Below are 54,969 nucleotides of genomic sequence, written 5' to 3'. Positions count from 1 at the left end.
AAGATCAAAAGCCAGAGCAAAGCAAAGCAAAGCGGTTTTAAAGCCGACCTGTTTCTCCCCGCCGTATTTGGATTCACCTGTGGGAGCGGGCTTGCCCGCGAAGGCGGCCTGACAGCCGACCTATCTCTTCCGGTTGTACCCGATCCAACTGTGGGAGCCAGCCTGCTCGCGATGAAGGTGTGTCAGTCAACATCAATGCTGCTGACCTGACGCCATCGCGAACAGGCTCGCTCCCACAGAGGCAGGGTGCTTAGTGCAAGGCTATCGCGGGTCGACGTTATCCAGCACCTGGTTCGCCAGTAATGAACTCAGTTCGATCAACTGCTAAATGCCCAGTGCCAGGCTACGCCGTGAGCCTTCCAGGTCGAATGCGAGTTCGTAGACCATGGTGTCTGCCGAGGCCAGGGTTTCGCTGAGGTTGGCGAGCAGGCATTCGTTATCGAGGCCTTTCACGACGGTGAATACCTGGCCCGGTTTTGGCGCGTCTTGGGATTTATCCGGCTTCGGCAGCAAGTAGTGATCCAGCACGCGTTTCGTGGCTTCGTCTTGCTGCTTGGCTTTGGATTATGCGGATTGGGCGGTGGAGCCTTTTTCTGGAGGGTTTGGAGTTATTTTGAACATTTGGGACTTCCTTCAGTAGGGCCGCAACCGTCTCGCTACTAAACGAAAGGAGACAGCGGTGCGCAAGTTAGTAGACCGGTGAAGTCACCAAACCCGGCGCGCCCGAAAGCGCCATGCGCACAGCCACCATCAAGTGCAGGCGAAGGCCTGACTGGATGACACTCATGCAACCGAAGATGACTAACCGGGCTACTAAACCCGACCACTGATGAGCAGTGGCAGGCAAGACAATAAAACCCAGGGACAAGGCGCACAAGCGGGCGGATTCGGGCGTAGTTGTAGGCAAAGGCGCAAGGATATGTGGGGTTGCAGGGACAAAATGGCCGGGTTGAACATTTATCTGAGGGCACAGGACTACCCTCTGTGGCGAGGGAGCTTGCTCCCGCTCGGCGGCGTAGCCGTCGTGGGGCGGGTTCAGGTGGTGTACCTGGGGGAATGTGTCGCTGGTTTTGGGGCGGCTTCGCCGCCCAGCGGGAGCAAGCTCCCTCGCCACAGGGGCTGGGTGTTGCAATCCAGGGCTGTGCTCGGCCATGGCATTCGCTTCACTGGGGATACTCATTGAGAGATAGGCTGGCTGTTAGGCCGCCATCGCGAGCAAGCTCGCTCCCACAGTTTGGGGCAGGGTACAACCGCAGGAGATAGGTCAGCTCTTAGGCCGCCTCGCGAGCAGGCTCGCTCCCACAATTTGGAGCGGGGGTACAACCGCAGGAGATAGGTCGGCCGTTAGGCCGCCTCGCTTTTGCTCTGGCTTTTGCTCTGGCTTTTGATCTTAGGCGCCCCATCAACCACAAGGGCCGAACGCAGGCATTGCGTAGTGGGCATCCCGGCATGGATGCCGGGATAGCCGCGCTGGGCCATGGATGGCCCTTCGCGGCGGGCCCACGGAGCAATGCCGGAGTGAGGGAACACCGAGCGTAAGCGAGGTGCCCAGTGGTGGGGCAAAGCGCTTTTGGTTACTTTTGGCGCTCTTCCAAAAGTGACCCGCCGTAAGGGCGGAACCCTAAGCAGCCATTACCAAAGAAACGGATATGTACACCAATCCTTACTTCACCACCTTAAGACTAGGCCGCCCACTAGGCCGCGGCGGCTCATCATCCGGCGGCGGCAGGTCATCATCCACCTCGTACTCATCCTCACCATCCATCGGCGTTTCCAACTCAAACACCATACCCTGGCCATTCTCCCGAGCATAAATCCCCAGGATCGAAGCAATAGGCACATACAGCGTGTGCGGCACACCACCGAAGCGGCCCTCGAAGCTGACGGCATCGTTGTCCATGTGCAAATGACGCACGGCAGCCGGCGATACGTTCAGGACGATTTGCCCGTCATTGGCAAAGCCCTGCGGCACCTGCACCGAAGGATACTCGGCGTTGACCAGCATGTGCGGGGTGCAATCGTTGTCCACAATCCACTCGTAGAGCGCGCGGACCAGATAAGGTCGACTGGAGTTCATAGCGGCTCCTTAAGCCTCAGCGCATGTCGCGTTCGACACCAGACAGACTCGCCTGGAAAGCCTCACGCGCAAATTGGCGCTCCATATAATCAAGCAGCGGCTTGGCAGGCCGCGGCAGTTCGATACCCAGAATCGGCAAACGCCAGAGTATGGGCAATAGGCAGCAATCCACCAGACTTTGTTCCTCACTCAGGAAAAACGGCTTGTCGATGAACAGCGGCGACACGCCCGTCAGGCTTTCGCGCAGCTCTTTGCGCGCCACCACGCGCGCCGGTTCCTTGGTCCGCGGATCCAGGATCAGGTCCACCAACCCACACCAGTCGCGCTGGATGCGGTGCATCAGCAGACGACTGTTGGCGCGTGCGACAGGGTACACCGGCAGCAAGGGCGGATGCGGATAACGCTCATCCAGGTATTCCATCACCACGGTCGATTCCCACAAGGCCAGGTCGCGGTCGACCAATGTGGGCAGACTGCCGTAAGGGTTCACCTCGATCAACTTGGGCGGCTGACGGCCGGCTTCGACGTAAATGATCTCGGCGCTGACACCCTTCTCTGCCAGTACGATACGTACCCGGTGGGAATAGTGGTCGGCGGGGTCGGAGTAACAGGCCAACCGATTGGTCACGCCCATGGCGATCCTCCTCGCTTGTTGAAATTATCGAAAAACGGAAAAACGAGCGCGCCCAGAGGGCGTCTCTCGTAACGCCTGGCCGACGTTACACTTTCAGAGACGCCCTTGGGCGCGCACGATTAACAGCAATGGCTTACAGCTTTATCAATGAACGTCTTTCCAGTATTCACGCTTGAGCAGGTAAGCGAATACGAAGAAGAACGCCAGGTACAGCAATACATAGGTACCGATGCGCTGATGCTCCAGCTTCACCGGGTTGGCCGAGTAGGCCAGGAAGGTCACCAGGTTCTTGACCTTCTCATCGAACTGCTCCGGAGTCAGGCTGCCGGTATTCGGCACAATGGTCAACTGGTCGCAGGCTTCGTGAGTCAATGCGGTGCCGGTCAACGGGTCATATTGTTTCTTACCGTGCTCGACCACCTGGACCTGCTTGCAGCCTACCACCTGGCGCCCCTGCAGGCTGGCCAGGACGTTTGGCATGCCCACGTTCGGGAAGACCTTGTTGTTCACGCCCCAAGGACGCGCAGGATCCTCATAGAACGAACGCAGGTAACCGTAGAGCCAGTCGGTGCCACGTACGCGGGCGACCAGGGTCAGATCTGGCGGTGCGGCGCCGAACCAGGTCTTGGCATCTGCCGGCTGCATGCCGATCGTCATGTGGTCGCCCAGCTTGGCACCGGTGAACACCAGTTTTTCCAGCATCAGGTCATGGGGAATGCCCAGGTCATCGGCCACGCGCTCGTAACGCTGGAACTTGGCACTGTGGCAACCCATGCAGTAGTTGGCGAAGGTCCGGGCGCCGTCCTGCATGGCCGCCTTGTCGGAAACGTCGATGTCGACTTTTTCCAACTCTGGACCACCGTGTTCGGCCGCGAAGGACAATACAGGCATAGCAGCAAGAATCAGTACAGCAAATAGCTTTTTCATCAGCCAGTCACCCTTTCCGGAACCGGTTTGGTCTTCTCGAGCCTGGTATAGAACGGCATCAGAATGAAGTAGGCGAAGTACAGGAAGGTGCACACCTGCGAGAGCAGCGTACGCTCCGGTGTCGGCGCCAATACGCCCAGCACACCCAGGATCACGAACGAAATGCAGAACACCACCAGCCAGATCTTGCTCAGCCAGCCCTTGTAGCGCATCGACTTGACGGGGCTGCGATCCAGCCACGGCAGGACGAACAGCACAGCGATGGCCGCGCCCATGGCGATGACGCCCAGCAGCTTGTCCGGGATCGCCCGCAAAATCGCGTAGAACGGCGTGAAGTACCAGACCGGGGCAATGTGTTCAGGAGTCTTGAACGCGTTCGCCTGTTCGAAGTTCGGCTTCTCGAGGAAGTAGCCGCCCATTTCGGGGAAGAAGAACACGATGGAACAGAAGATGAACAGGAAGACCACCACACCGACGATGTCTTTCACGGTGTAGTACGGGTGGAAGGCGATGCCATCCAGAGGTACGCCGTTCTCGTCCTTGTGCTTCTTGATGTCCACGCCGTCAGGGTTGTTCGAGCCGACTTCGTGCAGCGCCAGGATATGCAGCACCACCAGGCCAAGGATCACGATGGGCAAGGCGACCACATGCAGGGCGAAGAAGCGGTTCAGAGTGATGCCGGAGATCAGGTAGTCACCACGGATCCACTGGGTCAGGTCGTTGCCGATGACTGGAATCGCACCGAACAGCGAAATGATCACCTGGGCGCCCCAGTAGGACATCTGGCCCCATGGCAGCAAGTAACCCATGAAGGCTTCGGCCATCAGCGCCAGGTAGATCAGCATGCCGAACACCCACACCAGCTCACGCGGTTTCTGGTACGAACCGTAGAGCAAGCCACGGAACATATGCAGGTAGACCACGATGAAGAACGCCGAGGCGCCGGTGGAGTGCAGCAGGCGCAGGATCGAGCCGTACTCGACGTCACGCATGATGTACTCGACGGAAGCGAACGCCTCTTCCGCCGAAGGGGTGTAGCTCATGGTCAGCCAGACACCGGTGACGATCTGGTTGACCAGAACGAGCAGGGCCAGGGAGCCAAAGAAGTAGAAGAAGTTAAAGTTTTTCGGAGCGTAATATTTGCTGAGATGGTCTTCCCACATCTTCGTCGCGGGGAAGCGCGCATCAACCCAGTCCATGAATTTGCTCATTACGCTTTCTCCTCGTCGACGCCGATGACAATGAGCTCATCGGTCTCATAGGAATGCGGGGGAACCGGCAGGTTCAGAGGTGCAGGCTGCGACTTGTAGACGCGACCGGCCAGATCGTAATGGGAACCGTGGCAAGGGCAGAAATAGCCACCGACCCAATCCTTGCCCAAGTCGGCAGGGGCCACTTCAGGACGGAACGTTGGCGAGCAACCCAGGTGCGTGCAGATCCCGATCAGCAGCAGGAGTTCAGGCTTGATCGAACGCGTTTCTGGATTGACGTATTCCGGTTGGACCGAGTTCTTGGAAGAGGGATCGGACAGCTGGCCCTCGATCTTTTTCAGATTCCCCAGGATCTCCTCTGTACGGCGGACGATGAACACCGGCTGGCCGCGCCATTCAGCAACCATCTGCTGGCCTGGCTCGATCTTGCTGACATTCACTTTCACCGGTGCACCTGCGGCTTTCGCCTTGGCGCTGGGAAACCATGACCCCACGAACGGGACCGCAGCCCCCACCGCTCCTGCAGCACCCACCACGGATGTGGCTGCTACCAGGAAGCGACGCCGGCCTGCATTCACGCCGTCATTGCTCATTCAGTCCTCTCCCATCAGCTTTGTGGCCTGTTAGATCAGGCGTCTACTAAGTAAAAATCTGAACTTATAAAAATTTTGCCGAATGGTAATGAAAAGCCCCAATTCTGACAAGGTAATTACCAAGCGGCCAAACCGCCAGGCCTTGTAGTATAGGGGCTCTACGAATGTGGCAAGTTGTCACAGAGCAATTATTTCGCCCATAAAAAAACGCCCGGCTCCGTGAGGAACAGGGCGTTTTCTGAAAGCGGAAGCGAAATTAACGCTTCGAGTACTGCGGACGCTTACGCGCTTTACGCAGACCGACTTTCTTACGTTCGACTTCGCGAGCGTCGCGAGTCACGAAACCAGCTTTGCGCAGGGTGCTACGCAGGGTTTCGTCATAGTCCATCAGGGCGCGAGTGATGCCGTGGCGGATTGCGCCAGCCTGGCCACTTACACCACCACCAATCACGGTGACGTAGATGTCGAACTTTTCAACGGTCTCGGTCACTTCCAGCGGCTGACGAACTACCATGCGGGCAGTTTCGCGACCGAAGAAGTTATCCAGGGAGCGGTTGTTGATGGAGATGTTACCAGTGCCCGGACGCAGGAAAACGCGTGCGGTTGCAGTCTTGCGACGGCCAGTGCCGTAATTTTGAGTCGCCGACATAATGAACTATTCCGTTAAAACTTCAGTTCTTGGGGCTGCTGAGCAGTATGAGGGTGAGCAGCGCCCGCATAAACCTTCAGCTTACGATACATGTCGCGACCCAGCGGGTTCTTAGGCAGCATGCCTTTAACCGCGGTCTCGATCACGCGCTCAGGGGCTTTGGCGATCAGCTTTTCAAAGTTGATCGACTTGATGCCGCCAGGAAAACCGGAGTGGGAGTAGTACATTTTGTCAGTGGTTTTAGCGCCAGTAACACGTACTTGCTCAGCGTTGATCACGACGATGTAGTCACCGGTGTCAACGTGAGGGGTGTACTCAGGCTTGTGCTTGCCACGCAGACGGCTCGCGATTTCGGTGGCCAGACGACCCAGGGTCTGACCAGCAGCGTCGACGACAAACCAGTCGCGCTTTACTGTTTCCGGTTTAGCAGTAAAAGTTTTCATTCTTTATAGCCTCAGGGGCCGCCTGTAAATTAGACGGCGGATCTTACTGAATAGTGCGTACTTTGACAAGTCAAAGGCAGCCGGATACAGACGCTTTCGGGGGCTCGGGTCGGCGCGTCCGTTCAACGGCAAGATTCTTCGGCGGCGGCGCATCACTTCCACTGCAGAAAGAGGTGCGCAATTATGCAGATTGCGAAAAATATTTCAACCTGCTTTTATGGTTGTTTTGCCCAAGGAGCTCCACGATGGACTATCGCCAGCTAGGCCGTACCGATCTGAACGTGAGCGCCCTGTGCCTCGGAACCATGACCTGGGGCGAGCAGAACAGCGAAGCCGAGGCTTTCGCCCAGATCGAACGCGCCAAGGGTGCCGGCATCAATTTCATCGATACCGCCGAGATGTACCCGGTGCCGCCGAAAGCCGAGACCTACGCCACCACCGAACGCTACATCGGCAATTACTTCAAGAGCCGGGGCGACCGTGCCGACTGGATCCTGGCCAGCAAGATCGCCGGCCCCGGCAACACCATCGACTACATCCGCGACAAGAACCTCAAGCACAACCGCCGCCATATCGTCGAAGCCGTGGACGCCAGCCTCAAGCGCCTGCAGACCGACTGGATCGACCTCTACCAATTGCACTGGCCGGAACGCAGCACCAATTTCTTCGGCCAACTGGGTTACAAGCACAACGCCGATGAAACCTTCACCCCGCTGGAGGAAACCCTCGAGGCTTTGGACGAACAGGTCCGCGCGGGCAAGATCCGTCATATCGGCCTGTCCAACGAAACGCCATGGGGCACCATGAAATTCCTGGCCCTGGCCGAAGCCCGTGGCTGGCCGCGGGCCGTGTCGATCCAGAACCCCTACAACCTGCTCAACCGCAGCTTCGAGATCGGTCTTTCGGAAATTGCCATTCGCGAACAGTGCGGATTGTTGGCTTACTCGCCCCTGGCGTTCGGCTTCCTGTCAGGCAAGTATGAAGGTGGTGCCCGCCCGGCCAAGGGTCGCTTGACGCTCTACAGCCGCTTTGCGCGTTATTTCAATCCGCAGTCGGAAGCCGCTTGCAGCCGTTATGTAGCGCTGGCCCGTGAACATGGCCTGGACCCAGCGCAGATGGCCCTGGCGTTCGTCACCCGACAGCCGTTCGTGACCAGCAACATCATTGGCGCCACCACCCTGGAGCAACTGGACAGCAACATCGCAAGCTTCGACCTGAAACTGTCGGGTGAGGTCCTGGCGGGGATCGAGGCGATTCACAAGGATCATCCGAACCCGGCGCCTTGATTGATACTTAACCCCTATCGCGAGCAGGCTCGCTCCCACAGTAGACCGCGTTCTTTCATCAGACGGCGATCCAGTGTGGGAGCGAGCCTGCTCGCGATAGCGGGCTCATTCTCACACCCATTCAAAGCGCCCGCGCAATGATCTCCTTCATGATCTCGTTGGTCCCGGCATAGATCCGCTGCACCCGCGCATCCGCCCACGCCCGGGCAATCGGGTATTCCCACATGAAGCCGTAGCCGCCGTGCAACTGCACGCATTCGTCAAGCACCTTGCATTGCAAATCGGTGCCCCAGTATTTGGCCATCGCCGCCGTAGGCACGTCCAGTTTGCCTTGCAGGTGCAGCTCCAGGCAGCGGTCGATGAAGACCCGGCCGATCTGAATCTCTGTAGCCATTTCCGCCAGCTTGAAACGGGTGTTCTGGAAGTCCGCGATGGACTTGCCGAACGCCTTGCGGTCGCGCGTGTAATCCAGCGTCCATTGCAACGCCGCTTCGGCGCAGGCCAGGCCTCCAATGGCGACTGTCAGGCGCTCCTGGGGCAACTCCTGCATCAGGTAAGCGAACCCCATCCCCGCCTGCCCGAGCAGGTTCTCCTTCGGTACACGAACATCCTGGAAGAACAGTTCCGAAGTGTCCTGCGCCTTCATGCCGACTTTTTCCAGGCGCTTGCCCTTCTCGAAACCTGGCGTGCCCGCCTCCACCAGAAACAGGCTGGTGCCCTTGGCGCCGGCCTTGGGATCGGTCTTGGCTACAACAATGACCAGGTCGGCCAAAAAACCATTGGTAATAAAGGTCTTCGAACCGTTGATGACATAGTCGTCACCGTCCAGTACCGCGGTGGTCTTTACGCCCTGCAAATCGGAACCGGCGCCCGGCTCGGTCATGGCGATGGCGGTGACCATCTCCCCGGAGACCAGCTTGGGCAAATACTTGTGTTTCAGCGCCTCGCTGCCGTAGTGCAGGATGTACGGCGCGACAATATCGGAATGCAACGAGAAGCCGATCCCAGTCAGTCCCAGGCGCCCGATTTCTTCGATGACCACGGTGCTGTAGAGGAAGTCGGCTTCCAATCCGCCATAAGCCTCCGGCAGGTGGGAGCACAACATTCCCGCCTCCCCCGCCTTGTTCCAGAGCTGGCGGTCGACATGGCCCTGCTTTTCCCACAGGCCATGGTGCGGCACGGCTTCTTTTTCGAGGAAAGTTCGTACGCTCTGGCGAAACAATTCGTGCTCGGGACTGAACAGTGTTCTTGGGATCATGGCGCACCTTTGGTCTGGGTTGGGCGTGTTATCCCACAGAGCCTAAGCCTGCGATGTACGACAGGACACTGGACACATCCGACAAAAAATAAGACGATCCAGCCGTCTATTGACCACTTTCCCCTATAAAAACAAGATTAACTATGTCTATGCACGCCTCCACGCCCTTGCGGCGCGTCAGCATCCTGGCGATCGACCGGGTGTTTGCCTTCACTCTCATGCAAGCCAAGGATTTCTTCCACCTCGCCAGCCTGCGCTACGGCAAGCAACTGGGCCACGGCCTGACCCCGGCATTCGAAATCCGTCTGGTCAGCCCCGACGGCAAGCCCGTCAACAGCTTCAGCGACGTCGTCATGCCGGTGGACGGCGGCCTGGAAGATACCGACGTCATCATCCTTCCGGCCTTCTGGGATGATTTCCAGGCGTTGTGCCAACGCTATCCGCAGATCCTGCCCTGGCTGCGCGAACAGCACGCGCGCGGCGCCGTTCTCTGCGGCGAAGCCACCGGCGTATTCTGGCTGGCCGAGGCCGGCCTGCTGGACGGCAAGGAAGCGACCACCTACTGGCGCTTCTTCAATGCGTTCAAGGAACGCTTCCCGCAAGTACAGCTCAATCAGGACAAACACCTGACCGACGCCGACAATCTGTTCTGCGCCAGCGGCACGACCTCGGCTTGCGACCTCTACATCTACCTGATCGAACGCTTCTGCGGCGCCAACATAGCCCAGGCCGTGGCCCGGGACATTCTGTATGAAGTGCAGCGCAGCTACTCCCCCGGAAGGATCGGCTTCGGCGGGCAGAAACTGCACCAGGATGTGATCATCCTGCAGATTCAGCACTGGCTTGAAGAACACTTCGCCGACAAATTCCGCTTCGAAGACGTCGCCCGTGAACACGGCATGAGCATCCGCAACTTCATGCGCCGCTTCCAGACCGCCACCGGCGACAAACCGCTGCATTACCTGCAACGGCTGCGGATCGAAACCGCCAAGGGCCTGCTGTCCGGCAGCCGCAAGAGCATCAAGACCATCAGCTATGAAGTCGGCTACGACGACGCGAGCTTTTTCGCACGACTATTCCGGCAACATACCGACTTGTCGCCAAACCAGTATCGGCAGCAGTTTCAGCGGGCGGCGTAGCCCCAAGCACACCGGCCCCTTGTGGGAGCGAGCCTGCTCGCGATGACGGTGGTCCAGTCAGCATCAATGTTGAATGTGCCGCCGCTATCGCGAGCAGGCTCGCTCCCACAGGGGTTATGTGATTTGCATAAAAAAGGGCCTGCAATGCAGACCCTTTGACATTCCGGGAAATGCTTACGGCTTATGCGCCCGCGACAGGAATTCGTGGGACTGCATTTCCAGCAACCGACTCAGGGTCCGCTGGAATTCGAACGTCAGGCGACCACCAGTGTAGAGGTCCTTTAGTTCGACTTCGGCCGAGATGATCAGCTTCACGTTACGGTCGTAGAATTCGTCGACCATATTGATGAAGCGCCGGGCGATGTCGTCGGTGGTGACGCTCATCTGTTCCACGCCACTGAGCAGCACGGCGTGGAAGATCTTGCCCAGTTCGATGTAGTCGTTCTGGCTGCGCGGGCCATCGCACAGTTCGCGGAAGTCGAACCAGGCCACGTCGTCGCAGGTACGGATCGCACGGATTTCACGGTTCTCGATGATCAGCACGTCGTTTTCCACAGCCTGGGTGCATTCCGGCGTCAGGGCGCGGAAGCTCTTGCGCAGGCTCTCTTCGGCGGCGGCATCCAGGGGAAAATGGAACAGCTCCGCTTGCTCCAGGTGACGCAAGCGATAGTCGACGCCGCTGTCGACGTTGACGATCTCGGTGTGTTCCTTGATCAGCGCAATAGCCGGCAGGAAGCGCGCGCGTTGCAGGCCGTCCTTGTACAGGCCGTCCGGCACGATGTTGGACGTGGCGACCAGGGTCACGCCGTTCTTGAACAGCTCTTCCATCAAAGTGCCGAGGATCATCGCGTCGGTGATGTCGGAGACGAAGAATTCATCGAAGCAGATGACCCGGGTTTCGCTGGCGAAACGCTTGGCGATGATGGTCAGCGGGTTCTTCTCGCCGCCCAGAGTCTTCATTTCCTCATGCACGCGCTTCATGAAACGGTGGAAGTGCGTCCGGGTTTTTTCCTTGAAAGGCAGCGCCTCGAAGAATGTATCCACCAGGTAGGTTTTGCCTCGGCCTACACCGCCCCAGAAATACAGGCCCTTGACCGGCGCCTGGTCTTTCTTGCCGAACAGTTTGCCCAACAGCCCCGGCTTGTTGTTCGACGCGACGATCAGGTCATCGTACAGGCGCTGCAAATGGCGCACGGCCGTTTCCTGGGCTGCGTCGTGGAAGAATTCCGGGCGTTTCAGATCAGCTTGATATCGTTCTAGGGGCGTCATATTCGTTAGCAAGGCAACAAAAACGGGCCGACACTGTAGCGACGGCCCAGAGGAATGGCAATCGGCCCATAGGCGAGCCGATGATCGGATGACGCGTCGGATCAGTCCTGGGCAGGCGTCAGGGCAACGCGCAAGGCATCGATGGCGGCGTCTCGGGCACCCGCATCCGCAAAAGCAGGGCTGTCCGCCACGCATTCGCCGTCAATCCAGACGCTGAAACTCAGCTCGTCGCTGCGCACGTCCAACGGCTGGCCGGCTTGCAGTTGTTTGGTGACCTGGCCTGCGGCCTTGCCATCGACGAAGTTGCGCGACAGCAACAACTGCTCGCCGTCGGCCGCCAGCAGACGGAAGCGGAAGCTGCCGTCGTCTTCGCGGAAACTGACGAAGCGAGCAGCCTTGGCAACTTTTTTCTTGGTGCTGGTCGCGACCTGGACCTGGTTGACGAACGAACGCAGGCCAACGGCTTCACGCAGTTCGTTGAGGAACGGTGTCGCCACGGCCCGGGCTTTCTTCGCACCCATTTGCAGGATGTCCTCAAGGTCCGCCGGACGCTCGATCAACTGGTGATAGCGCTCGCGGGACTCCCCCAGGTGGTTGTCCAGCAACTGGAACAGGCGATTCTTGGCTTCGCCCCAACCCAGGCCTTGCAGCAGTTCGCTGCGGAACTCGGCGGACTGCGCCGGGGTGGCGAAAGCCTGGAACAGCGTGAACAGGTGCGAGTTGTCCGGATCCTTGGCTTCGCCTGGCGCACGAGAGTCGGTGACGATCCGCGAGATCGCGTCCTTCATGTCCTTGGCGCTGCTGAACAACGGGATGGTGTTGTCGTAGCTCTTGGACATCTTGCGACCATCGAGGCCCGGCAACGTGGCGACGCTTTCTTCGATCAGCGCCTCGGGCATGGTGAAGAACTCCTTGCCCTGGCCGAACAGGTGATTGAAGCGCTGGCCGATGTCCCGTGCCATTTCCACGTGCTGGATCTGGTCTCGGCCGACCGGCACCTTGTGGGCGTTGAACATCAGGATGTCGGCGGCCATCAGCACCGGGTAGCTGTACAACCCCATGGTGATGCCGGCGTCCGGGTCTTCGCCGCTCTCGACGTTCTTGTCCACCGAGGCCTTGTAGGCGTGAGCACGGTTGAGCAGGCCCTTGGCGGCGACGCAGGTCAGCAGCCAGGTCAGCTCGGGGATCTCAGGAATATCGGACTGGCGATAGAACGTCACACGCTCGACATCCAGGCCACCGGCCAGCCAGGTGGCGGCGATTTCCAGGCGCGAGCGCTGGATACGCAGCGGGTCGTCGCACTTGATCAGGGCGTGATAGTCGGCCAGGAAGTAGAACGAATCGGCGTTGTTGTCGCGGCTGGCAAGAATCGCCGGGCGGATGGCGCCGGCATAGTTGCCCAGGTGCGGGGTGCCGGTGGTGGTGATGCCGGTCAGGATGCGGGTACGAGTCGTCATGGGTTATCGCTTGTCAGACTGCTGTCAATTCGAAAGGCGCGGCAGGAGCAGATCCTTGAGATCGGTCAGCTTGCCATGGAAAAAGTGTCCGCATTCTGCCACTTTCAGCAGCTCATGGGGGCGTTGGAGCGCGGCGGACCATTCGTAGACGAGCGTGGGATCGACCACTTCATCGTTTTCCGGCTGGATCACCGTCAACTCACCGCCCATCGGCAAGGGTGACTGCTCGTTCAGGCGCATCACCGCAGGCGCCACCATGAACAGGTGCTTGAGTGATTGGCCCTGGGCTTCGAGCCGTCCGCCCAGGCTCGCAGCGACGAAGCCACCAAACGAGAAACCGAACAGGGTCAGGGGCAACTGCGGGTACTTTTCTCGCAACCACGCCGCCGCAGCCTGGGCATCGTCCACTTCGCCGGTGCCCATGTCATGGCTCCCGGCGCTGGCGCCGACACCTCGATAATTGAAACGCAACGTAACCAGGCCGGCATCGCGGGCGGTGCGTTGCAGGGTCGAGACCACTTTATTGAGCATGGTCCCGCCCTGTACCGGGTTGGGATGGCAGATCAGTGCCAGGCCTCGGGGGGCCTCGTTGTCCAGGTACAAGGCTTCCAGTTGGCCGACCGGGCCATCGATGAATACAGGGGTTTCGCGCATAAGCAAGGGGTGAACTCCGTGACCCCGAATAGGGTCGACTCGTCTAGCTAAAAGTCTGTGCCTGGCATGATTGCGATGTTCTTCGCGGTATACAGCGCAGGTCCGAGCCGTTAACGTAAAGCAAAGCCGTTTATAGAGGAAGGACTCGTGGAACACTCGCTCTTAGTTTGGTTGTTGCCGACTCTTGCCCTGGTCGCGGGTGTCGCCATTGGATTCCTGCTTGCCCGACTGCTGCCCAACGCGGTGCCTAACAGCACGCAACGTCAGCTGGACGACATCCAGGAACGTTTCGACAGTTATCAGAATGAAGTGGTCACCCACTTCAACAGCACAGCTGCCCTGGTGAAAAAACTCACCCAGAGCTATCAGGATGTCCAGGATCATCTGTCCGAGGGCGCCAATCGCCTGGCCCTGGATGAGCAAACCCGCCAACGTCTGCTGGCCGCCCTGCACGCCGACGCAGGCCAGGCCCCACGGGAACGCCTGACCCCGCCCAGAGAGGTCCAGGAACCTCCTCGTGACTACGCCCCCAAGGCGCCCAATTCGCCCGGCATGCTCGATGAGCATTACGGTTTGAAGAAATAAATATCCAAGCGACACCAGAAGCCCGCCCGGCCAGTTGACCCGGCGGGCTTTTCTTTGCCCCTCGATCCACTGTGGGAGCGAGCCTGCTCGCGATGACGTCAGCACATCCAACATTACCAACACAGACACACCGCTTCGCGAGCAGGCTCGCTCCCACACTGGATCTTCATCAGCCCCGAAATCGCGCCCCACAGGGGATGAGTCTCAGGCATAAAAAAGGGGGCCATGTCTCCATGGCCCCCGTTTCACTGACGCCCAAGCATCATGGGTATTGCTGGTAAGTCTGCCCCTGCTGCTGAGGCGCTTGGTAGTTCTGCCCGGGGATGGCCTTGAGGTTGACTTCGACACGACGGTTTTGCGCCCGGCCATTGACGTCGGCATTGCTCGCCACCGGATTGTCCGGGCCGGCGCCACGGGCGGACAGGTTGGCGCCGCTTACGCCCTGGGACGTCAGGTAGGTCGCCACGCTCTGGGCGCGACGCTGGGACAGGTCCATGTTGTGCTGGCGGCTGCCGGTGCTGTCGGTGTAGCCGACGATTTCGATCTGGTTCTGGTTGAACTCCTTGAGGGAGTTGGCCAGGTTGTTCAGCGGCTGGTAGAAGCTGGACGCGATGTTTGCCGAGTCGGTGGCGAAGGTGATGTTGCCCGGCATGATCAGCTTGATCTGGTCGCCCTGGCGTTGCACTTCAACGCCGGTGTTGGCCATGCTGGCCCGCAGTTTCTTCTCTTGCTGGTCGGCGTAATAGCCATAACCCGCTGCGGAGGCACCCACGACTGCCGCGCCGATCAGCGCCCCTTTGCCACGGTTATCGTGGCCGATGGCCGCGCCGGCCAGTGCGCCTGCCAGAGCACCGAGGCCGCCGTACTTGGCAGTCTTGCTCATGCCGGAAGATTCGGTAGAGGCCTGTCCCTGGTTGTCATAAGGGTTAGGTGACGCGCAGCCGGACAACAGGGCCACGGCGGTAGCGACAACAATCAAGCGACGCGAGGTGAACATGGAAATGCTCCTGGTATTTTCATTCTGAAAGGCCAGGGCGTAGGCAATCGACTCTGGCTGGCGTTGGAACACGACAATGATCAAAAATTCCGTGCCGCTGCGTCACGTTTACCCATTGCTTACATATGTAAATCGCGCCGCTCAGGGCTTGACCACCCGGCGTCGATGACAGTCGCCCGGCTCCAGTTTCCTCCCCCCTGCCGAGCGAACCTCAAGCAACGCCAAAGGCTCATCATGCTCGTTGTCCAACAACACGGAGTGGGTTTCCCCGGCGCTGAACAAGTGCCGCTCTCCCCATTGACGCATTGACACCATGATCGGAAAGACTTCGCGCCCTTTCTGCGTCAATGCGTATTCCTTGTAGGCGCTGCCATCGGAGGCGGGCCTGGTTTCAAAGACGCCCACCTCCACCAACGCCTTGAGCCGCGCCGCGAGAATGTTCTTCGCCAGCCCGAGGTTCTTCTGGAACTCGCTGAACCTGCGCACTTCGTCAAACGCATCGCGAATGATCAACAACGACCAGCGATCACCGATGATCTCAGCGGCCCGTGCCACAGGACATTCATTGCTGCCAGTAGATGCTTGCTGCGTCATGCCGCTGCCCTTGAAAAATAAACTGGTTGCAGATTAAAACCGAAGCAGTTAAAACTCAAGAAAGTGGTTTCCAAATGAAACCTGTTTCTGCAAAGGCAGCCTCCATGAATTCGCCCATGCCATCCCTTCTCCCCGCTACGTCGCCAGCCACCGGCCCCGTGTTGAACCGTTCTCTCACGTTGCTGTTTTCCATCACGTGCGCACTGGCAGTGGCGAACGTGTACTTCGTCCAGCCCCTGCTCGACGCCATCGCGCAGAGCCTGCAGATTGCCCCCGGCCTGGCGGGCTTCGTCGTGAGCGCAACCCAGGCCGGATATGCGGTGGGCCTGGTGTTCATCGTGGCACTTGGCGACCTGGTCAATCGCAAGAAACTGATGGTCTGCCAGACGCTGCTGTCAGCCGTGGCACTGGTTGTCGCGGGCAGCGCCGGGCAATGGCCGTTGTTACTGGGGGCGATGGTCACGGTGGGAATGATGGCGGTGCTGGTGCAGATCGTCATCGCCTACGCCGCGGCTCTCGCTTCGCCGCAACAGCGTGGGCAAGCCGTGGGCACGGTCACCAGCGGCGTGGTGCTGGGGATACTGCTGGCCCGCGCGGTATCAGGCATCATCGCTGACCTGGCCGGCTGGCGCGCGGTGTTTTTCGTATCGGCGGGGCTGATGGTTTTGCTCGCCTGGGTGCTTGCCAGGAATGGGCCTTCGAGGGACCTTCCCAGGCTCGCTGTCTCTTACCCGGCGCTCCTCGGCTCGCTGTTCGAGCTGTTCGTGACCGAGCGCACGCTGCGGGTCAGGGGCGTCCTGGCCGCGCTGATTTTCGCCGCGTTCAGCGTGTTGTGGACGTCCATGGTGCTGCCGCTCAGTGCGCCGCCGCTGTCGTTGTCCCACACCCAGGTCGGTCTGTTCGGCCTGGCGGGCGTGGCGGGCGCACTGGCCGCTTCGAAAGCCGGACGCTGGGCCGACCGCGGATGGGGATCGCGCACCACCGGCATCGCCCTGGCGTTGCTGACATTGTCCTGGTGGCCGACGGCGTACGCCGAGACGTCGCTGTTGGCGCTGATTGTCGGGGTGATCGTGCTGGACTTCGCCGTGCAGGCCGTCCACGTGACCAACCAGAGCCTGATTCTTGCTGCCAGGCCGGATGCCCAGAGTCGGCTGGTCGGTGCGTACATGTGCTTCTACTCCGTCGGCAGCGCCGTCGGGGCGGCTGCCGCGACCCAGGTCTATGCCCTGTGGGGCTGGATCGCGGTGTGCCTGTTGGGCGCGCTGATCAGTGCAGCCGCCGTTGTCTATTGGGTCTGGGCCGATCTCATGGTTGCGCGAGAACCCGGCTGACACCCCTGACGATCATCGCCACTTCCCGCTCGTCAATCGTCAGCGGCGGCAGCAGGCGGATGACCTTGCTGCGGGTGACATTGATCAGCAGGCCATGATCGCGGGCCGCGCACAGCGCCAGGTCACGAACCGGCTGCTTGAGTTCGATGCCGATCATCAGGCCCTGGCCGCGAATCGCCAGCACGTTAGGGTTGTCCGCAAGCTCTGCGCGGAGCCGACTGAGCAAGCGTTCGCCCTGACACCGGGCGTTGTCCACCAGGCCTTGCGCTTCGATGATGTCCAGCACCGTACAGCCAACCCGACAGGCCAACGGATTACCGCCGAACGTGCTGCCATGGCTGCCGGGGGTAAACAGTTCGGCGGCTTTGCCCCGCGCCAGGCAGGCGCCAATGGGCACGCCGTTGCCCAGGCCTTTGGCGAGGGTCATGACGTCCGGCACGATGCCTTCGTGCTGAAACGCGAACCATTGGCCGGTGCGGCCGATGCCGGTCTGGATCTCGTCGAGCATCAACAGCCAGCCACGCCGGCTGCACAACTGACGCAGGGCCTTGAGGTAGCCAGGCGGTGCGAGTTGCACGCCGCTCTCACCCTGGATCGGCTCCACCAATACCGCGACGATGCGCTCTGCATGAGCCTGCCGGACTTCTTCCAGCGCGGCGAGGTCGCCGAACGGCACCTTGATGAAATCCCCCGGCAACCGGTTGAAGCCCAGCCGCACCGAGGGACCGTCGCTGGCCGACATTGTGCCCAATGTGCGCCCGTGAAAGGCGTTTTCCATGACCACCACCAAGGGCTGTTCGACGCCCTTGTGCCAGCCGTGCAAGCGCGCGAGTTTCAACGCGGTTTCGTTGGCCTCGGCCCCCGAATTATTGAAAAACACCCGGTCAAGACCCGAGAGCTGGGTAAGTCTGTGGGCCAGGCGCTGTTGCCAATCGATGCTGTACAGGTTGGAGGTGTGCAGCAACAGGCCGGCCTGCTCGCTGATCGCCGCCACCAACCTCGGATGGGAGTGCCCCACATTGGTCACGGCCACGCCCGCCACCGCATCCAGGTACTCACGGCCGTCCTGGTCCCACAGGCGCGTGCCCAATCCGTGGGTGAAACTCAACGCCAAGGGTTGGTAGGTGGTCATCAGGCAGGCAGCGGTCATGGTGATCAGGCTCCATCGGGTGGTTTTTTCCAGTATGGTTAGCCACTGATGCTGGATAAACACCAGCTCACTTCAATCATTTAAAAGCCGAGCTTGATAATGGACCTGTTCCAGGCAATGACCGTTTACGTGAAAGTGGTGGAAGGCGGCAGTCTGACCGCCGCCGCCCAAGCGTGTGAAATGTCCACAACCATGGTGGGCAATCACCTGCGTGCGCTGGAGCAACGTCTCGGCGTGCGACTGATCAACCGTACGACCCGTCGCCAGCGCCTGACCGAATTCGGCTCGACCTACTATCAGCGTTGCCTGGAGGTTCTGGGTCTGGTGGCGGATTCCGAACGCCTGGCCGAACAGACTCAGGGCGAGCCCACCGGCACCCTGCGCATCACCGCACCGCTGACTTTCGGCACCGAACGCCTTGCGCCGGCGCTGGCCGAGTTCAGCCAACGCTTCGCCCAGGTCAAACTCGATGTGGTGCTGACCAACCAGCGTCTGGACCTGCTCGAACACGGTTTCGATGTCGCTATCCGCCTCGGCCTTCCCGATCCGAAACTGATCGCCCGCCCCTTGGTCGACTACACCCTGACCATCTGCGCGTCCACGGCTTACCTGGCAAGACGCGGCGTGCCGCGACAGCCTGCGGACCTGCAACATCACGACTGCCTGTCATTCGCCTATTCGGCCGCAGACGAGTGGCGCTTCGCTCAGGAGCACTGGCCGATCAACGACGCAAAGGGTGAGATCAAGGTGCCGGTGAACGGGCCGATGCTGATCAACAGCTCCGCCGGCCTGCACCGCGCCGCCCTGGCCGGCATGGGCGTGGTGATGCTGCCCGATGCGCTGGTGGCCCAGGACCTGAAGGATGGACATCTGGTGGCGCTGTTGCAGGACTATCAACTGCCCCATCGCCCGATGAACCTTTTGTATGCGCCGGATCGCTACCGCTTGCCGAAGCTGCGCAGTTTTGTCGAGTTTGCGCTGGAGAAATGGGGGAAGCCTCAAACCGCAGCCGAATGATTGTGGCGAGGATTTATCCCCGCTGGGGCGCGCAGCGGCCCCAATAATAGCCAGCCTCAATGCTTGGAACAGTGAGCCGACCGTCATGGGGTCGCTTCGCAACCCAACGGGGATAAATCCCCTCGCCACAAAGATTGTCTGAGCCTGCGGTGCTCTGACAGCGCTAGTGACGCACCGCCCCATCGGCTACTCTTGCACCTCAGCGAGCACTTTGGGATTGGGGGAACGACCATGGAAGATGCCTCGAACATGGACACGCTGCGGTTCGACCTGTCCGATCTGGACGAAGGCGTGCTGCACACCATCCTGGAACTGGTCAGCGACGGCATTTGGGACTGGAATGCCAATACCGGGTTCGTCTACCGCAACCCCGGCTGGTACACGATGCTGGGCTACCCGCCTCATTCGCTCGGCAACACGGTGCTGACCTGGGAAAACGTCATCCACCCGGACGACTATCCTCGAGTGATGGCAGCGTTCGACGATTACCTGGAACAGCGCGCCCAACGCTACCAGGCCGAATATCGGTGCCGCATGCGCGATGGGTCCTATATCTGGATCGAGGATCGCGGCTATGTGATCGCCCGCAATCCCGACGCAACGGTGGCGCGCATGATCGGCGCCCACCGCAGCATCGATGACAAGAAACGCCTGTTCGAACAACTGGAGCGGCGCAACAAATCCCTGGAAGCGGTCATCGAAGAACGCACCCGCGAGTTGTCGCGGGTCAACCACCAGCTGCAGATCCAGCTCGACGAAAACCGCCGGCTTGCCGAAACCGACGCCCTGACCCGGGTCGCCAATCGTTATCGCCTGGAACAGGCCCTGCCGCTGGCTTGCGAGCGCGCCCAACGTTTTCGCCAGCCGCTGTGCCTAATCGCCATGGATGTGGACGACTTCAAGGACATCAACGATCGGTACGGCCATGCTTTCGGCGATGCCGCGCTGGTGCAAGTGGTGCAGGGCGTCAAGCGCTGCGAACGCGACGGCGATCTGCTTGTGCGCTGGGGCGGCGATGAATTCATCATGATCCTGCCCAACACGACATTGGCCGACGCCTGCCTGCTGGCGGAAACCATCCGCCGGAGCGTGTCCGACCTGCTGCCGGTGGGCGATTTTCGGATCACCCTGAGTTTTGGCGTCGTACAACGATTGGACGATGAGCAACAGGCGGCCTTGCTGCACCGGGCGGACCAGGCGCTGTACCGCTCCAAGCTGGCGGGCAAGAACGTTATTTGCGAGTGAACCGGGTACTGCGCCAGAAATAAAAACGAATGCACCTTTGCCGCGCTCGCGGTGGTCATAGCTTGTACCTCTTGTCACCGGGATTCCACTTTGCCAACCCGATCCCCTACCCCCCGTCTCTACCTGGGCTGCGCCGGTTGGTCGCTGCCCCGTATGTACTGGCCGGACTTTCCTGTCGAAGGCAGCCATTTGCAACGCTACGGCGCCCGCTTCCCGGCCGTGGAAATCAACAGCTCGTTCTATCGCCCGCACCGCCCCGCCACCTACGCCAAATGGGCGGACAGCGTTGCCGATGACTTCCGGTTTGCGGTCAAGGTCCCCAAGGCGATTACCCATGAGCGACGGCTGCGCGATTGCGAGGGCCTGGTGGATGAGTTCTTGGGCCAGTGCTCGCAACTGGGCGAAAAACTCGGCTGCCTGTTGATCCAGTTGCCGCCGTCGCTGGCATTCGATGAAGCGAATGCCGAGGCGTTCTTCACGACCTTGCGCGACCGCTATCAAGGACATGCAGTGCTGGAACCGCGGCATCCAGAGTGGCTCACGGCCCAGGCCGCGGCGCTGCTACAAGACGCATGCATCGGACGTGTCGGCGCCGACCCATCGCCTTTGCCTGGAGGCGGCCGGCCCGCGGGCTGGCCCGGGATCCGGTATTACCGCTTGCACGGTTCGCCGCGGATTTATTACTCCGCGTACGAAGACGCCTGGCTGGAACAGTTTGCCAAAGACCTGAAGGCCGCCCCGGACACACCGACCTGGTGCATCTTCGACAACACCGCCAGCGGCGCTGCGACGGGCGATGCGTTGCGATTGATGGAGCTGTTGCGCACTTGAGCCCACCATTGGCAATAAATGGCGACCTCTCACCGGTCCGGCAGTGACAACACCGCTTGGGTCCAATAGATTAGGCGACCGAAAAAACGCACCTCGCCTTTGGGCTTATCCAGCTAATAGAAGTAGTGAAATTTCAATGTCCGATTCCAACACCGCTGAATCCGTAGCCACCCTGTCGAGCAAAGCGGAATACGAAAACTCCATCAATCTTTCACAGCATCTGCCCCAGGCCAAAAGCATCAGCGAGATGGTCCTCGATGCGTTCCAGTCCAATCGCGAAAGCGACCAGATCCGCGAGCTGCGCACCGCCATCCGCCAGGCCCACGATGCCTTCGACGATGACAAGGCCTACGAACTGATGGGCCAGCTCAAGCAACTCAAGGACGCCGAAGCCGCCGACTTCGCGGCGCTGGAAGACCTGAGCAGCCGCTTCCCCATCAGCCGCATCCTTTCCAGCTACAAGGACGACCCAGCGTTTCAGGAATTGGTCTATGGCCTGGCATTGAAGGTGCTCAACCAGACCCACCAGGCCATCAGCAACCCGAGCGGCAGCAAAGGCAAGGCCTCACGGGCCAGGAAGGAAGCCGAGATCTTCGTCATCAGCAAGGACGGCATCAGCGTCACCCTGCCGCTGCGCACGCCGCGCTCCAAACCGAACGTCGACCGCGAGGCCTTCGAGTTCCTCGGCTTCAACTTCGTGGGTGAAGGCGACGAAGCCGAACTGGAAAGCGAAACCTTCCTGGACAACGACGGCATTGAACAACAGGCCACCCGCAAGAGCATCGTCACCGCCCTGCAACAGCAGAAGGCCTTCGACGGCTACAGCATCGCTCAACAGTAAAGCGCCTCCCCGCTTTTCTGTGGGAGCGAACCAGCCCGCGATTGCGTCGATATATCCGTCATCCCTGCGAGCCGACCCACCGCTATCGCGAGCAGGCTCGCTCCCACAGAGGAACCAGGATCGATCCCTGATTCGGCGCCACACAACCCCACCGTGGCGAGGGAGCTCGCTCCCGCCGGCCTGCGAAGCAGGCCCCTGCATTTTCCAGGCAGACCGCATGAGCCGGTTTTGCGACTGCTGCGCAGCCGAGCGGGAGCAAGCTCCCTCGCCACAGGTTTTAGGGCGTCTGGGCTGACGCCTTCGCGAGCAAGCCCGCTCCCACGACTCCACCCATGAAAAAGCCCCGCTCTTCTCTCGAAGGCGGGGCTTTTGTGTGGTGTCTGGCGCTTAAGGTGCGTAAGTCAGCAGCAGCTCACTCGGCACTTTGAAGTCCAGGGACATCATGACGCTCAGGGCGGTGATGGTGAAGATCGAGAACACGAACAGCTTGCGCGCCCAGACCGTGTCATCCACCGCCTTGTAGCCGGTCCAGGCCATGTACAACCAGTACATGCCCATGGCGGCGGCGACAGCCAGGTAGCTCATGCCGGCATAGCCGCTGAAGGTCAGCATCAAGGTCGCCACCAGGAACGCCAGGATGTAGAACAGGATGTGCTTCTTGGCCACGCGGATGCCACGTTTGACCGGCAGCACCGGAATCGAGGCTGCCAGGTAGTCGTTGAAACGGAAGATCGCGATGGCGTAGGAATGCGGCATCTGCCACAGGCTGAACATCACCAGCAGCGTCAGCGCAGCCATGTCGAAGCTGTTGCTGACCGCGACATAACCGATCACCGGTGGCATCGCCCCCGACAGACTGCCCACCAGCGTGCCGTGGACCGACTTGCGCTTGAGGTACAGGCTGTAGAGGCCAACATAGATGACGAAACCGATGACCGCGAACAACGCTGCCAACGGGTTCGCCACCCAGTACAACAACGCAACGCCGCCGACACCCAGCACCGTGGCGAAGGCCAGGGCCAGTTGCACCGGGATCAGGCCCTGGACCAGGGCGCGATTCTTGGTGCGTTCCATCTTGATGTCGATGTCACGGTCGATGCAGTTGTTGAACACGCAACCGGACGCCACCACCAGGGACGTGCCGATCATCGCCGCCAGGAAGATGGCCAGATCGACATGCCCTTTCGAGGCCAGGAAAAACCCGCCTGCCACAGAAAGCACGTTACCGAAAATGATCCCCGGCTTGGTGATTTGGATAAAGTGCTTTAAGGACATCCGGATTTTCCTCAGTGCGCCATCATGTTGGTGTGGATGCTGAACATGATCCACAACGACAGGCCGACCAGCAGGATGATCACGATCGCCGCGAAGACAAACGCGACCACGTTGTTACGCTGCGCGGCCGAGCGGTCCAGGTGGAGGAAGTACACCAGGTGCACCAGGACCTGGACCACGGCGAAGATCAGGATGATCCACAGGGTCAGGCTTTTCGGCAGCGATGGGTACATCACCAGGCCGAACGGGATGACCGTCAGGATCACCGACAGGATGAAACCGATGGCGTAGGACTTGACGCTGCCGTGGCCGGCGTCGTGGCCATCATGGGAATGAGCGTTAGCCATTTACAGGGTCCCCATCAGATAAACAACGGTGAATACGCAGATCCACACCACGTCCAGGAAGTGCCAGAACAGGCTCAGGCAGCTCAGGCGCGTCTTGTTGGTGGCGGTCAGGCCGTTTTTCTGGACCTGGTACATCATGATCGCCATCCAGATCAGGCCGCTGGTCACGTGCAGGCCGTGGGTACCGACCAGGGTGAAGAAGCCCGACAGGAAACCGCTGCGGCTGGGACCGTAGCCTTCGGAGATCAGGATGTGGAACTCGTTGATCTCCATGCCGATGAAGCCGGCACCGAACAGGAAGGTCATGGCCAGCCAGCCCAGCACCTGGGATTTCTTGCCCTTGTACAGGGCCAGCATCGCGAAGCCGTAGGTGATCGAGCTGAACAACAGCAAGGCGGTTTCGCCCAGCACGTATGGCAGTTCGAAGATGTCGTGGCCCGACGGGCCACCGGCGACGTTGTTCACCAGCACCGCGTAGACCGCGAAGATCGACGCAAACAGGATGCAGTCGGTCATCAGGTAGAGCCAGAAACCGAATACGGTCATCTCGCCCGAGTCGTGGTGATGGTCATCGTGCCCATGGTCATGACCATGGGCGTGTCCAACATTGGTCACTAAATTAGACATGGTTTAAGCCTGTTCCAACGAGGTTTCAACACGGGTGGCGGTGGCTGGGATCTTCCCGGCCGCGACCAGACGTTTGTGCTGCTCGGCTTCGATGCGTTCGATGACATCCACCGGCACCATGTAGCCCTGATCGTCACGGGCGGCATGGATCACGAAATACACCACGGTGCCGACCAGGCTGGCGATCGCCAGCCACCAGATGTGCCAGATCATGGCGAAACCGAACACTGTCAGCAGCGCACCCATGACCACACCGGTCGCGGTGTTGTTCGGCATGTGGATCGGCTCGTACTTGGCCGGAGCCTGGTACGCGGTACCGTTTTCCTTGGCTTCGGTGAACGGGTCGATCACTTCGGCCTTCGGCAGCACGGCGAAGTTGTAGAACGGTGGTGGCGAGGAGGTCGACCATTCCAGGGTATGGGCATTCCACGGGTCGCCGTGTTCGCACATGTTTTCTGGCTTCTTGCGGTCACGCACGCTGACGTACAACTGGATCAGCTGGCAGGCGATACCACAGGCGATCAGCACCGCACCGAACATGGCGACGTACAGGTACGGCACCCACTCAGGGTTGGTGGTGGTGTTCAGGCGACGGGTCATGCCCATGAAGCCCAGTGCATAGAGCGGCATGAACGCAACGAAGAAGCCGGTGATCCAGAAGCCGAACGCTGCCTTGCCCCAACCTTCGTGCAGCTTGAAGCCGAACGCTTTAGGGAAGTAGAACGCAAAGCCCGCGATGTAGCCGAATACCGCGCCGCCGATGATCACGTTGTGGAAGTGCGCGATCACGAACAGGCTGTTGTGCAGCACGAAGTCCGCGCCCGGAATGGCCAGCAGTACGCCGGTCATGCCGCCGATGGCGAAGGTCACCATGAAGCCCAGGGTCCACATCACCTGGCTGGTGAAGCGCAGCCGGCCCTGGTAGATGGTGAACAGCCAGTTGAACAGCTTCACACCCGTCGGGATGGAGATCAGCATCGTCGCCAGGCCGAAGAAGGCGTTGACGCTGGCACCCGACCCCATGGTGAAGAAGTGGTGCAGCCAGACCATGAAGCCCAGTACCGAGATCGCGCCCGAAGCGTAGATCATCGAGTGGTGGCCAAACAGTTTCTTGCCGGTGAAAGTCGAGATGACTTCGGAGAAAATACCGAACGCCGGCAGGATCAGGATGTACACCTCAGGGTGACCCCAGGCCCAGAACAGGTTGACGTACATCATCGGATTTCCACCCAGTTCATTGGTGAAAATGTGGAAATCCATGTAACGGTCAAGCGTCAGCAGTGCCAGGGTAGCGGTGAGGATCGGGAACGAAGCGACGATCAGCACGTTGGCCCAGGTGCAGGTCCAGGTGAAGATCGGCATGTCCATCAGCTTCATGCCCGGAGTACGCATTTTCAGCACGGTGGCCAGGAAGTTGACCCCCGTGAGTGTCGTCCCTAATCCGGATAGCTGTAGCGCCCAGATATAGTAGTCAACCCCCACACCCGGACTGTACTGCAACCCCGACAGCGGCGGATAAGCGACCCAACCGGTCTTGGCGAATTCGCCGACACCCAGGGACACGTTGATCAGCACCACGCCGGATACCAGCAGCCAGAAGCTCAGGGAGTTCAGGAACGGGTAGGCCACGTCACGGGCGCCGATCTGCAACGGCACCGCCAGGTTCATCAGGCCGGTGAAGAAAGGCATCGCCATGAAGATGATCATGATCACACCGTGGGCGGTGAAGATCTGGTCATAGTGTTCAGGCGGCAGGTAGCCAGGCGACCCTACGGTGGCCATGGCCTGTTGGGTACGCATCATGATGGCGTCGGCAAAGCCGCGCAGCAGCATGACCATGGCGACGATGATGTACATCACGCCGATTTTCTTGTGGTCGACCGACGTCAGCCACTCGGTCCACAGGTAGGTCCACTTCTTGAAATAAGTGATACCGGCGAACAGCCCCAGGCCACCAAGCGCGATGATGGCGAGGGTCACCATGACAATCGGCTCGTGGAACGGGATCGCTTCCCAACTTAATTTACCAAACATCTTTTACTCCTCTGCCCCGGCAGCTGAATGCGAGCTCATGTCCATCCCTTCCATGTTGTGCGCCACTTCCTTCTCGTGCTTCTCGTGGTGCATCGGCTTGCCTGGATTCATCCCTTCATATTTGTCGATGATGGTCTGGAACAGGTTCGGCGTAACCGACGAGTAGAGTTCGACTGGGTTGTTCTGGCTCGGTTTGGAAAGGGCTTCGTATTCAGCTTTTTCAAGCTGTTTAGGTGCCTTTTTCACTTCGTTGACCCAGGCGTCGAACTCTTCCTGGGTAGTGGCGGTCGCTTTGAACTTCATGCCGGAGAAACCTGCGCCGCTGTAGTTGGCGGAGATACCTTCGAGTTCAGTGTTCTGGTTGGCGATCAGGTGCAACTTGGTCTGCATGCCCGCCATCGCATAGATCTGGCCGCCCAGGCCCGGGATGAAGAACGAGTTCATCACGGTGTCGGAAGTGACCTTGAAGTTGATCGGCGTGTGAGCCGGGAACACGATCTTGTTGACGGTGGCGATGCCTTGTTCCGGATAGATGAACAACCACTTCCAATCCATCGACACCACTTCGATGGTGATCGGCTTGACGTCGGATTCCAGCGGACGATACGGGTCCAGGGCGTGGGTCGACTTGTAGGTGACATAGCCCAGGGCAATGATGATCAGGACCGGGATGGTCCACACGGCCACTTCGATCTTGGTCGAGTGCGACCACTTCGGCGTGTACGTGGCCTGGGTGTTGGAAGCGCGATATTTCCAGGCGAACAGGAACGTCATGACAATGACCGGCACGACGACCAACAGCATCAGCAGCGTGGCGGTGATGATCAGGTTTCGTTCATCCAGGCCAACCTGGCCCTTGGGATCGAGCAAGGTCATGTTGCAGCCTCCCAGCAGCAACGTGCCGAGCAACGGCAACAAGCCTAGTAATCGGGGGTACCTGTTTTTACTCATCTCACGACCTCTAAAGCAGCTTGCGCAATGCAGTTGGGTTTTGATCGCCAACACTTCACCCTGCCAAGGGTTGGCATTTTCTTGGATTGAATAAGGGCTGCCCGTCAAACGTCAGACACTGTTCGACACATCCTGGGCCAGCAGTGAGTTCTTATTCGTTGGTCAAAGGCCTAGTTCAAGCCCAATTCCATTTGGTGCGGGTAGTTGGAAGGCACCGACACTTGGGATCGCATGGGGCGCTGGCGCCCTTCGACCACCTCTCGCGCTCAAGCTGAGCCGGATCGGATATTCGGTGCGGGCGATTGTAGTGAGCTGAGGCGCTGTAGACCATGTCTTATCCCGAAATAATTTTTATCCGAACAGGCAATAATCCATCGTCCGAATCGCAACGAGCCGGCATGTTATCGAAAATAATTCTCAACAAGAACCCCAAAAAACGTAGGCCTACTTCGCCCGATTCAGACAGCCCGCGCGGTTCATGCCGTCGACATTTGTCAGGCAAGCGCCCGTTTTTCGGGGGTCTGGCGACCCAGCGCTTCGCTGTTAAAAATGCCTGCTGGACGAGAAGGGGCAACTGATAAACCGCCCAGTTTTTTGTTACAAGAAAAGGTGTTTATTCGACGTCGGAAATGCCGTAACCGCCCAGGTATGTGACAACGTGTCGCACACTGTCGCAGCCCATTCTTGCGCCGGATCAAGGCCGAACCGGCTCAAGACTGAAATGCAAAACGCCCCGGCTCCGTATGAGAGAACCGGGGCGTTTCATCGACGGGTTTCAGTGAAGCGCTTTGCGATTGCGTGACACCAGCAACGGCACCAGCACGACCGTCAATACAAAGGCTACCAGTGCCCACTGCGCCAGGGACAGGCCCAGGATCGGTGGATAAGGCGTTGAGCAAAAGCCGTCCACCTGGAACCCCAACGGGAAGATCTTCGCCAGGGGCAGCTCATCGACAATCGGCTGCAACACGTCGACGCCGCAGCTGACCGCCGGGAAGAACTGCGTGTATACGTGATGCCCCGCCACGCCGGCACCGGCCAATGCGCAGAGCACCACCAGGCCTTCAAAAATGGTCAGGCTGCGACGGGTGCGCATGGCCGCTCCGATGAAGGCAAACAGGGCAATCAGCAACAATGCATAACGCTGCAATATGCACAGCGGGCACGGTGCTTCACCGAGTACCACCTGCATGTACAGCGCCCCACCGATCAGTCCCAGGCAGATCAGTCCCAGCAGCACCAGATAGCGCCGCTCGCGACCTAACCGCGTCATTTCCTCAGTCATTGCGTTTTCCTTTATAGACGTGGATCGACGCGCAGCCTTGCGATACCGGCGCGGTCGGATGGCCGAAGTCTACACGCTGACCATGACAGCGAACGAGCAGACGCCGGCAACTTTGAGGGCAATAGACAAGGGGAGGGTTAAGTGCGGATTAATTCGGGCAGGTGGGAAAGGTGTGGTGAACACACCATAAATCCCCTGTGGGAGCGTAATACCGTTCACTCAAGGACGTCACCACTCCGTGGCGAGGGAGGTTTGCTCGCGCTGGAGCGCGCAGCGGGAGCAAGCTCCCTCGCCACGACAAGTGACACACCTTAAGTGAACAGCATTGCGGGTGGGAGCGAGCCCTGCTCGCGATGATGGCGCCCCGGTCGCCCAGGCTCGCCGCCGCTTTTATTCCAACGCCGCCGCCGGGCCGAAGAACTCGTAACGACTCTGCCCATCAGGCACACCCAGCGCCTTGAGATGGCGTTTCACCGCGCCCATGAAACCCTTCGGTCCCAGGAAATAAGCGTCCAGGTCACGTTGCTCGGGCAGCCATTTCGCCAGTTGCTCCTGGCTCAACAAACCGACCTTGTCAGCCGCAGGGCTCACACCGTCATCCTCGTCGTAGCAATAGAATCGCTTGAGTTGCGGATGCCGCTGCGCCAGGTCATCGATCCAGTCTCGGAAGGCATGGACCCCACCGTTGCGCGCACAATGGATGAAATGTATCGGACGCTCGGTTTGCAGCGCCGCCTGCAACATTGCCAGGGTTGGGGTGATGCCTACGCCCCCGCTGATCAGCACCAGTGGCTTGTCGCTGGCGGTCAGGTAGAAATCCCCGGACGGCGGGAACAACTGGATACTGCTGCCGATCTGGAAATGATGATGCAGGTAGTTGGAGACTCGCCCACCCGCCTCGCGCTTGACGCTGATGCGGTATTGGCCGTTATCCGCCAGCGCCGACAGGGAGTAGTTGCGACGCACTTCCTCGCCGTCCAGCATCAACTTCATACCGATGTACTGGCCGGGCTCGGCCTGCAGGATCGGTCCCTTGTCCGCCGGCTCGAAGTAGAACGAGGTGATCTCGGCACTTTCGCGCACCTTGGCCGTGAGGATGAACTCGCGCTCGCCACGCCAGCCGCCGGGCGCTGCCGCCTTCTGGTCATACAGGCCGGCTTCGGCACCGATCAGGATATCGGCCAGTTGGTTATAGGCAGCGCCCCATGCGGAAATCACTTGCGGCGTGGCAATTTCTTCCCCCAGCACCTCGGCGATCGCCCTCAGCAGGCAGGCGCCCACGATGGGGTAATGCTCTGGCTGGATCTGCAAGGCGACATGCTTGTTGACGATTTTTGCCACCAGGTCGCCCAACTGGTCGAGCTGGTCGATGTGCCGGGCATACATCAGTACGCCATTGGCCAACGCGCGGGGCTGGTCGCCGCTGGCTTGGTGGGCCTGGTTGAACAGTGGGCGTACCTGAGGGTATTCGGACAACATCATGCGATAAAAGTGGGTGATCAGCGCTTCACCGCCGCTTTCAAGCAATGGCACGGTGGAACGGATAATGGCGCGTTGTTCTTGACTGAGCATAAGGTGACTCCTGGCCTGTTGACTGATGCTCATGTCTATCAGTTTTCGTGCCACATATTTTTTACTTAAATATCAATAAGTTAAAAATAGAGTAGTCATTACGACACGGCTCGTCATATAGTCAATCTGACTACATGGAGTCATTATGACCGCAACCTCCCTGCTGACATCCCTCTTGCCGCTGGTGGCTGACCTGTCTCGCGAGCTGCCTGAAGGCGAACGCTATCGTCGGCTGCTCGGCGCCTTGCGCGCCCTCTTGCCCTGCGACGCCGCGGCGCTGTTGCGCCTGGACGGTGACTGCCTGGTGCCGCTGGCGGTGGATGGCTTGAGCACCGACACCCTGGGTCGGCGTTTCCAGGTCAGTGAACACCCCCGCTTCGAAGCCTTGCTGGCCAACCCGCAACCGACCCGCTTCGCCGCCGACAGCGACCTGCCCGATCCCTACGACGGCTTGGTCGACGGCCTCGATGAACACCTGGAAGTCCACGATTGCATGGGCTGCCCCTTGTTTGTCGATGAGCGTCCCTGGGGCCTGTTGACCCTTGATTCGCTGAACCCGGAACGCTTCGAGCCCATCGATCTCAGTGCCCTGCAAGCCTTCGCCAGTCTCGCCGCCGCAACGGTCAGCGCCGCCGAACGCATCGAACGCCTGGCATTGAAGGCCGAGGACGAGCATCGTCGCGCCGAGGTCTATCGCCAGGCCAGCGGCCAGCAACATCGCGACATGGTCGGCCAGAGCAAAGCGCACAAGCGCCTGGTGGAAGAAATCAACCTGGTGGGTGGCAGTGACCTGACTGTGTTGATCACCGGCGAAACCGGAGTCGGCAAGGAATTGGTCGCTCAGGCTATTCATGCCGCGTCAAAACGCGCCGATCAGCCGCTCATCAGCCTCAATTGCGCGGCCCTGCCGGACACGCTGGTGGAAAGCGAACTCTTCGGCCATGTACGAGGCGCCTTTACCGGCGCCACGAACGAGCGACGCGGCAAATTCGAACTGGCCGACGGCGGCACGCTGTTCCTCGATGAAGTCGGTGAGTTGTCATTGGCTGTCCAGGCCAAGCTGTTGCGTGTGCTGCAAAGCGGACAATTGCAGCGCCTGGGCTCGGACAAAGAACACCGGGTGGACGTGCGCCTGATCGCGGCCACCAACCGCGACCTGGCCGAAGAAGTGCGCAACGGCCGCTATCGAGCCGATTTCTACCATCGTTTGAGCGTCTATCCGTTGCAGGTACCTGCCCTGCGCGATCGGGGACGGGATGTGTTGCTGCTCAGCGGCTTCTTTCTCGAACAGAACCGGTCACGCATGGGCCTGGGCAGCCTGCGCCTGACCAGCGACGCCCAGGCCGCACTGCTGGCTTACGATTGGCCGGGCAACGTGCGGGAACTGGAACACCTGATCGGCCGCAGCGCCCTGAAAGCCCTGGGCAATTGCCCGGCGCGCCCGCGAATTCTCAGCCTCAGCGCACAGGACCTGGACTTGCCGCAACCCCTGGCGGAGAACGCCACACCCGCAGCCGACAACCTTCCCCCGGCGATGCCTGCGCCCACCGGTGACCTGCGCAAAGCCGTGGAAGATTTCCAGCGCAGGCTGATCAGCGCCAGCCTGGAACGCCACCAGCACAGCTGGGCCAGCGCCGCCCGGGAACTGGGGCTGGACCGGGCGAACCTGGGGCGGATGGCGAAACGGTTGGGGCTCAAGTAACGGCGCCTGGCTGTTGTGGCGAGCAAGCTTGCTCCCGCGGGAGTGCGCAGCGCTCCCATCAGCCGTGGCGCGACTGCGAATCTGGCGACCGCTGCGCGGCCGAGCGGGAGCAAGCTCCCTCGCCACAACAGCTTGGTGGTCATCAGATCATTACCCGGGCAATCCATGCCATCGACAGCATTCGCCCTAAAGCCTGCCCCGGACAAGTCGATAACCCGATATCACAAGCTGTTTTGGCGATCCTCACGCTCGCCCCTCCTTTTCCACAGAAGGTTTTTATGTCTTCCAACAAAGCCCGCGCAGATTCACTTTCGCTTCTGCTGTTTACCTTGCGCAGCGGCAAGCTGATGGCAATCAACCTGCTGAAAGTCAGTGAAATCATTCCCTGCCCGCCATTGACCAAACTGCCGGAGTCCCATCCGCACGTCAAAGGCATCGCCACCCTGCGTGGGACCTCGTTGTCGGTGATCGACCTGAGTCGCGCCATCGGCGAGCGGCCCCTGGAAGATCCGGATGGCGGCTGCCTGATTGTCACCGACGTCAGCCGCTCCAAGCAGGGCTTGCATGTGCAGGCCGTGAGCAAGATCGTGCATTGCCTGACCACCGACATCAAGCCGCCGCCTTATGGCTCCGGCGGTACGCGCGCGTTCATCACCGGTGTGACCTCGGTGGATGGCACCCTGGTGCAGGTGTTGGACATCGAAAAAGTCATCCACGGCATTTCACCTGCACAGATCGAAACCGCCCCCACCGAACTGAGCATGGAAGATGCCGAAGTGCTGGGCAATGCGCGGATCCTGGTGGTCGATGACAGCCAGGTCGCGCTGCAACAGTCGGTGTACACCTTGCGCAACCTGGGCTTGCAGTGCCACACCGCCCGCAGTGCCAAGGAAGCCATCGAATGCCTGCTGGACCTGCAAGGCACGGCCGAGCAGATCAACCTGATCGTTTCCGACATCGAAATGTCGGAAATGGACGGCTACGCCCTCACCCGGACCCTGCGCGAAACGCCGGACTTCGCTCATCTCTACGTGTTGCTGCACACCTCCCTGGACAGCGCCATGAACAGCGAAAAGGCACGCCTGGCCGGGGCCAACGGCGTGTTGACCAAGTTTTCCTCGCCAGAGCTGACCAAGTGCCTGATCACGGCGGCCAAGGCCGTGGCCGAACAAGGTCACTGAGTCGCAGCGCTGGTGCTTGCGGTTGCGGCGCCTGCGTTGCAGCGGGGGGGCCGTCGTCGTCCGGCAACCTCAGGCATACTCTCGACCTGACTTCCCGCAACGAGGCCCTTCGATGAAAACCCGCGCATTGATTCTTCTTGGCTTGACGACCCTGGCCGCCCAGGCTCATGCCTCCAGCCCCAACGCCTGGGCTGCCTACGACAAAGCGGTGCTGGCTAGCTGCATCAAGGCCAGTGGCTTGAAGAACGCTGAACCGGTGGGCACCGCCGCGCAATTCGACGATCGGGTCGGCTACACCGCGCTGTTACTGCAGGGCCAATACCCACAGAAACACATGAAAGGGGCGACCGGTACCGAGCTGTGCCTCTACCACAAGAAGACCAGGACAGCCCATGTGACCGAGTGGGACTCGATCCGGCCCGCCCCTGCCGATCGGTGAGTGGCGCATAACTTGCTTCGCCCGACCGATCACGGCGCTTTTCTGTCGCCGCCTACCACCATTTGCGATCGGGCGCTCAATGAACACAAGGTTTTCCTGCGTAGGGTGCGGCAAATGCTGCTCCGACCATCATGTGCCCCTGACCCTCGCGGAGGCTCGGATGTGGGCCGAAGACGGCGGCCAGGTCATTGTTCTGGTGGAAGCCTTCCTGTCCACTGGCCTCGGCCTGCCGCTGGCCCAGCGCGAACATGCGCAGCGTCGCTCGGCGGTGGTGCGCAGCGGCACTGCCGAAGCCCGGGTGGCAATCACCTTTGCAGCCTATAATGCGGGCCGCTGCCGTAATCTTGACGCGGACAACCTATGTCGCATCTACGAACGTCGGCCCTTGGTGTGCCGCATCTACCCGATGGAAATCAACCCGCACATCCCGCTCAACCCGGCCGCCAAGGACTGCCCACCGCAATCCTGGGAAACCGGCCCGCAACTGATTCTGGGCGGCAAACTGGCCGATGAAGAACTGGCCACGCTGATTGAACGCTCGCGCCAGGCCGATCGTGAAGACATCGCGACCAAGGACCGCATCTGCGCGACCCTGGGCATCCGCACCACCGCGCTCAAAGGCGACGGCTTCACCGCCTATCTGCCGGACATGGTCGCGTTCGCGGCCGCCATCGATCAGGTGCCCTTGCAACCGACGGAGCAGGCAACCGGTGAATGGCTGTTCCATCTGTCCGGGGATGACGTAGCCCGCGAAGTCACGGCCTGTGGGGCGCGGGTCGTCACCGAGGCTGCCTTGGATTATGCGTTTATTTCTCTGCGGGCTGCGTAGGCCTACGGGACGGCAAAGTCATCCCCCTGTGGGGGCGGGCTTGCTCGCGAAGACGGACGGGCATTCAACATTGATGCAAGCTGACCCGACGCCTTCGCGAGCGAGCCCGCCCCCACGAGGGAAATTTATAGGTGTTCCATCAAGCACCTCTCGCCTAACCGTCGCCGAGAATGTTAGCGTGCTTGGTATTCTCTGCCCGACGAGCCTTGCACGATGAAAAAAACCGTACTTGCCTTCAGCCGTATCACGCCTCAGGTGGTCGAGCGCCTGCAACAGGACTTCGACGTGATCGTGCCCAACCCATCGAAAGGCGATATCAATGCGCAGTTCAACGAAGCCCTGCCCCACGCCCACGGCCTGATCGGGGTCGGTCGCAAGCTGGGGCGCGAGCAACTGCAACACGCCGCGAACCTGCAAGTGGTGTCCAGCATCTCGGTGGGCTACGACAACTACGACCTGGCCTACTTCAATGAACGCGGGATCCTGCTCACCAATACCCCTGACGTGCTCACCGAAAGCACCGCCGACCTGGCCTTCGCCCTGCTGATGAGCAGCGCCCGGCGCGTCGCGGAACTGGACGCCTGGACCAAGGCCGGGCAATGGCAAGCAACGGTGGGACCTCAATTGTTCGGCACCGACGTGCACGGCAAGACCCTGGGCATCGTCGGCATGGGCAACATCGGTGCCGCCATTGCCCGCCGTGGCCGGTTCGGCTTCAACATGCCGATTCTCTACAGTGGCAACAGCCGCAAGCCCGAGTTGGAAAACCAATTGGGCGCGCAATTTCGCGAGTTGGATCAACTGCTGGCCGAAGCAGATTTCGTTTGCCTGGTCGTGCCATTGAGCGACAAGACTCGCCATCTGATCGGGCAGCGCGAGCTGGGCCTGATGAAGTCCAGTGCAATCCTGGTCAACATCTCCCGCGGGCCGGTGGTGGATGAGTTAGCGCTGATCAACGCTCTGCAAACCAACCGCATCCGCGGCGCCGGGCTGGACGTGTACGAGAAAGAACCGCTGGCTGAATCACCGCTGTTCCAGTTGAAGAATGCCGTCACCCTGCCCCACATCGGCTCGGCCACCTTCGAGACCCGTGCCGCCATGGCCGATCTGGCTGTGGATAACCTTCGCAGTGCGTTGATGGGCGAGCGACCGCAGCACCTGGTCAACCCGCAAGTCTGGCGATAACCCCGCGCCAGGCTTGATGCCAGACCCGTGGCGAGGGAGCTTGCTCCCGCTGGGGCGCGAAGCGGCCCTTGCTCTCGGGGCTACTGCGTAGCCCAGCGGGAGCAAGCTCCCTCGCCACGGGATTATCATCCGACTTCAGCTCAGCGTGCGCCCAAGGCGACCTTCGCTGCCGAAGGCCGGGGTTTGCGAAACACCAACACATTGCCCAGCATCACCATGACCAGGCCCACCAGCGCCGGCGTCGTCCACTGGTAACCCTCGGCGAACGCCGAGACATTCAACGCCACCACCGGAAACAACACCGTGCAATACGCCGCCCGCTCCGGCCCCATGCGTCCTACCAATGTCAGGTAGGCGGTAAAGCCGATGACCGAACCCGGGATCACCAGGTACAACAGCGAACCGATGTAACGGGCGTTCCATTCCATATCGAACGGGATCGCGTTGAACGCACACCATAGCGCCAGCATCGTCGCGCCATAGGCCATGCCCCAGGCGTTGGTGGTCAACGGCTTGAGACCGGCTTTCTGTTGCAGGCTCGAAAGCATGTTGCCCGCCGAAAAGCACAGGGTGCCCAGCAATGCCAGCGCCAACCCGAGCAGGGTTTGCGGGCTCGCGCTATGGCCGGCCAGTTCCGGCCAGAACAGCAAGGCCAGCCCCAGCAGTCCCAAGGCGCCGCCCAACAACACATTACGGGCTATCCGTTGACCGAAGAACACCCGGGCATTGAGTGCGTTCCACAGGGTGGCGGTGGAAAACACCACGGCGACCAGGCCACTGGGAATCCACTGGCTGGCGGTGAGAAAGCACATGAAGTTGATGCAGAACAGGCACAGGCCCTGGGCCACGCAAATCAGGTGGCCGCGGCGATCCATCGCCTGCAGGCGACGACTGAGCAGAAGCAGCGCAAACAGAATCAGAGCCGCGAGGCCGAAGCGATAAACGATCGACACCGGGATCGCGACGACACCCAGTTGCAGTTTCAGCGCGATCCAGGTCGTGCCCCAGATGAGCACGGTGAGCAGGTACAACGAGAGGTTCATGGCGGCGACTCCTGACATGGACGCTCAGTGTCCCGCCGTTGCCTCTGCGCTGCTTGCGTAAAATTGCGGTTTTCTCGATGCGCAGGCTGGCACGAACCGGTCGACAGGGTAGGATTGGGGCCGGAGAGAATCGATCATGCCTACATTGCAAACCCTGCAAGTCTTTCAAGCGCTCAACAGTTCGCCCAATGCCCGCCTGGAGCACAGCGCCGAACTGGGAGATGGCATGGCGGCCGCTTTGTGGAGCAATCATCACGACGCCCAGGACTACGAGGCGCCAAGCCACCATACCTTGTCGTGCTATATCGCCGGCGGCACCGGTACGTTTCGTCGCGAACGGCCCGAAACCACAGGGGCACCCGGCAAGCTTTGCGTCCTGCCGGCCGGGCATGAATCGGCCTGGGTCATCAACGGCGACATTCGCCTCGCCCACTTGTATTTCAGCCCCGAGCAATTTGCCCTCGGTTGCGTCACCCTATTGGATCGCGAACCCCGCCAGGTCCAGCTACGCGAGGCGACCTTTCTTGACGATCCACAACAGGCCCAGCGCTTTCGCCAGTTGATCGCGCTGAACTGGAGCGAGCCCGGTGAGCGTCTGCTCACCACCAGCCTGGCGCACGACCTGCTCAACCATGCGCTGCTCAGTCAGGTCGGCCAGCGTCAGGGGCTACGGCTCAAGGGTGGGTTGGCCGCCCATCAGCGACGCTTGCTGGTGGATTACATCGACACCCATCTGGCCGACGCCATCAGCCTGGGACAATTGGCCGCCCTGTGCACGCTGTCCGAATATCACTTCGCACGGATGTTCCGCGAAAGCTTCGGGTTGCCGCCTCATCAATATCTCCTGGCAAGGCGCCTGACACGTGCGCGACACTTGCTGCGTTGCACTTCGCAGCCGCTGGGCGAGGTGGCAATGGCCTGTGGCTTTGCCAGCGCCAGCCACTTCACCCATCGATTCCGCCAGGCATTGAGTGCGACGCCTGGCGAATACCGCCAGGCCTTCCTGCGCTAGCCCCGGCTGCCGTCATCGCGAGCAGGCTCGCTCCCACATTGGATCTCCAGCGACCATGAGTCCTACGCAGAAAACTGTGGGAGCGAGCCTGCTCGCGATACGGTGGCACATTCAACACAGGGGCAAGCTGAACGGACACCGTCTTGAGCTCACAACATCGAATGACAAACAAAAAACGGGCCTGCATTACAGGCCCGTTTTTCAGTGGAAGTGGAAGGTCAGCCGGCTCAGCCGTGCCGCGCCGCCCGTTCATTCTCCAGGAACTCCTGCTCCAGCATCGCATCGGCCAGCGCCAGGGATTCGGCCTGGGTGGTGGAGGCGGCGCGCTTGCCGCGCAGCTTGCCGAACAAGTGCTCCAGGGCGTGTTCCAGCTTGGTGGCCGCCCCTTCGATCGCCAACTCCAGCGATTCGGCCTTGTGGGTTACCGAGACTGGCTGGAGGCCCTTTGGCCGCGCTTCAAGCTGGCAACGCATGTCATGGGGACCGGGCTTGTCGCCGTTCTCGTCGCCCAGATGGACTTCAATTCGTGTCAGGTCTTCCTCGTAGCGTTCGAGCGTGCTTTCGATGGTAGTACGTACCCACTCCTCCAGTCGGATGCTGCTTTGAATATGGTTATCGCTGTTGACTTGGATTTGCATAGTTCATCCCTTATTTCAGCTAGCTCGCCGGGGGCCATCGACATCGGTTCTACGACCCCTTGAGTACAGAGTCGGGCTGGCGACAGAACAATTCAACCCCTGGAAAAAGATAAATATCGTTTTGCAAATAAAGCCGGACAAGGGACAAAAGCGCTGTTAAGGTCGGGAGTTTCCCCGCCGCGTCATCCCCTCAGGAAATCACCCTGGCTGCACCGTCGATGCACATGGCGCCCCGAAACGGGTAAGCGTCGCCGACCCATTCCAGCCTGTCCCAGGCTGATGCCCCGCGAACACTGTCCGACGATTCTTCCGGCATGCCCCTTGCTACCCCATGACAGAGCGCCGCCAATCGGGACCTCTCTGCTGATTGTCCCGCCGCGACGCTTGGGAGCACACGATGAATATGATCATGGAATGGCCGATGGTCCGGTGTTGCGAACTAATCCCGATCATGGCCGGTCAACAACTGCACGTTCAATCAGGCGGTGACGCATCATGGACAACCCTTTTCAGATCATTACCGACGCTTTTGCGCCGCACTACCAGATCAACCTGAGCATCCAGGGCCTGGATGGCCGCATCATGCTGACGCTGTCCAAGGCCGGGCGCATCGTTGCCAGGCGCATGATCAGTGCCCAGCAGCGCAATGACCCGCAGCAGCTCAAGCGCCTGGTACAGAGCATCCAGTTCGGCATCGCTATCGAGCAAGGACACAGCGCCGTGTCCATTCTTGAAGCCATGACCGACAGCGACAACATCAAGCTGCCACCTCCCCAGGCACAAGGCTTGGCCTCGACTGCTGCGGGCCTCTAGACCTCGCCTTTCTCCACTTCGGTATGCTCGCTGGAGCCCGCGCCGACCTTGCGGTGCGGGTGCTCGGTTTTCACCGAGGGAAACTGCGAAGAGGCATAGCGCACCACCAGGATCGCGAACGCCAGAAGCAGGATGCCACCGCACAGGTAGATGATCCCCAGGTCCGGCGGATTGTGGTGGGAAACGTTGGAAATCAGCAGCCGCGTCAACGCGGTGATCGCCACGTAGATCAAAAATCGCACCGGCATGTGGTTGGTCTTGAAATAAATCCCCACCATTGCTCCCAATTCCAGGTAGATGAACAGCAGCAGGATGTCATCGATCTTGATGTGCCCCACCTCGATCATCTGCAGGAACTCCATGACCGACGCCCAAGCGGTCACTGCACCGATGGCGAACAATGCCAGGTAATGAAACGTCTCGACGAACAGGTTCCCCAGGGATTCGGCCACTTGATGGACGTTCTGGCGCAGGTTCTCGGCCCAGTTGATTTTCACGATGTAGTTTCCTTAGGTCGACTCGACCGGATCATGCAGGTTGGACGTGACGATTGTTCTGCATGCAGAAAAAAGGCCAGCGACTGGAGGTGAGATGGCGATGGGCTGGCAATCGACACTTTTGGCAGTGTCCCGTTGGCCCCTTCGCGAGCAAGCTTTGCTCACCCATGCCGAAATCGGTCTACATTGAAAAGCCACTATCCAAAGCAAGAGGATTCGCTTATCCTTTTGCCTGTATATAAATACAGTAGTTACACAGACAACCAATGTGAAGGCATGTGAGGTGGTGAATGGCCGTCGAAGTGGTATACCGCAGCAGCCGAGATCTGGAGCGCTTGTTCATGGATAAAGCCGAAGCTGACCGTCATGACAAAATGCTGGAACTCGCCGAACTGCTGGCCGAGGTGTTGCAAAAAGCCGTTCCATCGCTGAGCGAGCAACAGGTGGAGGAAGCCGGGATCTACATGGCGAAGAATCGCGATGTGTTCGCCAAGGCCTTCAAGAGCCAGCCGGACGCCTTGTCCGAACTGCTCAATCCTTCGGATGAATGACTTGAAAAGACCGCAGCCTTCGATGGCGCGCAGGGAGTAGATCCTGTGGCGCCGTCGAAGGCTGCGGTCTTTTTCAGTATTAGGGCCGGTGATTGTTCAGCGGTACAACAATCGCTCCGCCAACTCATCGGCAACCCGGGCCGGTGAGCGCTTTTCCGCCTGGGCATGGGCGAAAACTTCCGTGAGCCGGGCGCCAATTTTCGACAGGTGCGCGGTGATGGTCGGCAGCTCTTCGCCGCGATGCTTCAGGGCGACATAGATCAGGCCGCCGGAATTGATTACATAGTCGGGCGCATAGAGGATCCCGCGCCTTTCCAGTTGATCGGCCACTTGCAGATTGCTCAGTTGGTTATGGGCCGAACCGGCCACCGCCGAGCAACGCAGTTGCGCCACGCTGTGACTGTTGAGCACGCCGCCCAGGCCACAGGGCGCGAGGATGTCGCAAGGTGTGCTGAGCAATGCGTCGTTGGCAATCGGGTGTGCGCCCAGCTGTTCCATCGCCAATTGCACCTTACCGGGGTCGATGTCGCTGACCAGCAGCTCGGCGCCGGCCGCGTGCAACTGTTCGGCCAGGGCGAAACCCACGTTGCCCAAGCCCTGGATCGCCACCCGCAGGCTTTCCAGGTTATCGCTGCCCAGGCGAGCCATGGCCGTGGCGCGGATGCCCGCGAATACCCCCATCGCGGCATGGGGTGCAGGATCACCCGCCGCGGTGGTGCTGGTCACGTGGCGAGTATGCTGGGCGATGCAATCCATGTCGGCTACAGAAGTGCCGCTGTCGATGGCGGTGATGTAGCGTCCATCCAGTTGCTCGATACAACGGCCAAAGGCCTCGAACAACGCCGCACGACTTTCAACATGGGCCGGGCGCATGATCACCGCCACCCCGCCGCCCACCGGCAAGCCGGCCAGCGCCGCTTTGTAGCTCATGCCCTGGGCCAGGCGCACAGCGTCAGCCACGGCACTTTCGTCGTCGGGATAGGCAAGATAACGACAACCACCCAGGGCGGGCCCGGGGCGGCTGCAATGAATGGCAATCACCGCCTTCAACCCGGTCAACGGGTCTACGCTTAAGTGCAGCGATTCAAGGCGGGAGCTTTGCATGAGAGCGAACATCGTAAGGCTCCCGAATCACTTCTGCTTGTTTCGCCAGTATAGGCGTGCAGCTGAAATTTGCTGAAACACGCCGGAATAAGCCGCGACAGCCACCGGCTCTTATGGGCATAACCTGTCACGACGTCTGTGGAGGACTGGACGAAATTGCACGCCAGCGCTAAAACGAGGCATAGCCCGGAGAGTTTGATGAAACCGCGCCAAGCCTTTCTTGACTGCCTGCACCACTCGCCACCGGCGCTGCTCGAAGCGGCGCTGTGGATTGCGGCCGAACATGACCGCGGGGTCGACGTGCCGGCTTTGCTGAAGGATTTCAAGGATCTGCAACAGCGGGTCGGCCATGACCTGCCGATGCTGCCGGTGACTGAGCTGGGCCAGCCTTTGCTGCGTCGGCTCAACGACCTGGGGTTTGCCCAGGATGATTCCACGCCGCTACGACCCCAGGCGGCATTGCTGGATAAGGTACTGGCGCGCAAGCGCGGACAACCGCTGGCGCTGGGCCTGATCGCCCTGGAAATGGCACAGGGCCTGGAGATTCCGATGGTCGGTGTCAACTTCCCCGGCCATTTTCTCCTGAGGGTACGCGGCGCCGATCATCTGCTCGACCCGTGCGGTGGCCGTCGGTTGTATCCCAATGACTGTCGGGAACTGCTGCAACGTCAATACGGTGCAAACATGCCGCTCAGGGCCGAGCACCTGGTCAACGCCGAGCCGGTACAAATGCTCCAGCGCCTTTCGCGCAACCTGCGTCAGTTGCATCTGGCGAACGATGAATACATCGCCGCGCTGATCGACGCCGAGCGCGTGCTGGAACTGGGCAACGCCAGCGCTGCCGACTATCTGGCCCGGGCCAGCCTGTACCAGCGCCTCGACTGTCCCAACGCCGAACGATTCGACCTGGAGCATGCACTGATGCTCAGTGAGGATCCGATCCAGCGAATCCGGCTGACGGAGCGACTGGGGCATTTGCCGCCCAATACGATTGTGCATTGAGGGGATGGGATGGCCGCTGCCCTGCCAGAGATGAGGTGATTCTGTGGCGAGGGAGCTTGCTCCCGCTGGGCTGCGCAGCAGCCCTATGTCCCTGATGCCGCTATGGTCGGGGGCCGCTTCGCGCCCCAGCGGGAGCAAGCTCCCTCGCCACAGGATCACATGGCTTTAGATCAAGGTGTATCAGGCTGATTCGCCGGATGCGCCTGTTGGAATGCCGGATGGGCCGCCGCCAGTGCCGCAACGCGACGAATCCTTGGGTACGCCTGCAAGTCCACATTGAACCGCTCGGCCGCATACAGCTGCGGGATCAGGTACACATCCGCCAACCCGGGCACTGCGCCGAAGCAATAGCCTTCGTCGCCGATCAACCGCTCCACCGCCGCCAATCCCTGGCTGATCCAGTGGCCGATCCACTCGCTGACCTGCGTTTCATCGTGCCCCCACTGCCGCAACTTGTTGAGCACGCTGACGTTATGCAGCGGATGGATGTCGCAACCGATCAGCGCAGCGACCCCTCGTTCATGAGCGCGTACCACCAGGTCGGCGCCCAGCAGCGGCACCTGTGGGTAACGCTCCTCCAGGTATTCGAGGATGGCAGGCGACTGCACCAACAACGCCCCTTCATCGGTGCGCAGGGCCGGCACGCGGCCCTGCGGGTTGATTGCCAGGTAGGCCGGCTGTCGGTGTTCGCCCCCCGGCGCAGCGATCAGGTTGACCGGCAAGGCCTGGTAATCCAGCCCCTTCAGCGCCAGGGCAATACGAACCCGATAGGACGAGGTGGAGCGGTAGTAGGTATAAAGATCCATGCCCAGCCCCTCAACGTGCCGGCAAAATCTTGCCGCGGCATTCGCCAAAGCCGATGGAGGCGAAACCCTCGCGACTGCAACGGGCCCGCAGAATGATTTCATCCCCGTCCTCGAGGAATTTCCGGACTTCGCCCGAGGCCAGCTCGATCGGCTTTTTACCGCCCTCGGTGATTTCCAGCAGGCTGCCGAACTGGCCGTTCTGTGGCCCGGACAAGGTCCCCGAGCCGAACAGATCACCGGCCTGCAACTGACAGCCGTTGACGCTGTGGTGCGCAATCATCTGTGCCACGGTCCAGTACATGTATTGGGTATTGCTCAACGTCAGGCGATGGGCCGGCAGGTTCTGCTCGCGCATGGTTTCGGTGAGCAGCAGCACTTCCAGCTCGATATCGAATGCCCCGCCGGCCTGGTCACGCTTGTCCGACAGATAGGGCAACGGCTGCGGATCGCCTTCCGGGCGCGGCGCTTGCGGGCGACGGAACGGCTCCAGCGCTTCGGTCGTCACCACCCAGGGCGAGACGCTGGTCAGGAAGCTCTTGGACAAAAACGGACCCAGCGGCTGGTACTCCCAGGCCTGGATATCCCGAGCCGACCAGTCGTTGAGCAGGCAAAAGCCACCGATGTGCTCGGCTGCATCGCCGATGGCGATGGGCTCGCCCAACGCATTGCCCCGTCCGATCCAGATACCCAGTTCCAGCTCATAGTCCAGCCGTGCGCAGGGGCCGAAGCTCGGCTCGCTCTGGCCGGCGGGCAAGGTCTGGCCCTTGGGCCGACGCACGTCGGTGCCGGACGGGCGCACGGTCGAGGCGCGGCCGTGATAACCAATAGGCACGTATTTGTAGTTGGGCAGCAAGGGGTTGTCGGGGCGAAACAGCTTGCCGACATTCTGCGCGTGCTCGATCCCGACGTAGAAGTCGGTGTAGTCGCTGATCCGGGCCGGCAGGTGCATCTGGCATTCAGCCGCGACATGCAGCAATTGCGTACCCTGGCCTTCCACCTTGCCACGCAAGGGACTGTCTTCGCGCAGCAGTTCCAGCAACCGTTCGCGCAGGGCAACCCGAGCACCGCGCCCCAGCTCGAAGAATCCGTTCAACTGACCGCCGGCCATGGCCTCTACGGCGTCTCGCGCCAGGCCATCGAACAAGCCGGCGTGCAGCGCAGCCGACAGGTCGAAGATCCGCTCACCGATGGCCACGCCACTGCGCCGGGTGCCGCCATCGATGCTGAAAATGCCCAAAGGCAGGTTCTGCAACGGAAAATCGGCGTGGCCGTTGGCACAGGCGACCCAACTACGGGCAGGGAAAGATTGACTCATGGTTATCTCCGGGTCGGGTCGAAGGTGACAGGCAGCGAGGCCCAGCAGGTATCGTAGTCGGTTTGAAGCTGCGGACAGTCCAGGGCGAAGCGACTTGGACGCAACACCTGGCTGGTCTCGAACATGAACGCCATGGTGTTATCGATTTTTGCCGGCTGAAGGTCGGCATTGATCGCCCGGGTGCAGGTTTCGCCGTCCGGGCCATGGGCGCTCATGCAACTGTGCAGCGAAGCTCCGCCGGGTAGGAAACCTTCGGCCTTGGCGTCGTAGGCGCCCTGGATCAAGCCCATGAATTCGTTCATCAGGTTGCGATGGAACCACGGCGGACGGAAGGTCTTTTCAGCCACCATCCAGCGCGGCGGGAAGATCACGAAGTCGAGATTGGCCAGGCCATGGACGCTGGTGGGCGAGGTCAACACGGTAAAGATCGAAGGGTCCGGGTGGTCGAAGCTGACCGTGCCGATGGTGTTGAACCGGCGCAGGTCGTATTTGTAGGGCACGTTGTTGCCGTGCCAGGCCACCACGTCCAGGGGCGAATGACCCAGTTCGCACGCCCACAACTCGCCGAGGAACTTCTGCACCAGTGTGGTCGGCTGCGCGAGGTTTTCGTAGTGGGCGACGGGTGCCAGGAAATCCCGAGGATTGGCCAGGCCGTTGCTGCCGATTGGCCCCAGGTCCGGCAGGCGCAGCGGTGCACCATGGTTTTCCGCCAGATAACCGCGGGCCTCTTGATCGAGCAGCTCGACCCGGAATTTCAAGCCCCGGGGAAGTACGGCGATTTCCAGCGGGGCCACTTCCAGCACGCCCAGTTCAGTGGCAATGCGCAGCCGTCCCGATTGCGGCACCAGCAGCCATTCGCCGTCGGCATTGAAGAACACCCGCTGCATCGCACGATTGGCGCAGTACTGATAAAGGCTGACGCCGGCGGGTTTGTCCGCGCCGGCATTGGCGGCCATGCGCACCAGACCGTCGATGAAGTCGGTGGGCTCGGCGGGCATCTGCAAAGGATTCCACCGCAGCCGATTGGGCGTTACCTCGCCCAGCGGGCCGCCAGCGATCTGCCGCTCAAGCTTGACGAAGGCCGGGTGATTGGCCGAGGGATGGATCCGGTACATCCAGGTACGCCGCGCTTCGCTGCGGGCCATGGTGAATGCAGTGCCGGAGAACAGCTCGGCATAGAGACCGTAGGGCGCCTTTTGCGGGGAGTTCTGGCCGACCGGCAGTGCGCCGGGCAGTGCCTCACTGGCGAACTCATTGCCGAAGCCAGACTGATAGGCCAGGTCTGACGCGGTGGAATCGAGGTTCATGGGGCCTCCTGAGATGCGGTCCGTCACTCAAAGGGCAGTCTGAGGCGCACCGGGTTGTTTTTATCGTAATCAAATTACGCATAACGTAATTTGCTCACCAGCGACCGTCAAGCTATAAAGACGCCCATTCGCTTCCGGACCTCGCACGCCCATGCAAATCCCGCCCAATAACGCTAAACAGAAAGTCCGCTCGGCCGAGGTCGGCACCGACATTCTCAAGGCCCTGGCCGAACTCTCACCCTCCACATCGTTGTCGCGCCTGGCCGACCACGTGCAGATGCCGGCGAGCAAGGTCCATCGTTACCTGCAGGCCCTGATCGCCAGCGGGTTTGCCGAGCAGAACGCCGCGACCAACCACTATGGCCTGGGCCGGGAAGCCTTGCGCGTCGGGCTGGCCGCGTTGAACGGCATGGACGTACTGCAAGTGGCCGCCCTGCCCTTGGCCGAATTGCGCGACGATCTGAACGAAACCTGCTTCCTGGCGGTGTGGGGCAATCACGGGGCAACCGTGGTGCGCATCGAACCTGCGGTCCGCGCTGTGACCGTCGTGACCCAACTGGGCTCGGTGCTACCGTTGCTCAGTTCATCCACGGGGCTGGTGTTCGGCGCGTACCTGCCGGAGCGCGAGACCATTGGCTTGCGGGAACAGGAAGTGCGAGACACACAAGACCACGCCCTGGCCGATGACCGGGCTTATGCGACGCTGTGCGAACAGATTCGTCAGCGCGGCCTGCACCATGTGCATGGCCTGTTGATGCCGGGGGTAGATGCCCTGTCCGCCCCGGTGTTCAATGCGATCGGCCAGGTAGCGGCGGTGATGACCATCGTCGGTCCGACCTCGCTGTTTCACGCCGACGAAGATGGCCCGGCGGCGCAGCGCCTGCTGGCGGCGACCCGGGCCGTGAGTTGGCGGATGGGCTATGAGACCGGGCCAGGGTCAAGCCAGGAAGTCGGGAACGATCCGGATCAATAGATCATTGAGATGAGTGGGCGCCAACCGTGGATGAAGATCGCGCTCGTCGCCACTGAACGCGACCATGTAAATGCCTTGGTGATCGCCCTTGATGTGGTAAGGAATTTCGTTATTGCGCAAATGGCCCAGCAGGTATTCCACCAGAGGCTCCGAAGATGACACTACTCGTTCGCCGGAGTCATGCGTAATAAAACCGGTGACGTAGACTTTCTCCAGATCGACATCGGGCAAGTGTACTTTCAAAGCCCCATGAATATCCTCGGCGTCCAGATGCATGACGGAACGCTCGGATAAATCCATTGCCGGCTTTTCCGCCAGGCTAGTCACAATATGCGTAACGATTCTTTCAAATGTAATCAAGTCCAGCGCCTTGACCCGGTCCTCGTCGGCAAAGGAATAACGTTTGCTGAAGATGTTGCTGATGCCTTGCGTGTAATGGGGCAATTGCTGTTTTTCCACGCAGGCCAGCGCTTCGTCCAGTAACGTCCTGGACGATATGACCTGAAGATCGGGAAACGCCGCCAATGTATTGAGATAGTTTTTGAGCGGGTTGACGCCCAGCGTTTCCAGATGTTCGCCCAGCAGCACCTGTACGGCAAAATCCACGCGAGTGTTCTTGAGGGCGAGCAGTTTTTCAGAATAAGAAGAATAGAGTCGAGTCTTCATAAACATCCTTGTCATGGTGAGGTGTCGAACTTCCTGTCCGACCGCATCGCCGTTATACCTCAACCCACTTTCGACTTGAAAAAAGCAAATGTAAGAGCCCGTAAAGTCGCCACGGTTTGATCAAGCTACCCCATCATCCCCATGACCTTGGCCTTCGCCACCGCTTGAGTACGCCGTTGTACCCCTAACTTGCTATGTATACGCCGCGAGTGGGTTTTTACCGTATGCAGGGAGATGAACAAGCGCTCGGCAATCTGCTGGTTGGAATGCCCCTGGGCAATCAGTTCCAAAACCTCCAGCTCACGATGACTGAGCAACGTGTCGTCGCTGATCGCGGGGGCCTGGCTCGGCTCTACCGAATGTGCCGAGCACGCCAGTTCGGGCTGGCGCAGGCGCAACTCACACCAGGCCTGTCGGGCTCGCCAGCAACTGACGCGCTCAAGCCCCTGCTGCGCCAGCAACCGGGCCTGGGAACGGTCGCCGGACAACCACAACACCTCGGCCAGCGCCAGATACAGCTCGGTTTCCAGGCTGTGCATCGCGCCACGCTGTGCCTGGTCAATCATGGCCTGCAAACGGGCCTGCGGATCCTGGGCCCGTTGCAGATAAACCTCGGCCAGCACCAACAGGTACTCAAGTCGCGGGATCAACTCCAGCGTCGCGGGGGGCGCATGCTTGGCCTGGGGTCCGCGAAAATGCCGCAGCACACGCCTCAAGGCTTCGTGGGCCAGTTCCGCTCGCCCCTGTTGCAGCCAGAACTGGCAGCTGGTTTGCAACAACACGCCACGGTAGACGGTGTCAGGGATATGCCGCTGTTGCATGATCCGCTCGGCGTCGCGCAATTGTCGGAAAGCTTCGTCGTAGTCGGCCTGGTTCGCCGCCAGGCTGGCCTTGCCGAGAAAGCCGTAGAGCACTTGTTTATCCTGGCACAGCAAGCCCGTCTCCAGCCCCAGTTCGAAATGCTCTGCGGCTCGCTCTTCGAACCCCATGCGCAACGCCAGGCGTCCGCGGCGCAAGGCAATGCGCCCCGACAATGCCGAAAAATCCTGCCCTGGCCGATCGAGCAACGCCTGGACCGCGGCGAGCAGGTGTTCAGCCCGATGGGGCGCGCCACGTTGTTCCAGCACTTGTGCATGGTCGAGTTCCAGCAAACCTTCGAATACCAGCGAACCCTGCGCACGGGCCAGGCACAGCGCCTGGCGATTGAGCCACTGCGCAGACGCCAGCTCGCCCTTGAGCAGCGCCTGCTGCGTCAGGCCCATCAGGCACAACAGGCGCAGGGCCCACGCTTGCGGATCCAGGCTGGCCTGGGCCTGGAGGAAATGTTCGTGTGCGCCGTCACCATCGCCCGAGAGGTGCAACAACCAGCCCCGCAAGACCAGCCAGCGCGCCAACAACTGTTGCTGGCGCCCGGCCACTGGCTGCGGTACGAAACGGGCCAGTTGCTCGATGCAGACCGATGCCTGGTCGAAGCGCCCGGCGAACAACAGGGCGGCGGTCACCAATCCCACCGATTGTGGCGTACCGAGGGCCAGCGCTTCGCCTTGTTGATCATGCAGATTCAGCAACAGCACCACATTGCGGCGCTGCAGGATGTGCTCGAAGCTCAGATGCTGAAGGAAACTGACAGCGGCCTCGAACTCTTCAGCCAACATGGCTTGCTCGAATGCCATCTGCCAATCCTGCTCGGCGGCAAACCACTGGCAGGCCCGCCGGTGCCAGGAGCGCCCTTGCGGCCAGGGTTCTTCGCGCACCAGTCGGGCCAGCGCCGGATGCACCTGCAGCCAGTCGCAAGTCTGCTCCCACGGCTCGATGAAACATCCCAGCTCCCGCAGCAACGGCATGCATTCAGCGCCCACCGTGTCAGCGAATAGATGCTCGCAAAGCCGGGCGTTGAAACGCGGCAAATGCGCCAGCACCCGCCAGGCCTGCGCCAGCTCCGGGGCCAGGGTGCCGAACAGCTCATGCTCCAGGTAATCCAGTAACGTCCCCACTCGCCCCGGCGTTGCCTGACTGCGCGCCCATTCGCAGCGTTCGAGCAGAATGATGCGTACCCCGGCGCACCAGCCGCCACTGCGCTGTATCACCTCGCGGGCGGTGCGGGCGGCCTGGGGCGCGGGCAGATGATGAAGCAATGACTGGACGTCGTCGGGAGTGAAGACCAACGCCTGGGCGTCGAACTCGTGCAGTTCATCATCGAGCAACAAGCGCGGCCAGTTACAGTGGGGACGACGGCGCCCGTTCAACCACAGGTGCAACGCCGGACTGCTGCTGTTCAACAAACGGTCGAGCATGCGGTCCAGCTCCGGGTTGGGCACCCGGCAATAATCGTCAAAGAACAACCAGGTGGGGGTTTGCAGCCGCGCCAGATGTGCCAGCAACCCCGCTTCATCCGTCAGTGGCAATCCGAGGGTATGGGCCAGGCACTCGCACAGTTGCACCGGGCTCAGCGCCGCGCCGCCCAGCGGCAACCAGTGCAATCGACATCCGGCGGGAGCCTGGAGAAAGCACTCGGCGAACAACGCGCTCTTGCCACTGCCGGCCGGTGCGCACAGCAGCTTTACCCGGGCCTCGGAGGTCAGCAATGGCTCACTCAGGGACCGCCGCGGGACATGTGTCGAGGACAGGCGAGGGAGCAGTCCTGGACGGTCCGGACACGGGGTCATGGCGGTCATGGGGGTGGGTCCTGTTTATTGTTGTGTCATCACCCTAGTCCTGTGTCGCAGACCTTTGGAGAAGTATTCAGCGCGCTGATTGCAAGCCATAAAAAAACGACCGGCAGATGCGGCTGCCGGTCGTTCATGAATTTGACGCAATCCCTTGGAGAGAGAGCTTGCTCCCGCTGGGCTGCGCAGCAGCCCCACCTGGTTCGGGCCTGATAAACCCTGGTGCCTGGTTCGGGGGCGCTGCGCGCCCCAGCGGGAGCAAGCTCCCTCGCCACAAAAGCGATCCCCTTCATTCACACGCATCTGCAATCAGATCATGCAAATCAACGCACCCCCGTGGAGCGCAACGCCGCCGGTGTGTAGTCGGCCGCCCTGGCCTCGAAGCCGTACTCGTAGGCGTGTTTCTCTTCGTTCTTCATCCCCAGCGCAATGTAGCGACCGGCGATGATGTCGTAGAGCGCTTCGAGGGTGTAGCCCGGGTTCTGATGGTCGTAATAGAACTGCGCATGCCCTTCGGCCACGCGCCACAATTGGCCGCGACCGTCGTAGTGGTCCACCAGTGCCGCCTGCCAGCTGTCCTCATCGATGTACATGTGGCGCTTGGCGTAGATGTGCCGTTCGCTGGGCTTGACCGTGCCGACCACTTCCCAGACCCGGTGCAACTCATAGCGGGTCAGGTCCTGGTTGATATGGCCGGCCTTGATCACGTCGTCATACTTGAGGCTCGGCGAGTCGAGCTTGTAGCTGTTGTAGGGGATGTACATTTCCTTCTTGCCGATCAGCTTCCAGTCGTAGCGGTCCGGCGCGCCGGAAAACAGGTCGAAGTTGTCGGATGTGCGCAAGCCGTCGGCGGCAGTGCCCGGGCCGTCGTAAGCCACTTGCGGGGCCCGACGGACCCGGCGTTGGCCGGCGTTGTAGATCCACGCCAGGCGCGGCTCCTTCACCTGGTCGAGGGTCTCGTGCACCAGCAGCACGTTACCGGCCAGGCGCGCCGGGGCGGTGACCTCCTGCTTGAAATAGGTCAGTACGTTGCTGGCCTTTTCCGGGTCGGCGTCCTTGATCAGGAACGGCACGGCGATTTCTTCTTCGAAGCGGATCGGCGTGAAGCTGCCGTTGGTTTGCGGCGTTGCCTGGGTGATGATGCGGCGCAGGTTGCCGCCGTGATAACGGGTGATGTGGTTCCACAGCACTTCCACGCCGTTCTTGGGAATCGGGAACGCGTAGTAGCGGTTGCCGGTGAAATTGGCCAGGCCATTGCCGTCGTTGATCGCGTTGACATTGAGCGCGCTGCGCTTGGCCGACTCGTAGATTTCCGGTGGCAGGCCCACGCTGCGGTGAGTCGGGTAGACCGGGATCTTGTAGGTTTCCGGGTAGCGCTTGAACATCGCCACCTGGCCTTCGGACAGCTTGTCCTTGTACTTGTCCACGGTTGCCGCGGTAATGGTGAACAGCGGCTTTTCATTGGCGAACGGGTCGGCCAGAAAGCCCTTGCTGTCTACCGCACCGGCGTTTTTCGGGATGCCACCGGTCCAGGCCGGGATCGAGCCGTCGGCGTTACCGGCCTTTTCCGCGCCCAGGGGTGTCAGGCTGGTGCCCAGTTTGTTCGCTTCGTCGGGCGACACCGCCGCCATCACGTTCGCGGCCAACAGGCTCAGAGCCAGGGCACCGCATTGCAGGATCATCTTGCGCATTGGGTTTTCCTTGTCAGCCAGATCAGAAGTTCACGCCGAAGCTCAGCGCGAGGAAATCGCGGTCTTCGAGAACGTTGTAATCGCCGCCAAAAAAGTCGGTGTAGCTCAGGCTGGCGGTGTAGGTGTTGCGATAGTCGGCATCGAGGCCGACGCTGATGGCCTTGGCACCTTCGTTGAACAAACCGTTGGGGCCGTAGCCGGCCACGTCGTGTGACCAGGACACATTGGGCTTGAAGTTCACGCCGCCAATCACGTTGGAGTAGTCGAGGATCGCCCGGGCGCGATAGCCCCATGAGGTCGACGTGACGAAACCATCGGTATCCCCGCCAAAACCATATTGGCCGTAGACCGAATCACGGCCATAGCGCAGTGTGTCCTTGGACTCCAGCCCGCCGACATGCACCACCGCCGCCTCGCCCACCACTGTCAGGCGGTCAGCCCCCAGCACCTGGTCGAAAAAGTGCGTCAGGGTGCTCTGGACCTGGGTCACTTCCTTGCGCCGATAACCGGTGTTATCCGCACCCGGCCGAGTGGCGATAGGCGAGGCCGCGCCGCCGGCAATCGGGTTGACCAGCGCCAGCGTCAGGTCGTTGGTGTTGAGCTGCACCGGTGCATTGGGACGGTAGCTGATTTCCCCGGTCCATGCGGTGCCGGTAGGCAGCGTGGTGGAGAAGCTGGCGCCGTACAGGCGGATGTCTTCCGGGTATTCGAGGTAATACTGACCGCGCCCCAGCATGACGCTCTGGGCCAGGCCGGCGCCGCTGCCAGGCGCCAGGCCGTTGGCAATCGAGACCATTCCCGGCAGTGCCGCCAGCGTGGAAAGGCCCGCCGTGGTGGTGCCTACCGTCGGCGTGCGGCTGTGGTAATTCATGAAGTACAGGCCGTACTCGGTGTCATCGCCGAGCCAACGCAACGCCGTGCCCCATTGCCCGGAGTCGCGGGCGTCACGGTCGCCGCCACGGGGAATGATCACCCCTTCCCTCGACACATTGATGCCCTGGCCGAACAACCGGGTCAACGGCACGAATGGCGCAATCGCCGGGCTGCCCACGGTGTAGCCACTGGTGCAACCGTCGGCCACCACGTCGTTGCCGAAAAACGTGCCGCAGTTGTCGACCACCGTCTGGTCCCACTCCAACTGGTAGAAACCTTCGACGGTGAGCTTGTCGGTCAGGCCTTGGGAGGCGAACAGCATGTTCACCGGAATCAGGCCTTCCTTGATCTCCGCACCCGGGCGGCGGAACGCAGAGACGTCCACCGGGTTGATGCTGTTGATGGAGTTGCCGATGAACGTGCTTTCGCCCCAGCTGACCACCTGCTTACCGGCACGCACCGTGCCCGGCAGGTCAGCAATGGAGTAGTTGTGATAGACGAACGCGTCGAGGATCTGCGCGCCCGAAGACTTCGCGCCCTCCTTGCGGTTGCTGTCGCTGATGTCCTTGAACTCGCGGTTTTCGTCCTTGAGCTCGAAGTCATACCAGTACTTGCCACGGACGAACACACCGGTGTCGCCATACTTGAGTTCGAGATCGTGCAGGCCCTTGAAGATTTTCGAGAAGGTCTCGCCCTTCTTGAAGTTCAATCGTCCATCGTCACCGGTGGAGGATTGCCCCCTGCCGCCGTTGACAGTGCCGACGAGGTCGTTGTCCGCATTGCGCATGCCCCAGCTCGCGCCCACGGACAACGAAGAGTCGAACTGACCTTCAATTTCGCCAATGTTGAATGAAACCGCCTGCGCCTGGGCACAGCAACCCAAGGCCACCGCGGCGGCCAGCGCCTGCGGCTTGAAGATGGCGCGCATTGTTATTGTTGTCATGCGTCTTCCCCGGTGAGTGACAGAGGCTTCACCCTACTGCCGCAAGCCAGGGGCGATAAGCGCACCAAGGAGGTATTCGCATTGTCCCCCGAAAGGATGACTGCCCAGGCGGGCCGGGCCTTTGCGCCAGGCATGGATGGACTGGATGATGGGTCATCAGTGCAATCCATGCCCGACCCTTTTGATCGACTGTTGCGCGCACTGCAACAGTGCATGTCCGGAACCGGGCTGTTTCCAGCGGCGCTCAAACCCTATGCTGGCCGGGCTTTCAGGACAACGGGCCTGCAAGCACAAGCCGCCACGGCATCCCTCATGCCTGGCGTACCGTCATTCGGATGGATTGGCGTATCGGTCCATCAGCCCGTGCACACCGACGTTGATTTGTAGCTCCTTTCCAACGTCATGCTTAGGCCGCTGCTTTGTTGCAGCGGCCTTTTTTATGCAGGGTGTTTTTCGCGGGGGCTGAAGGTGATGATCACGCACGCCTCGGACAACCAAGGGCAGGTTGCCGCCGTGGAGCGGCAATGAATCGAAGTGGTGAGGCTAAACGGCGTAGCGCTGCAGATTCGCCATCATTTCCTTCAGCGCCTCAAGGTTGTCATTCGGATGAACCGCATCCTCGAAGTCGCAGATCCGCTGCCAATGGGCGGCGACGTCTTCAGGCGAAAATCCTTTGCGCGGATCGAAGCCGGCGCCCAGGCTGCGTTCCCAACGCACCTTGCCCATCCAGCCACCGCCCACTTCGAACAGGCCGGAGGTTTCCTGGCAGGTTTCGCTCGCCAGGTACACCACCAAGGGGCTGACGAGTTCGGGCTTGAGTTGCTCGAACACTTGCGGCGGGATCAGGCCTTCGGTCATGCGCGTGCCGCCGGTGGGGGCGATGGCGTTGACCAGGATGTTGTTCTTGCGGCCTTCGATGGCCAGGGTGCGGGTCAGGCCATACAGGCTGAGCTTGGCCATGCCGTAGTTGGACTGGCCGAAGTTGCCGTAGATACCCGAGGTGGAAGCGGTGAAGATCACCCGCCCGTAGTTTTGCTCACGCAGGTGCGGCCACGCGGCGCGGGTGACTTTGTAGGCGCCCTCGACGTGGACCCGGTAGACCAGGTCCCAATCGGCATCGTCCATTTTGTGGAAAGTCTTGTCCCGCAGAATCCCGGCGTTGTTGACCACTACGTCGACCCGGCCAAACGCGTCGAGTGCGTTCTGTACCAGCTTGTCGCCATCGGTGACCGAGTCGTGGTTGGCCTCGGCAATGCCGCCGGCCTCGCGGATTTCAGCCACCACGCGGTCCGCTGCCGAAGCGTTGGCGCCCTCCCCCTGGGCGGACCCGCCCAGGTCGTTGACCAGCACTTTCGCGCCGTGCCTGGCGAACAACAACGCATGGGCACGCCCCAGGCCGCCACCGGCCCCTGTGACAATGACGACTTTATCTTCGAAGCGCACAGACTCATTCA

Annotated in this window: 52 protein-coding genes and 1 pseudogene (1 of these 53 running past the window's edge); 19 read left to right on the top strand and 34 right to left on the bottom strand. The window is 60.7% G+C overall.

Translation table 11 applies throughout. From position 1 onward, the window contains the following. Nucleotides 1–210 (top strand): hypothetical protein (locus ACLEJQ_RS08495; protein ID WP_440793938.1); only part of this gene is annotated, 210 nt, incomplete at its 5' end. A gap of 51 nt (nucleotides 211–261) precedes the next feature. Here the strand turns inward: ACLEJQ_RS08495 and ACLEJQ_RS08490 are convergent. The 8 genes and pseudogenes from ACLEJQ_RS08490 to rplM all read right to left on the bottom strand — a co-directional run bounded on the left by ACLEJQ_RS08490 (nucleotide 262) and on the right by rplM (nucleotide 6,534). Continuing rightward, nucleotides 262–621, bottom strand: a pseudogene (locus ACLEJQ_RS08490) (DUF6124 family protein). Nucleotides 622–1,663: 1,042 nt separating this feature from the next. Next, nucleotides 1,664–2,077: a ClpXP protease specificity-enhancing factor gene (locus ACLEJQ_RS08485; protein WP_440793936.1), complete on the bottom strand. Its 414-nt coding sequence runs from the start codon at nucleotides 2,075–2,077 to the stop codon at nucleotides 1,664–1,666. A 16-nt stretch (nucleotides 2,078–2,093) separates the two neighbouring features. Next, nucleotides 2,094–2,711 carry a glutathione S-transferase N-terminal domain-containing protein gene (locus tag ACLEJQ_RS08480; RefSeq protein WP_245142020.1) on the bottom strand — a complete coding sequence of 206 codons (618 nt, stop codon included), beginning with the start codon at nucleotides 2,709–2,711 and terminating at the stop codon, nucleotides 2,094–2,096. A gap of 144 nt (nucleotides 2,712–2,855) precedes the next feature. Then, nucleotides 2,856–3,638 carry a cytochrome c1 gene (locus tag ACLEJQ_RS08475; RefSeq protein ID WP_440793934.1) on the bottom strand — a complete coding sequence of 261 codons (783 nt, stop codon included), beginning with the start codon at nucleotides 3,636–3,638 and terminating at the stop codon, nucleotides 2,856–2,858. Then, nucleotides 3,638–4,849, bottom strand: a complete 1,212-nt coding sequence (locus tag ACLEJQ_RS08470; RefSeq protein ID WP_440793932.1) for a cytochrome b — start codon at nucleotides 4,847–4,849, stop codon at nucleotides 3,638–3,640. The genes ACLEJQ_RS08475 and ACLEJQ_RS08470 overlap by 1 nt, the downstream gene beginning before the upstream one ends. After that, entirely contained in the window at nucleotides 4,849–5,442 is a 594-nt protein-coding gene (gene petA, locus ACLEJQ_RS08465) for a ubiquinol-cytochrome c reductase iron-sulfur subunit (RefSeq protein ID WP_440793930.1), read from the bottom strand. The genes ACLEJQ_RS08470 and petA overlap by 1 nt, the downstream gene beginning before the upstream one ends. Nucleotides 5,443–5,698: 256 nt before the next feature. Then, on the bottom strand, nucleotides 5,699–6,091 hold the full coding sequence (rpsI, locus tag ACLEJQ_RS08460) for a 30S ribosomal protein S9 (protein ID WP_440793928.1): 393 nt from the start codon (nucleotides 6,089–6,091) through the stop codon (nucleotides 5,699–5,701). A 14-nt stretch (nucleotides 6,092–6,105) separates the two neighbouring features. Beyond that, entirely contained in the window at nucleotides 6,106–6,534 is a 429-nt protein-coding gene (gene rplM, locus ACLEJQ_RS08455) for a 50S ribosomal protein L13 (RefSeq protein WP_003205365.1), read from the bottom strand. 245 nt (nucleotides 6,535–6,779) lie between these two features. On the opposite strand from rplM, the gene ACLEJQ_RS08450 reads away from it, so the two are divergent. Continuing rightward, nucleotides 6,780–7,820, top strand: coding sequence for an NADP(H)-dependent aldo-keto reductase (locus ACLEJQ_RS08450; protein WP_440793925.1), 1,041 nt, complete (start codon nucleotides 6,780–6,782; stop codon nucleotides 7,818–7,820). Between the two features lie 121 nt (nucleotides 7,821–7,941). Here the strand turns inward: ACLEJQ_RS08450 and ACLEJQ_RS08445 are convergent, their stop codons facing one another. After that, the gene (locus ACLEJQ_RS08445) at nucleotides 7,942–9,078 is read right to left on the bottom strand and encodes an acyl-CoA dehydrogenase family protein (protein ID WP_440793923.1); all 1,137 of its coding nucleotides are present in this window, start codon (nucleotides 9,076–9,078) and stop codon (nucleotides 7,942–7,944) included. A gap of 218 nt (nucleotides 9,079–9,296) precedes the next feature. On the opposite strand from ACLEJQ_RS08445, the gene ACLEJQ_RS08440 reads away from it, so the two are divergent. After that, the gene (locus ACLEJQ_RS08440; protein WP_440793963.1) at nucleotides 9,297–10,217 is read left to right on the top strand and encodes a GlxA family transcriptional regulator; all 921 of its coding nucleotides are present in this window, start codon (nucleotides 9,297–9,299) and stop codon (nucleotides 10,215–10,217) included. Between the two features lie 174 nt (nucleotides 10,218–10,391). On the opposite strand, the gene zapE is transcribed toward ACLEJQ_RS08440, so the two are convergent. The 3 genes from zapE to ACLEJQ_RS08425 form a co-directional block, all read right to left on the bottom strand. Then, nucleotides 10,392–11,486 carry a cell division protein ZapE gene (gene zapE, locus ACLEJQ_RS08435; RefSeq protein WP_440793921.1) on the bottom strand — a complete coding sequence of 365 codons (1,095 nt, stop codon included), beginning with the start codon at nucleotides 11,484–11,486 and terminating at the stop codon, nucleotides 10,392–10,394. A gap of 101 nt (nucleotides 11,487–11,587) precedes the next feature. Continuing rightward, on the bottom strand, nucleotides 11,588–12,943 hold the full coding sequence (locus ACLEJQ_RS08430; protein ID WP_440793920.1) for a tryptophan--tRNA ligase: 1,356 nt from the start codon (nucleotides 12,941–12,943) through the stop codon (nucleotides 11,588–11,590). Nucleotides 12,944–12,967: 24 nt separating this feature from the next. Next, nucleotides 12,968–13,627 carry an alpha/beta hydrolase gene (locus ACLEJQ_RS08425; RefSeq protein ID WP_440793961.1) on the bottom strand — a complete coding sequence of 220 codons (660 nt, stop codon included), beginning with the start codon at nucleotides 13,625–13,627 and terminating at the stop codon, nucleotides 12,968–12,970. A 117-nt stretch (nucleotides 13,628–13,744) separates the two neighbouring features. Between ACLEJQ_RS08425 and ACLEJQ_RS08420 the strand changes: the two genes are divergently transcribed. Next, complete coding sequence (locus tag ACLEJQ_RS08420) at nucleotides 13,745–14,182, top strand: YhcB family protein (RefSeq protein ID WP_072396905.1); 438 nt, start codon at nucleotides 13,745–13,747, stop codon at nucleotides 14,180–14,182. Nucleotides 14,183–14,444: 262 nt separating this feature from the next. Here ACLEJQ_RS08420 and ACLEJQ_RS08415 read toward each other — a convergent pair whose 3' ends face one another. Continuing rightward, nucleotides 14,445–15,179, bottom strand: a complete 735-nt coding sequence (locus ACLEJQ_RS08415; protein WP_440793919.1) for an OmpA family protein — start codon at nucleotides 15,177–15,179, stop codon at nucleotides 14,445–14,447. Between the two features lie 141 nt (nucleotides 15,180–15,320). After that, nucleotides 15,321–15,773 carry a winged helix-turn-helix transcriptional regulator gene (locus tag ACLEJQ_RS08410; protein ID WP_440793917.1) on the bottom strand — a complete coding sequence of 151 codons (453 nt, stop codon included), beginning with the start codon at nucleotides 15,771–15,773 and terminating at the stop codon, nucleotides 15,321–15,323. 116 nt (nucleotides 15,774–15,889) lie between these two features. Here ACLEJQ_RS08410 and ACLEJQ_RS08405 point away from each other — a divergent pair, with 116 nt between their 5' ends. Continuing rightward, complete coding sequence (locus tag ACLEJQ_RS08405) at nucleotides 15,890–17,104, top strand: MFS transporter (protein WP_440793915.1); 1,215 nt, start codon at nucleotides 15,890–15,892, stop codon at nucleotides 17,102–17,104. Here the strand turns inward: ACLEJQ_RS08405 and ACLEJQ_RS08400 are convergent. After that, nucleotides 17,079–18,254: an acetylornithine transaminase gene (locus ACLEJQ_RS08400; protein ID WP_440793914.1), complete on the bottom strand. Its 1,176-nt coding sequence runs from the start codon at nucleotides 18,252–18,254 to the stop codon at nucleotides 17,079–17,081. The genes ACLEJQ_RS08405 and ACLEJQ_RS08400 overlap by 26 nt on opposite strands. A gap of 99 nt (nucleotides 18,255–18,353) precedes the next feature. On the opposite strand from ACLEJQ_RS08400, the gene ACLEJQ_RS08395 reads away from it, so the two are divergent. The 4 genes from ACLEJQ_RS08395 to ACLEJQ_RS08380 all read left to right on the top strand — a co-directional run bounded on the left by ACLEJQ_RS08395 (nucleotide 18,354) and on the right by ACLEJQ_RS08380 (nucleotide 22,188). After that, a complete protein-coding gene (locus ACLEJQ_RS08395) occupies nucleotides 18,354–19,271 on the top strand; it encodes a LysR family transcriptional regulator (protein WP_440793913.1) in 918 nt (305 codons plus the stop codon). 231 nt (nucleotides 19,272–19,502) lie between these two features. Beyond that, nucleotides 19,503–20,516, top strand: coding sequence for a sensor domain-containing diguanylate cyclase (locus tag ACLEJQ_RS08390; protein WP_440793911.1), 1,014 nt, complete (start codon nucleotides 19,503–19,505; stop codon nucleotides 20,514–20,516). Between the two features lie 90 nt (nucleotides 20,517–20,606). Beyond that, on the top strand, nucleotides 20,607–21,347 hold the full coding sequence (locus ACLEJQ_RS08385; RefSeq protein ID WP_440793909.1) for a DUF72 domain-containing protein: 741 nt from the start codon (nucleotides 20,607–20,609) through the stop codon (nucleotides 21,345–21,347). Nucleotides 21,348–21,483: 136 nt separating this feature from the next. Next, nucleotides 21,484–22,188: a hypothetical protein gene (locus ACLEJQ_RS08380; RefSeq protein WP_440793907.1), complete on the top strand. Its 705-nt coding sequence runs from the start codon at nucleotides 21,484–21,486 to the stop codon at nucleotides 22,186–22,188. 387 nt (nucleotides 22,189–22,575) lie between these two features. On the opposite strand, the gene cyoE is transcribed toward ACLEJQ_RS08380, so the two are convergent. The 7 genes from cyoE to hmpA all read right to left on the bottom strand — a co-directional run bounded on the left by cyoE (nucleotide 22,576) and on the right by hmpA (nucleotide 30,279). Further along, the gene (gene cyoE, locus ACLEJQ_RS08375; protein ID WP_440793905.1) at nucleotides 22,576–23,463 is read right to left on the bottom strand and encodes a heme o synthase; all 888 of its coding nucleotides are present in this window, start codon (nucleotides 23,461–23,463) and stop codon (nucleotides 22,576–22,578) included. A gap of 11 nt (nucleotides 23,464–23,474) precedes the next feature. Further along, nucleotides 23,475–23,810 carry a cytochrome o ubiquinol oxidase subunit IV gene (cyoD, locus tag ACLEJQ_RS08370; protein ID WP_440793903.1) on the bottom strand — a complete coding sequence of 112 codons (336 nt, stop codon included), beginning with the start codon at nucleotides 23,808–23,810 and terminating at the stop codon, nucleotides 23,475–23,477. After that, complete coding sequence (locus ACLEJQ_RS08365; protein ID WP_440793901.1) at nucleotides 23,811–24,437, bottom strand: cytochrome o ubiquinol oxidase subunit III; 627 nt, start codon at nucleotides 24,435–24,437, stop codon at nucleotides 23,811–23,813. Nucleotides 24,438–24,440: 3 nt separating this feature from the next. Further along, nucleotides 24,441–26,471, bottom strand: coding sequence for a cytochrome o ubiquinol oxidase subunit I (gene cyoB, locus ACLEJQ_RS08360; protein ID WP_440793899.1), 2,031 nt, complete (start codon nucleotides 26,469–26,471; stop codon nucleotides 24,441–24,443). Nucleotides 26,472–26,474: 3 nt separating this feature from the next. Beyond that, a complete protein-coding gene (gene cyoA / locus ACLEJQ_RS08355; RefSeq protein WP_440793897.1) occupies nucleotides 26,475–27,422 on the bottom strand; it encodes a ubiquinol oxidase subunit II in 948 nt (315 codons plus the stop codon). 775 nt (nucleotides 27,423–28,197) lie between these two features. Further along, nucleotides 28,198–28,707 carry a disulfide bond formation protein B gene (locus tag ACLEJQ_RS08350; RefSeq protein WP_440793895.1) on the bottom strand — a complete coding sequence of 170 codons (510 nt, stop codon included), beginning with the start codon at nucleotides 28,705–28,707 and terminating at the stop codon, nucleotides 28,198–28,200. Nucleotides 28,708–29,097: 390 nt separating this feature from the next. Beyond that, a complete protein-coding gene (hmpA, locus tag ACLEJQ_RS08345) occupies nucleotides 29,098–30,279 on the bottom strand; it encodes an NO-inducible flavohemoprotein (protein WP_440793893.1) in 1,182 nt (393 codons plus the stop codon). Between the two features lie 145 nt (nucleotides 30,280–30,424). Here hmpA and norR point away from each other — a divergent pair, with 145 nt between their 5' ends. The 5 genes from norR (at nucleotide 30,425) to ACLEJQ_RS08320 (ending at nucleotide 35,615) form a co-directional block, all read left to right on the top strand. Beyond that, nucleotides 30,425–31,981: a nitric oxide reductase transcriptional regulator NorR gene (norR, locus tag ACLEJQ_RS08340; RefSeq protein WP_440793891.1), complete on the top strand. Its 1,557-nt coding sequence runs from the start codon at nucleotides 30,425–30,427 to the stop codon at nucleotides 31,979–31,981. Nucleotides 31,982–32,259: 278 nt separating this feature from the next. Beyond that, nucleotides 32,260–33,162, top strand: coding sequence for a chemotaxis protein CheV (locus ACLEJQ_RS08335; RefSeq protein ID WP_245142114.1), 903 nt, complete (start codon nucleotides 32,260–32,262; stop codon nucleotides 33,160–33,162). A 112-nt stretch (nucleotides 33,163–33,274) separates the two neighbouring features. After that, entirely contained in the window at nucleotides 33,275–33,601 is a 327-nt protein-coding gene (locus ACLEJQ_RS08330; RefSeq protein ID WP_440793889.1) for a hypothetical protein, read from the top strand. A 79-nt stretch (nucleotides 33,602–33,680) separates the two neighbouring features. Further along, the gene (locus ACLEJQ_RS08325; protein WP_440793887.1) at nucleotides 33,681–34,430 is read left to right on the top strand and encodes a YkgJ family cysteine cluster protein; all 750 of its coding nucleotides are present in this window, start codon (nucleotides 33,681–33,683) and stop codon (nucleotides 34,428–34,430) included. Nucleotides 34,431–34,643: 213 nt separating this feature from the next. After that, nucleotides 34,644–35,615: a 2-hydroxyacid dehydrogenase gene (locus ACLEJQ_RS08320; RefSeq protein ID WP_440793885.1), complete on the top strand. Its 972-nt coding sequence runs from the start codon at nucleotides 34,644–34,646 to the stop codon at nucleotides 35,613–35,615. A 140-nt stretch (nucleotides 35,616–35,755) separates the two neighbouring features. On the opposite strand, the gene ACLEJQ_RS08315 is transcribed toward ACLEJQ_RS08320, so the two are convergent. Further along, a complete protein-coding gene (locus ACLEJQ_RS08315; protein WP_440793883.1) occupies nucleotides 35,756–36,658 on the bottom strand; it encodes a DMT family transporter in 903 nt (300 codons plus the stop codon). A gap of 136 nt (nucleotides 36,659–36,794) precedes the next feature. Here ACLEJQ_RS08315 and ACLEJQ_RS08310 point away from each other — a divergent pair, with 136 nt between their 5' ends. Continuing rightward, complete coding sequence (locus ACLEJQ_RS08310; protein WP_440793881.1) at nucleotides 36,795–37,670, top strand: helix-turn-helix domain-containing protein; 876 nt, start codon at nucleotides 36,795–36,797, stop codon at nucleotides 37,668–37,670. Between the two features lie 227 nt (nucleotides 37,671–37,897). Here ACLEJQ_RS08310 and ACLEJQ_RS08305 read toward each other — a convergent pair whose 3' ends face one another. Then, nucleotides 37,898–38,308 carry an HPF/RaiA family ribosome-associated protein gene (locus tag ACLEJQ_RS08305; protein WP_440793879.1) on the bottom strand — a complete coding sequence of 137 codons (411 nt, stop codon included), beginning with the start codon at nucleotides 38,306–38,308 and terminating at the stop codon, nucleotides 37,898–37,900. Between the two features lie 495 nt (nucleotides 38,309–38,803). Here ACLEJQ_RS08305 and ACLEJQ_RS08300 point away from each other — a divergent pair, with 495 nt between their 5' ends. Next, nucleotides 38,804–39,121, top strand: coding sequence for a DUF3509 domain-containing protein (locus tag ACLEJQ_RS08300; RefSeq protein ID WP_440793877.1), 318 nt, complete (start codon nucleotides 38,804–38,806; stop codon nucleotides 39,119–39,121). Here ACLEJQ_RS08300 and ACLEJQ_RS08295 read toward each other — a convergent pair. After that, nucleotides 39,118–39,618, bottom strand: a complete 501-nt coding sequence (locus tag ACLEJQ_RS08295) for a phosphate-starvation-inducible protein PsiE (RefSeq protein WP_440793875.1) — start codon at nucleotides 39,616–39,618, stop codon at nucleotides 39,118–39,120. The genes ACLEJQ_RS08300 and ACLEJQ_RS08295 overlap by 4 nt on opposite strands. 290 nt (nucleotides 39,619–39,908) lie before the next feature. On the opposite strand from ACLEJQ_RS08295, the gene ACLEJQ_RS08290 reads away from it, so the two are divergent. After that, complete coding sequence (locus ACLEJQ_RS08290; RefSeq protein WP_003205410.1) at nucleotides 39,909–40,169, top strand: YebG family protein; 261 nt, start codon at nucleotides 39,909–39,911, stop codon at nucleotides 40,167–40,169. A 96-nt stretch (nucleotides 40,170–40,265) separates the two neighbouring features. Here ACLEJQ_RS08290 and ACLEJQ_RS08285 read toward each other — a convergent pair whose 3' ends face one another. Next, the gene (locus ACLEJQ_RS08285) at nucleotides 40,266–41,285 is read right to left on the bottom strand and encodes a Glu/Leu/Phe/Val dehydrogenase dimerization domain-containing protein (protein ID WP_440793873.1); all 1,020 of its coding nucleotides are present in this window, start codon (nucleotides 41,283–41,285) and stop codon (nucleotides 40,266–40,268) included. 186 nt (nucleotides 41,286–41,471) lie between these two features. Between ACLEJQ_RS08285 and ACLEJQ_RS08280 the strand changes: the two genes are divergently transcribed. Further along, nucleotides 41,472–42,275 (top strand): SirB1 family protein, encoded by an 804-nt coding sequence (locus tag ACLEJQ_RS08280; RefSeq protein ID WP_440793871.1) that lies wholly within the window; start codon nucleotides 41,472–41,474, stop codon nucleotides 42,273–42,275. A 170-nt stretch (nucleotides 42,276–42,445) separates the two neighbouring features. On the opposite strand, the gene maiA is transcribed toward ACLEJQ_RS08280, so the two are convergent. The 3 genes from maiA to hmgA are packed head-to-tail and all read right to left on the bottom strand — an operon-like array spanning nucleotide 42,446 to nucleotide 45,703. After that, on the bottom strand, nucleotides 42,446–43,081 hold the full coding sequence (maiA, locus tag ACLEJQ_RS08275; protein ID WP_440793869.1) for a maleylacetoacetate isomerase: 636 nt from the start codon (nucleotides 43,079–43,081) through the stop codon (nucleotides 42,446–42,448). A gap of 10 nt (nucleotides 43,082–43,091) precedes the next feature. Then, the gene (fahA, locus tag ACLEJQ_RS08270) at nucleotides 43,092–44,396 is read right to left on the bottom strand and encodes a fumarylacetoacetase (protein WP_440793867.1); all 1,305 of its coding nucleotides are present in this window, start codon (nucleotides 44,394–44,396) and stop codon (nucleotides 43,092–43,094) included. 2 nt (nucleotides 44,397–44,398) lie between these two features. After that, nucleotides 44,399–45,703 carry a homogentisate 1,2-dioxygenase gene (gene hmgA / locus ACLEJQ_RS08265; RefSeq protein ID WP_440793865.1) on the bottom strand — a complete coding sequence of 435 codons (1,305 nt, stop codon included), beginning with the start codon at nucleotides 45,701–45,703 and terminating at the stop codon, nucleotides 44,399–44,401. Between the two features lie 151 nt (nucleotides 45,704–45,854). Here hmgA and ACLEJQ_RS08260 point away from each other — a divergent pair, with 151 nt between their 5' ends. Next, nucleotides 45,855–46,676, top strand: coding sequence for an IclR family transcriptional regulator (locus tag ACLEJQ_RS08260; protein WP_440793863.1), 822 nt, complete (start codon nucleotides 45,855–45,857; stop codon nucleotides 46,674–46,676). Here ACLEJQ_RS08260 and ACLEJQ_RS08255 read toward each other — a convergent pair. From ACLEJQ_RS08255 to ACLEJQ_RS08235, 5 genes are all read right to left on the bottom strand, one after another. Beyond that, nucleotides 46,641–47,342 carry a hypothetical protein gene (locus ACLEJQ_RS08255; protein ID WP_440793861.1) on the bottom strand — a complete coding sequence of 234 codons (702 nt, stop codon included), beginning with the start codon at nucleotides 47,340–47,342 and terminating at the stop codon, nucleotides 46,641–46,643. The two genes, ACLEJQ_RS08260 and ACLEJQ_RS08255, sit on opposite strands and share 36 nt — an antisense overlap. Before the next feature lie 125 nt (nucleotides 47,343–47,467). After that, nucleotides 47,468–50,017: a LuxR C-terminal-related transcriptional regulator gene (locus ACLEJQ_RS08250; RefSeq protein ID WP_440793859.1), complete on the bottom strand. Its 2,550-nt coding sequence runs from the start codon at nucleotides 50,015–50,017 to the stop codon at nucleotides 47,468–47,470. Between the two features lie 314 nt (nucleotides 50,018–50,331). Beyond that, complete coding sequence (locus tag ACLEJQ_RS08245) at nucleotides 50,332–51,699, bottom strand: DUF1329 domain-containing protein (protein WP_440793857.1); 1,368 nt, start codon at nucleotides 51,697–51,699, stop codon at nucleotides 50,332–50,334. Between the two features lie 22 nt (nucleotides 51,700–51,721). Beyond that, entirely contained in the window at nucleotides 51,722–53,515 is a 1,794-nt protein-coding gene (locus ACLEJQ_RS08240; protein WP_440793855.1) for a DUF1302 domain-containing protein, read from the bottom strand. Between the two features lie 543 nt (nucleotides 53,516–54,058). After that, nucleotides 54,059–54,969: the 3' portion of an SDR family oxidoreductase gene (locus ACLEJQ_RS08235; protein WP_440793853.1), read on the bottom strand. It continues 1 nt past the right edge of the window; 911 of the gene's 912 nt are visible here — the last part of the coding sequence; the start codon is cut by the window's right edge — 2 of its three bases fall inside, at nucleotides 54,968–54,969; the stop codon is at nucleotides 54,059–54,061.

Origin of the sequence: Pseudomonas sp. SMV71 (assembly GCF_052042015.1) — a bacterium.
GTDB lineage: Bacteria > Pseudomonadota > Gammaproteobacteria > Pseudomonadales > Pseudomonadaceae > Aquipseudomonas.
The sequence above is the reverse complement of the archived record's forward strand: the minus strand, read 5'-3'. Positions and strand labels throughout refer to the sequence as shown.

What these genes read in the sequence shown, in the direction of transcription:
- ACLEJQ_RS08330 (WP_440793889.1), top strand. Translation starts at nt 33,275, where the DNA reads ATGAAAACCCGCGCATTGATTCTTCTTGGCTTGACGACCCTGGCCGCC.
- norR (WP_440793891.1), top strand. Translation starts at nt 30,425, where the DNA reads ATGACCGCAACCTCCCTGCTGACATCCCTCTTGCCGCTGGTGGCTGAC.
- hmgA (WP_440793865.1), bottom strand. Translation starts at nt 45,703, where the DNA reads ATGAACCTCGATTCCACCGCGTCAGACCTGGCCTATCAGTCTGGCTTC.
- ACLEJQ_RS08260 (WP_440793863.1), top strand. Translation starts at nt 45,855, where the DNA reads ATGCAAATCCCGCCCAATAACGCTAAACAGAAAGTCCGCTCGGCCGAG.
- cyoD (WP_440793903.1), bottom strand. Translation starts at nt 23,810, where the DNA reads ATGGCTAACGCTCATTCCCATGATGGCCACGACGCCGGCCACGGCAGC.
- ACLEJQ_RS08400 (WP_440793914.1), bottom strand. Translation starts at nt 18,254, where the DNA reads ATGACCGCTGCCTGCCTGATGACCACCTACCAACCCTTGGCGTTGAGT.
- rpsI (WP_440793928.1), bottom strand. Translation starts at nt 6,091, where the DNA reads ATGTCGGCGACTCAAAATTACGGCACTGGCCGTCGCAAGACTGCAACC.
- hmpA (WP_440793893.1), bottom strand. Translation starts at nt 30,279, where the DNA reads ATGCTCAGTCAAGAACAACGCGCCATTATCCGTTCCACCGTGCCATTG.
- ACLEJQ_RS08310 (WP_440793881.1), top strand. Translation starts at nt 36,795, where the DNA reads ATGCCTACATTGCAAACCCTGCAAGTCTTTCAAGCGCTCAACAGTTCG.
- ACLEJQ_RS08395 (WP_440793913.1), top strand. Translation starts at nt 18,354, where the DNA reads ATGGACCTGTTCCAGGCAATGACCGTTTACGTGAAAGTGGTGGAAGGC.
- ACLEJQ_RS08300 (WP_440793877.1), top strand. Translation starts at nt 38,804, where the DNA reads ATGGACAACCCTTTTCAGATCATTACCGACGCTTTTGCGCCGCACTAC.
- ACLEJQ_RS08325 (WP_440793887.1), top strand. Translation starts at nt 33,681, where the DNA reads ATGAACACAAGGTTTTCCTGCGTAGGGTGCGGCAAATGCTGCTCCGAC.
- cyoA (WP_440793897.1), bottom strand. Translation starts at nt 27,422, where the DNA reads ATGAGTAAAAACAGGTACCCCCGATTACTAGGCTTGTTGCCGTTGCTC.
- ACLEJQ_RS08285 (WP_440793873.1), bottom strand. Translation starts at nt 41,285, where the DNA reads ATGTTCGCTCTCATGCAAAGCTCCCGCCTTGAATCGCTGCACTTAAGC.
- ACLEJQ_RS08475 (WP_440793934.1), bottom strand. Translation starts at nt 3,638, where the DNA reads ATGAAAAAGCTATTTGCTGTACTGATTCTTGCTGCTATGCCTGTATTG.
- ACLEJQ_RS08450 (WP_440793925.1), top strand. Translation starts at nt 6,780, where the DNA reads ATGGACTATCGCCAGCTAGGCCGTACCGATCTGAACGTGAGCGCCCTG.
- ACLEJQ_RS08485 (WP_440793936.1), bottom strand. Translation starts at nt 2,077, where the DNA reads ATGAACTCCAGTCGACCTTATCTGGTCCGCGCGCTCTACGAGTGGATT.
- fahA (WP_440793867.1), bottom strand. Translation starts at nt 44,396, where the DNA reads ATGAGTCAATCTTTCCCTGCCCGTAGTTGGGTCGCCTGTGCCAACGGC.
- ACLEJQ_RS08315 (WP_440793883.1), bottom strand. Translation starts at nt 36,658, where the DNA reads ATGAACCTCTCGTTGTACCTGCTCACCGTGCTCATCTGGGGCACGACC.
- ACLEJQ_RS08305 (WP_440793879.1), bottom strand. Translation starts at nt 38,308, where the DNA reads ATGCAAATCCAAGTCAACAGCGATAACCATATTCAAAGCAGCATCCGA.
- ACLEJQ_RS08415 (WP_440793919.1), bottom strand. Translation starts at nt 15,179, where the DNA reads ATGTTCACCTCGCGTCGCTTGATTGTTGTCGCTACCGCCGTGGCCCTG.
- ACLEJQ_RS08240 (WP_440793855.1), bottom strand. Translation starts at nt 53,515, where the DNA reads ATGACAACAATAACAATGCGCGCCATCTTCAAGCCGCAGGCGCTGGCC.
- cyoB (WP_440793899.1), bottom strand. Translation starts at nt 26,471, where the DNA reads ATGTTTGGTAAATTAAGTTGGGAAGCGATCCCGTTCCACGAGCCGATT.
- ACLEJQ_RS08335 (WP_245142114.1), top strand. Translation starts at nt 32,260, where the DNA reads ATGTCTTCCAACAAAGCCCGCGCAGATTCACTTTCGCTTCTGCTGTTT.
- ACLEJQ_RS08390 (WP_440793911.1), top strand. Translation starts at nt 19,503, where the DNA reads ATGGAAGATGCCTCGAACATGGACACGCTGCGGTTCGACCTGTCCGAT.
- maiA (WP_440793869.1), bottom strand. Translation starts at nt 43,081, where the DNA reads ATGGATCTTTATACCTACTACCGCTCCACCTCGTCCTATCGGGTTCGT.
- zapE (WP_440793921.1), bottom strand. Translation starts at nt 11,486, where the DNA reads ATGACGCCCCTAGAACGATATCAAGCTGATCTGAAACGCCCGGAATTC.
- ACLEJQ_RS08410 (WP_440793917.1), bottom strand. Translation starts at nt 15,773, where the DNA reads ATGACGCAGCAAGCATCTACTGGCAGCAATGAATGTCCTGTGGCACGG.
- ACLEJQ_RS08320 (WP_440793885.1), top strand. Translation starts at nt 34,644, where the DNA reads ATGAAAAAAACCGTACTTGCCTTCAGCCGTATCACGCCTCAGGTGGTC.
- ACLEJQ_RS08440 (WP_440793963.1), top strand. Translation starts at nt 9,297, where the DNA reads ATGCAAGCCAAGGATTTCTTCCACCTCGCCAGCCTGCGCTACGGCAAG.
- ACLEJQ_RS08250 (WP_440793859.1), bottom strand. Translation starts at nt 50,017, where the DNA reads ATGACCGCCATGACCCCGTGTCCGGACCGTCCAGGACTGCTCCCTCGC.
- ACLEJQ_RS08380 (WP_440793907.1), top strand. Translation starts at nt 21,484, where the DNA reads ATGTCCGATTCCAACACCGCTGAATCCGTAGCCACCCTGTCGAGCAAA.
- ACLEJQ_RS08255 (WP_440793861.1), bottom strand. Translation starts at nt 47,342, where the DNA reads ATGAAGACTCGACTCTATTCTTCTTATTCTGAAAAACTGCTCGCCCTC.
- ACLEJQ_RS08430 (WP_440793920.1), bottom strand. Translation starts at nt 12,943, where the DNA reads ATGACGACTCGTACCCGCATCCTGACCGGCATCACCACCACCGGCACC.
- ACLEJQ_RS08470 (WP_440793932.1), bottom strand. Translation starts at nt 4,849, where the DNA reads ATGAGCAAATTCATGGACTGGGTTGATGCGCGCTTCCCCGCGACGAAG.
- ACLEJQ_RS08445 (WP_440793923.1), bottom strand. Translation starts at nt 9,078, where the DNA reads ATGATCCCAAGAACACTGTTCAGTCCCGAGCACGAATTGTTTCGCCAG.
- ACLEJQ_RS08405 (WP_440793915.1), top strand. Translation starts at nt 15,890, where the DNA reads ATGCCATCCCTTCTCCCCGCTACGTCGCCAGCCACCGGCCCCGTGTTG.
- ACLEJQ_RS08280 (WP_440793871.1), top strand. Translation starts at nt 41,472, where the DNA reads ATGAAACCGCGCCAAGCCTTTCTTGACTGCCTGCACCACTCGCCACCG.
- rplM (WP_003205365.1), bottom strand. Translation starts at nt 6,534, where the DNA reads ATGAAAACTTTTACTGCTAAACCGGAAACAGTAAAGCGCGACTGGTTT.
- petA (WP_440793930.1), bottom strand. Translation starts at nt 5,442, where the DNA reads ATGAGCAATGACGGCGTGAATGCAGGCCGGCGTCGCTTCCTGGTAGCA.
- ACLEJQ_RS08480 (WP_245142020.1), bottom strand. Translation starts at nt 2,711, where the DNA reads ATGGGCGTGACCAATCGGTTGGCCTGTTACTCCGACCCCGCCGACCAC.
- ACLEJQ_RS08350 (WP_440793895.1), bottom strand. Translation starts at nt 28,707, where the DNA reads ATGACTGAGGAAATGACGCGGTTAGGTCGCGAGCGGCGCTATCTGGTG.
- cyoE (WP_440793905.1), bottom strand. Translation starts at nt 23,463, where the DNA reads ATGTCCTTAAAGCACTTTATCCAAATCACCAAGCCGGGGATCATTTTC.
- ACLEJQ_RS08290 (WP_003205410.1), top strand. Translation starts at nt 39,909, where the DNA reads ATGGCCGTCGAAGTGGTATACCGCAGCAGCCGAGATCTGGAGCGCTTG.
- ACLEJQ_RS08245 (WP_440793857.1), bottom strand. Translation starts at nt 51,699, where the DNA reads ATGCGCAAGATGATCCTGCAATGCGGTGCCCTGGCTCTGAGCCTGTTG.
- ACLEJQ_RS08365 (WP_440793901.1), bottom strand. Translation starts at nt 24,437, where the DNA reads ATGTCTAATTTAGTGACCAATGTTGGACACGCCCATGGTCATGACCAT.